We start from the raw sequence: 40,401 nt of genomic DNA, 5'->3' as shown, positions 1-40,401 counted from the left end.
TTGTTGCCATTAACCTGACATTTTGATTCGCTCACTGGTTGCCTCCTTTGCGAAGCTGGGCGGCTAACTCGTCACACATATGCGTCAAAGAGCAAAATTTGATTGATGGATGTTCGCGCATCATCTCAACCCCCTGCGCCCGCACCTCAGCCAGGAAAGCGTCGGTGGCCGGGATTTCGCTGTGGTGCAGGGCATCATTGATAATCATCGCAGCAACTCCTGCCTGCCCGGCATCCGTGACCGACACATGCTCAAGGGTTACGGCCATTGCGTGTTTCAGCCCCGCATTCTCCGCCGCCAGCGCCGCGCATTCTTTCTCAAGTCGGGATATTTCCGCCACATACTCAGCGTTACGCTCCGCCAGTTGCCCTGGTGTTAAACCTTCAGACCTCATACACCCTCCTGTCGAAATAAACGTAGTTATTCACTGTACGCAGCGGCATTCCGAACTTTTTCGCTATTTCACGCCGGGAAATACCGCTCTGATGCAGGTGCCGCACCAGCTCAATATCGCGCTGCGGATATTTTGCTGACTGATGAAAGTCACCCCGCAACATCAGACTGATACCAAGTTCCCGCGCTTTAGTTCTCACCGCATCACCTGTACGACCTGTCAGCCTCCCGATGCTTTCGACCGTCATCGTTCCTGCGCACTGCCGGAGTATCATGATTTCTGCACGACACCATTTGCTCATTGCTCCGCCTCCTGTAGTGCAACCCTGTAAGCCACTTCTGTACCCAGTTTCCAGCCGGACAGCTGCGTTTTCAGAAAAAACAAACCGCTCCGTTTTGCCACTATCCCCGGACAGGCAAACAACACTGCATCGACCACACGGCTGTGTTTTCTCAATTCAAGAACCGTGCTGGTAACAACCACCTGCCCCACCGCACCGTAATCCTGATATTCGATTTTCACGCAATCACCCTCGCAATCATCCTGACCATACCGATGACACAGAACAATCCCGCAGTAACAACAAAGCAGATAAACAACATCAGCCATACCAGCGATTTCATGCTGTCCCGTCGCCTCCGGTCGTGATTTGTTGCATGATATCCCTGTGTTTGTTCAGCTCCCGCAACGCGGCACAGACTCGCTCCCACTTCTGGACATGACCTTTTGCCCGGCGCAGTTCGCGGTTTGCCATATGCAGCGATGGTAAAATCAGGTCATCCGCCCGCGTTTCGGTGAACGATGGCAACGACTGCACAATTTCCGCCACAGTTTCTGTTTTAATTTCTTCCTGTGTTGCAGCTTCCTGTACTGGTAACGCAACACCGGCTGGCTGAGGAAAGGCTTTACCATCCGTTTCCGTTACCGATGCAGCTTTCGGCTCTGCTGGTAAATTATCGCCCGGTAGGCAGTAACGAAATTTACCGTTCTGATTTACGCGAATCAGACGACCTTTGCTGATTGCCATTGCCAGCATTGAATTCGCCCGGCGGGAGGTAATCCCGAACATTAACGCCAGTTCGTCAGCCGACTGAGGACCATGCTGTTCAATTGCGTTAATCAGCATCTCCGCAGTGGTTTTTGTGACCATTTCCGTTGCCTCACTCGTCAGCCACCACATCGCCCCCTTGTTATCAGCTTCACCACGGCGCTTCAGTTTCCAGAGTTCAGTGACAGCATCGTCACGGCTGATTTCAAGACGGCTGCAATTTCGTGCGACGAGGCTTTTTTCAGTGCTTTCAGTGCATCAAAAACGGTTTCCATTAAAATTTCCTCCCGGTAAAAATCACTTATAAATTCCTGACTGACCAACATTCGGACGCCAGCTCTCCCAGTTAAAACTCACCCAGCGACCACCGTTCATGGTCATCCGGTCCACAATCCGCTCCCCCAGAAGCGTGCTCATTGCGGCATGATTCAGGTTCGTCAGCATCCCGACACTGCGCAGTGATGCTGTCCGACGGTCAACAATCTGGTGCAGTATTACCTGCTCGTTTTTCGTCTCGCGCTGGATGCCAATTTCGTCCAGAACCAGGAGATCCACTTCGCACAGTTCCCGCAAAAATTTTTCCCCTGACAGCCCGTCGTCATAGCTGGCGTGTAACGCACTCATCACATCCGCCACGGTGACCACTATCACGGATTTACCGGCCTTCAGCAGACGATTACCCACAGCCGCTGCCAGATGATTTTTTCCGGTTCCGGGATTCCCGCTGAACACGAAGTTTGTATAGCCAGTCATCATTTCATCAGCGATGGATTTGGCATGACTCAGCGCATGTTTCTGTCCGTCATTCCGCACCTGGTAATTCGCGAACGAACATTTGCGATGCAGCGGCTGGATGCCCGAACGGTTCAGAATTTTTTCCACCCGTAACTGACGATTCCGGCGGTTAATCTCCTCGCAGTGTTTCCGGCCTTCGGCACGCTGCCACTCCTGCCACTCTTCCGTCGTACGGTACAGCGGCGTCACGTGCTCCGGAACCACCCTGCGGATACGTTCCAGAACGCCACCTGTCGCAATCAACGCCATAATGAACCACTCCCCATCAGTGGACAGCGACGTACTTGATGAGTTTATTGCCACCTGCAAACTGTTTGACGATATGCCAGGAGGTATGGATTACTCCCGAGCCTGCAATGTTGCTACGGTGAAAACAACACCAGAAGGATTGTTTAAATCTCCTTCTCGTCATCGCGAGTATCTCAACCGCGTAATGATCGAAACCGATCACGCTCACCCGGATGAAATGGTTGTGGATATTGCCTGCGGTCGCTCCTCTGCCCCGATGCCGCAGCGTGTAACAGAAGAAGGAAAACAGGATGATGAAGAAAAACCGCAACCATCTGGCGCAATGGCAGATGAACAGGCAACGGCTAAAACAATGGAACAGGACACAACTGAACATCATCAGAACCCGCAGCCGCTGGATGCTCAGTCACAGGTAGATACGAAGTACGAGAAGTTACGGGCCGAACTTCACGAAGCACGGAAAAACATTCCGCCCAAAAATCCTGTCGATGCAGACAAAGTACTGGCTGCCTCTCGCGGAGAATTTGTTGAAGGGATTAGCGACCCGAATGACCCGAAATGGGTTAAAGGGATCCAGACCCGCGATTCTGCAAACCAAAACCAGTCGAAATCAGACCAGAACGACCAAAAAGCGGAACAAAACACCCCAAATGCGCGACAAAACGAGCCAGAAGAGCAACAACCAGAACCAGTAGTGCAACAGGAAGTGAAAAAAATCTGCAATGCCTGCGGTCAGACTGGTGGGGGTAACTGTCCTGACTGTGGTGCGATGATAGGCGACGCAACGTATCAGGAAACATTCGATGAAGAAGATCAGGCTGAATCTCAGGAAAAAGATCCGGAGGAAATGGAAGGCGCAGAACATCCGTACAATGAGAACGCTGGCAACGTTCAGCATCACGGTAGCGATAATGAAACTGGCAAGACAGCAAATTCCTTAATTAAGGTAAACGGTCATCATAAAATCACATCCACCAGCAAAATGTGGTACCACCTGATGATCGACCTTGAAAAGATGGGAACTGGTCCCGATGCACAGATCGCCTCAATGGGGGCAGTATTTTTCGATCCGCAAACCGGAGAAATGGGGCCAGAGTTCAACAAAACAATTGATATGAAAACAGGTGGCGGCACTGTCAACATAAGCACCATCGAATGGTGGCTTCAACAATCCAGCGAGGCCAGATCTGCAATTTTGACAAATAAAATACCGATGGATGATGCGCTGCTGCAATTCAGGGAATTTATCGACGAAAACTCCGGTGAATCTTTTGTTCAGGTCTGGGGAAATGGAACAGCCTTCGATAACGTGATTTTACGCCGTTCATATGAACGACAGGTGATCCCCTGCCCGTGGCGTTACACCAATGATCGGGATGAACGAACAATTGTAGCCATGGGTCTGACGATAGATTTCGATGCCCGTGAACTCATCGCATTTGAAGGTGAACGCCATAATGCCCTGCACGATGCACGTTACCAGGCAAAATACGTGTCAGCAATCTGGCAAAAACTGTTCCCGAATCAGGCTGATTTTTAATGTTCAACCCGGATCGCCGTCCACCAGCTATAGTGGCGGCGGTTGCAAGGCAATTCTATGCAACAAATTATCTATCAGATAACGCCCAGTGAATGGTGCGCTGAAAGCATCTTAATTGCTGCGACAGGATTAAGATCAGGCACTATCGAGCGAGCACGTAGAACATCATGGATGTTAGGAAGGGAATATATCCACTTCTCTGTGGATGGAGAACCAAAGCCAAACAGTGAATGCCTGTACAACATAGATGCAATTATGCGGTGGATAAAAAACCAGAAACAACCAGGTGCCAAAAATGCAAGTTCCGGTTAACCTGTTAATGCTCCTGGACGTCTGGGAGGTTTAATGAGTAACACATCATACCCAACAGGCGTTGAAAACCATGGCGGAACACTCCGCATATGGTTTCACTATAACGGCAAACGTGTCAGAGAAAACCTTGGTATTCCTGACACAGCCAAAAACCGGAAGATTGCAGGCGAACTCAGGACTTCCGTTTGTTTTGCAATCAGAATGGGGAATTTCGACTACGCTGCGCAGTTCCCCGAGTCCCCAAATCTGAAACACTTCGGTCTGGGGAAAAGGGAGATAACCATTAAGGCACTTGCAGAAAAATGGCTGGATCTGAAGAAAATCGAGATAGGAGGTAACGCGCTCAATCGATATCAATCTGTGGTGAGAAACATGCTTCCTCGCATAGGGGGAAACCGGCTGGCTTCATCTGTAACAAAAGAAGATTTACTCTTTATCAGGAAAGATTTGTTGACCGGATATCACAATCTCTCAAACGGTAAGACAACTCCTGTCAAAGGGCGATCTGTAGTTACAGTTAATTACTATATGACGACAATTGCAGGTATGTTTCAATTTGCAGCTGACAACGGATACACAGAATCAAACCCATTTAACGGTCTGACACCATTAAAAAGATCAAGAACAGAGCCAGATCCGCTCACACATGACGAATTCATTCGTTTTATTGATGCTTGCCACCACCAACAAACAAAAAACCTGTGGTCTTTAGCAGTATACACAGGCATTCGTCATGGTGAGCTGATATCTCTTGCCTGGGAGGATATTGATTTAAAAGCTAAAACAATGACTATCCGTCGTAATTATACAAAACTCGGTGAGTTCACTCTACCAAAAACCGAAGCGGGAACAGATCGTGTTATTCATCTTGTTCAGCCAGCCGTTGATACCCTGAAAAGTCAGGCTGAAATGACAAGATTTGGTACTCAATATCAAATTGACGTCAAACTTCGGGAGTTCGGACGCACCGTAAGACATGAATGCACATTTGTTTTTAATCCGCAACTGGTGAAAAAATGCCAGCAGGCAGGCCACCACTACAAAGCAGACTCCATCAGAGACTCATGGGCATCGGCATTGAGACGGGCGGGACTACGGCACAGGAAAGCCTATCAGTCCAGGCATACTTATGCCTGCTGGGCATTATCGGCGGGAGCTAATCCAAGCTTTATCGCAAACCAGATGGGACATGCAAACGCACAAATGGTATTCAATGTTTACGGAGCATGGATGAAAGATAACAATATCGGGCAGATAGAACTGCTCAATAAGGAGTTAACTGAAAGTGTCCCATACATGCCCCACAGAGCAAGACGATGAAATAATCTCTTTCAGTATCATTTAGTTAGACTATGACTCCCGTCATTTTAACTGCGTGGAGGGCAACACGACCCTTTATGCTCTGCCAAAGCCGGAAGTGGTTCTGCGCTGGCGCGAGCAAACCAGCGATGATTTTCGTTTTTGTTTTAAATTTCCGGCGACCATTTCGCACCAGGCCGCATTGCGACATTGCGATGATTTAGTAGCAGAATTTTTAACCCGCATGTCACCGTTAGCGCCGCGCATTGGGCAATACTGGCTGCAACTGCCCGCCACATTTGGCCCCCGGGATCTGTCTGCACTGTGGCACTTTCTCGATTCCCTTCCTCGCGAATTTACCTATGGTGTGGAAGTTCGTCATCCGCTGTTTTTTGCCAAAGAGGTAGAGGAACAAACGCTTAATCGCGGTTTGCATCAGCGCGGCGTTAATCGGGTGATTTTAGACAGCCGTCCGGTTCATGCAGCGCGTCCGCATAATGAAGCCATTCGCGACGCGCAACGGAAAAAGCCCAAAGTTCCGGTTCATGCCGTATTAACAGCGACAAACCCACTGATCCGTTTTATCGGCAGCGATGATATGACGCAAAATCGGGAATTATTTCAGGTCTGGTTACAAAAATTAGCGCAGTGGCACCAGACCACCACGCCTTATCTTTTTTTACATACGCCAGATATTGCCCAGGCACCGGAACTGGTACATACCCTTTGGGAAGACTTACGTAAGACACTTCCAGAGATCGGAGCAGTTCCGGCTATTCCACAGCAATCTTCTCTTTTCTGAAATTGCCACCTATCATAGACAGGAGCCATCGGCCATTTTAAAGGGAGTTTGTATGGTAAGCGCGCTGTATGCCGTTTTAGGTGCGTTGTTATTAATGAAGTTCTCTTTTGATGTTGTTCGCCTGCGAATGCAATATCGCGTTGCCTATGGTGACGGCGGTTTTAGCGAACTGCAAAGCGCCATTCGCATTCACGGTAACGCGGTGGAATATATTCCCATCGCGATTGTATTGATGCTGTTTATGGAAATGAATGGCGCAGAAACCTGGATGGTACATATTTGCGGCATTGTTCTGCTTGCCGGGCGTCTGATGCATTATTACGGTTTTCATCACCGTCTGTTTCGCTGGCGGCGTTCCGGCATGAGCGCCACCTGGTGTGCGCTGTTGCTGATGGTGCTGGCGAATCTTTGGTATATGCCCTGGGAGTTGGTTTTCTCCCTGCGTTAGCGCACAATACGCCACTTTCTTTTTCCCGGATTTTTACGTTATGTCTCACCGCGACACGTTATTTTCTGCCCCTATCGCCAGACTGGGCGACTGGACCTTTGATGAACGGGTAGCCGAAGTCTTCCCGGATATGATCCAGCGTTCCGTTCCCGGCTATTCCAATATTATTTCAATGATTGGCATGTTGGCCGAACGCTTCGTACAACCTGGTACGCAGGTTTACGATCTGGGCTGTTCTTTGGGCGCGGCGACGCTCTCGGTGCGTCGCAATATTCATCATGATAATTGTAAAATTATCGCCATCGACAACTCCCCGGCGATGATTGAACGCTGCCGTCGCCATATCGACGCCTATAAAGCGCCAACACCTGTAGAAGTAATCGAGGGTGATATTCGCGATATTGCCATTGAAAACGCGTCGATGGTGGTACTGAATTTTACCCTGCAATTCCTTGAGCCTTCTGAACGTCAGGCATTACTGGATAAAATTTATCAAGGACTGAATCCTGGCGGTGCGCTGGTGCTTTCGGAAAAATTCAGTTTCGAAGATGCCAAAGTCGGTGAACTGCTGTTCAACATGCACCACGATTTTAAACGCGCCAACGGTTACAGCGAGCTGGAGATCAGCCAAAAACGCAGCATGTTAGAAAACGTGATGCTGACCGATTCTGTGGAAACCCATAAAGCACGCCTGCATAAAGCCGGATTTGAACATAGCGAGTTATGGTTCCAGTGCTTTAACTTTGGCTCACTGGTGGCATTGAAAGCAGAGGACGCTGCATGATCGACTTTGGTAACTTTTATTCTCTGATTGCCAAAAATCATCTTTCGCACTGGCTGGAAACCCTCCCTGCACAGATTGCCAACTGGCAACGTGAACAGCAGCACGGTCTGTTTAAACAGTGGTCCAATGCGGTGGAATTTCTGCCCGAAATTAAACCGTATCGTCTTGATTTACTGCATAGCGTAACGGCGGAAAGCAAAGAGCCGCTGAGTGCCGGGCAGATTAAACGCATTGAAACACTGATGCGCAACCTGATGCCGTGGCGTAAAGGGCCGTTCTCGCTGTATGGCGTTAACATCGACACCGAATGGCGTTCTGACTGGAAATGGGATCGTGTTCTGCCGCATCTCTCTGATTTGACCGGGCGCACGATCCTCGATGTTGGCTGCGGCAGCGGTTATCACATGTGGCGCATGATTGGCGCAGGCGCGCATCTGGCGGTGGGGATTGACCCTACGCAACTTTTTCTCTGCCAGTTCGAAGCGGTGCGTAAGTTGTTAGGTAACGATCAGCGCGCGCATCTGCTGCCGTTAGGTATTGAACAACTTCCGGCGCTGAAAGCCTTTGATACCGTCTTTTCGATGGGCGTGCTGTACCATCGCCGCTCACCGCTGGAACATCTGTGGCAGTTAAAAGATCAACTGGTGAATGAAGGCGAACTGGTGCTGGAAACGCTGATTGTTGATGGCGATGAGCACACAGTACTGGTGCCAGGCGATCGTTACGCGCAAATGCGTAATGTCTATTTCATTCCATCAGCACTGGCGCTGAAAAACTGGCTGAAGAAGTGTGGGTTTGTTGATATCCGCATTGCGGACGTGAGCGTCACGACGACAGAAGAGCAGCGCCGCACCGAGTGGATGGTCACCGAGTCTTTGTCTGATTTCCTCGACCCGCATGATCCGAGTAAAACGGTAGAAGGCTATCCTGCGCCTAAACGCGCGGTGTTGATTGCGCGTAAGCCGTAACCCGTTTCCGAGCGCTGGATTGATGACAAACGCCAAAACCGCCTGATGCGCTACGCTTATCAGGCCTACCCGTCTCCTGCAATATGTTAAATTTGCACAAATTTGCAGGCTGGATAAGGCGTTCACGCCGCATCCGGCATGAATAAAGCACACTTTATCTGCAATTTAGCGCCCGTTTCCGGGCGCTATTTACTTCTTATGCGCCTGATCAGCCACGCCATTTTGTCTTTGCCTTCAGGTTCATTTTTCATACTGATCAAGGATAAAAAAAGGCCCCTGTTGAAATTGCAGGGGCCTGGTACGAGCAAGCATCATATTGGGCGACATGATGCAACGGTAAAAATCATTTGGCCTGATGGCGTTCAATGATTCCTTTCATTTCAGCAACCGCCGCCCCGTCTACGACATAACGCGAATACTCGTCCGCGAGTGCATCTGATGACATGGACAATCCTTGATTACGATAACGCATCGGTGAGGCTTGCCACGCTCCCGCGGAGCTATGGACTTCCAGCACCCCGGCATCGAGGAAGTGGTGCAGGTTTTCTGCACGAACTCCAGCTCCGGCCATGATGATTGGAGCATCACCATAGGCAATAAGTTCCATAATTTTTAATAAACCTTGCAGCGCGTCTGATTTTTGCCCCGATGTCAGCACCCTGGCAATGCCTAATTTCGCAAGATTATTCAGTGCATTTAAAGGGTTAGCGCACATATCGAAGGCGCGATGAAAAGTGACGGCCAGCGAACCGGCAGCCGCCATTATTTTTTCCATTCGTGGCATATCGACATTACCGTCAACATCCAGAACCCCCGTCACCAGTCCAGGAAATCCCAATTCGCGTACTGTGCGGATGTCCTCAAGAATGGCTGCAAACTCGCCGTCGCTGTAGCAAAAATCGCCACCGCGAGGACGGATAATCGGATGCACAGGGATAGTAACCTGCTGACGCACAGACTTCAGCACGCCCAGCGACGGCGTTAAGCCACCTTCTTTCGGTGCCGCACACAGCTCTATTCTGTCGGCACCGTTTTGCTGCGCCGTCAGCGCGCACTCCATGCTGTAACAGCAAATTTCCAGTAATGCCATTTTTACTCCTTAATTACGCCGACTGCTCACTGGCGACGATCTCTTCAATGGACCACGGATGAAACTTAATCGTGGTTTTACCGTCGGTGACGGCCAGCGTTGGATTGGGTAATCGCTCATGCTCACCTTTTGGCGAACTGGTTTTAACCGAGATCCCCGGCTGACTAAGCCCTTCATCAGAAAGTAATGCCAGTGCACGGGCGTTCAGTGTCTCTGGATCACCAGGCAGAACGATTTCGATATGTTCCCAGCCTTCGTGCGGGTAACGTTTTTCCCCAGGCCACGGTAACTCAACTATCGAAAACTGCCAGTGAGCAACCTGTACCGGTTCATGCAATTTAAACAGGCAAATCGGTCTGCCATTGATCATATTTTCTGACAGGAGTTCGCCGCACTGTTCAAACCCACGACGCCAGCGTTCAGCGGTGGCGTTTTGATGACAACGCAAGGAAATGTGATCGGCATTCAGCGGAGTAATATCCAGCCCCAGACGACGGGAAAGTTCGTCTAATGCGTGGATAAATCGCGGTAAATCCGTTGCAATATCCTGCAACTCGTCGACAGATTGCCAGTTAGCCATAATCACTCTTCGTCTTTCAGCAAAAGCGTTAATTTACCTTGTTGCCCTGCGCCAACCAACTGCTGATTTCGCGCAGTCCCCGGTGCAATAGTGAAAACGGCAATACGCCACGCGCACGTTGCTGACGAAAACAGCCATTTGCAGTATACTCCCGCCCTAATTTCTTTAACTGGTGCGGGCAATTCTCGCTCGCTTCATCAATGTAAGGTATTCCGGTGAATATTCAGGCTCTTCTCTCAGAAAAAGTCCGTCAGGCCATGATTGCGGCAGGCGCGCCTGCGGATTGCGAACCGCAGGTTCGTCAGTCAGCAAAAGTTCAGTTCGGCGACTATCAGGCTAACGGCATGATGGCAGTTGCTAAAAAACTGGGTATGGCACCGCGACAATTAGCAGAGCAGGTGCTGACTCATCTGGATCTTAACGGTATCGCCAGTAAAGTTGAGATCGCCGGCCCAGGTTTTATCAACATTTTCCTTGATCCGGTATTCCTGGCTGAACATGTTCAGCAGGCGCTGGCGTCCGATCGTCTCGGTGTTGCTACACCAGAAAAACAGACCATTGTGGTGGACTACTCCGCGCCAAACGTGGCGAAAGAGATGCACGTAGGGCATCTGCGTTCCACCATCATTGGTGACGCGGCTGTGCGTACCCTGGAGTTCCTCGGTCACAACGTAATTCGCGCTAACCACGTCGGTGACTGGGGCACCCAGTTCGGTATGCTGATTGCGTGGCTGGAAAAACAGCAGCAGGAAAACGCCGGTGAAATGGAGCTGGCAGATCTCGAAGGTTTCTACCGCGATGCGAAAAAGCATTACGACGAAGATGAAGAGTTTGCCGAACGTGCACGTAACTACGTGGTAAAACTGCAAAGCGGTGACGAATACTTCCGCGAAATGTGGCGCAAACTGGTCGACATCACCATGACGCAGAACCAGATCACTTACGATCGTCTGAACGTAACGTTGACTCGCGATGATGTGATGGGCGAAAGCCTCTACAACCCGATGCTGCCGGGTATCGTGGCAGATCTGAAAGCCAAAGGTCTGGCAGTAGAAAGTGAAGGCGCGACCGTTGTATTCCTTGATGAGTTCAAGAACAAGGAAGGCGAGCCGATGGGCGTTATCATTCAGAAGAAAGATGGCGGCTATCTCTACACCACTACCGATATCGCCTGTGCGAAGTATCGTTATGAAACCCTTCATGCCGATCGCGTGCTGTATTACATCGACTCCCGTCAGCATCAGCACCTGATGCAGGCATGGGCAATCGTACGCAAAGCAGGTTATGTACCAGAATCCGTACCGCTGGAACACCACATGTTCGGCATGATGCTGGGTAAAGACGGTAAACCATTCAAAACCCGCGCTGGCGGTACGGTGAAACTGGCAGATCTGCTGGATGAAGCACTGGAACGCGCGCGTCGTCTGGTGGCTGAGAAGAACCCGGATATGCCAGCCGACGAGCTGGAAAAACTGGCCAATGCGGTCGGTATCGGCGCGGTGAAATACGCGGATCTCTCCAAAAACCGCACTACCGACTACATCTTCGACTGGGACAACATGCTGGCGTTCGAGGGTAACACTGCGCCGTATATGCAGTATGCCTACACCCGTGTGCTGTCCGTGTTCCGTAAAGCGGAAATTAACGAAGATCAACTGGCTGCGGCTCCGGTTGTCATCCGTGAGGATCGTGAAGCGCAACTGGCCGCTCGCCTGCTGCAATTTGAAGAAACCCTCACGGTGGTTGCCCGTGAAGGTACACCGCACGTGATGTGTGCTTACCTGTACGATCTGGCTGGTCTGTTCTCTGGCTTCTACGAGCACTGCCCGATCCTCAGCGCAGAAAACGAAGAAGTGCGTAACAGCCGTCTGAAACTGGCACAACTGACCGCGAAGACGCTGAAACTGGGTCTGGATACGCTGGGTATTGAGACTGTAGAGCGTATGTAATCGCGTTATGTGTCAAAGGCCGATGTCGCAGTTACGGACATCGGCTTTTTTATCACCGCCGATAATTCACAATCACTTCATTACGCTGCACCTTCAGCGGCGGAATTAACCTCCCACCGCCTGGAACTTCCCAGATAAAGCGCAACGGTTCTGTCGCAGGTACGCCGGTAAATGCCACCGTACTCCCGCTCTGCCCGTCTAATTCGACACAACGAGATAGCGAACACAAGCGCACGCGCAGCCCTACAGGTGTCGGGCCGATAAGCTGATAACGCCAGGCCACCAGCGTCACCAATCCTGAAACCGGTTGTCGCGAAGTCAGAGACGCTGACGACATCGATTCACCACGATGATTCAGCGTCACGCCCGCGCTACTTGCCTGCCACATGCCCTCCCCGGCAGCCTGCACAAGCATCGGAAACAACAAAATAGCTAATAAGCTCCTCATTATTTGCCGCCAATCGTCGCCGTCATACGGATTTGGCGGTTATCAGAGAGTTCGAGATTCGAAAGCACCACCAGTTGCGGCAGGCTACGGCGCAGAAAACGAGATAATAATGGCCGCAGCGCATGGTTCACCAACAGCACTGGCGGCGCGCCCAGCATCTCCTGACGGGATAATGCCTCCTGAGTTTGTGCCAGCAAACGATCCGCCAGTCCCGGCTCCAGCCCGCCCCCGCCCTGCAATGCCTGTAACAGCAAACGCTCCAGCGGCGTGTCCAGGCCAATAACGTGAACTTCATCTTTGCCGGGAAACCATTGCTGGGTAATCGCCCGACCAAGCGCCACGCGGACGACGGCGGTTAATTCATGTGGATCGCTCTGGATGGGCGCATGTTCCGCTAGCGTTTCGAGGATGGTGCGCATATCGCGAATCGGCACTTTTTCATCAAGCAGGTTTTGTAGCACCTTGTGCAGCGTGGTGAGCGTGACGACGCCAGGAACTAAGTCCTCCGTTAGCTTTGGCATCTCCTGGGCGACGCGATCCAGTAACTGCTGCGCCTCCTGACGACCAAACAGTTCGGCGGCATGTTGGCTAATGAGGTGGTTAAGATGCGTTGCGACCACCGTGCTGGCCTCAACCACGGTATATCCCTGAATCTGCGCCTGTTCTTTTAGCGCGCTTTCGATCCAGATAGCATTCAGACCAAACGCCGGGTCGACCGTCGCTTCACCGGGTAATGTTCCGGCGGCTGTCCCCGGGTTGATCGCCAGCCAGCGCCCCGGATAGGCATCGCCGCTACCAATTTCAACGCCTTTCATCAGGATACGATAACGGGCAGGTTGCAGATCCATATTGTCGCGAATGTGCACCACCGGCGGCAGAAAGCCCATCTCCTGGGCAAATTTCTTACGAATACTGCGAATACGCCCCAGCAACTCGCCATCCTGCTGAAAATCGACCATCGGGATCAGCCGATACCCCACCTCCATTCCCAGCGAGTCTTCCAGTTGCACATCGTTCCACGTCGCTTCAACAACGGCATTATTCTCCGCCATTTTTACCGGCTTCGGTTCGGCAGGCGCTTTTTGTTCGCGTCCACGGATCCACCACGCCAGCCCCAGCAGTCCCGCCGTGAACAGTAAAAAGACCAGGTTTGGCATTCCTGGCACCAGACCAAGTAACCCCAGTACTGCGGCACTTAACAACATGACTCTGGGGTTACTGAAAAGCTGATTCACCATCTGCTCGCCAACATCCTGATCGGTGCTGACACGCGTGACGATGACCCCCGCAGCGGTAGAAATAACCAGCGCCGGGATTTGCGCCACCAGGCCATCACCGATGGTCAACAGCGTATAACTTTCTGCCGCATGGCCCATGCTCATGCCATGTTGCAGCACGCCGACCAGCAATCCGCCGACGACGTTAATGACCATGATGAGGATCCCGGCAATAGCATCACCACGAACAAACTTACTCGCCCCGTCCATTGAGCCGTAAAAATCGGCTTCCTGGGTCACTTCGGAACGACGTTTTTTCGCCTCATCTTCACCAATCAATCCGGCGTTGAGGTCGGCATCAATCGCCATCTGTTTACCCGGCATACCGTCGAGAACAAAGCGCGCCCCCACTTCCGCAATACGCCCGGCACCTTTGGTGATAACCATAAAGTTGATGATCACGAGGATGACGAATACCACAATGCCGATTGCAAAGTTACCGCCAACGAGGAAGTGACCGAACGCTTCAACGACCTTCCCCGCCGCCGCCGCACCAGTATGACCTTCCATCAAAATGATACGGGTTGAAGCCACGTTGAGCGCCAGACGCAACAGCGTGGTAAACAGCAGGATGGTCGGGAACGCGGCAAACTCGAGCGTGCGCTGGGTAAACATCGCCACCAGCAACACCATGATCGACAGGGCAATATTGAAGGTAAACAGCAGGTCGAGAATGAATGCGGGCAGTGGCAGCACCATCATCGACAAGATCAACAGGATCAAAATCGGTCCGGCAAGGATCTGCCATTGTGTCGATTTCAGGTTTGCGGGTAGGCGCAGCATTGCGACCAGATTACTCATGGGGCTGTTTCTCGTTGATAAAATCCAGGGCTTCCGGCACCGGAAGATGTGTGGGTTGTACAGGGCGTTGCCCACCGGCCAGACGCCAGCGTTTCAGTTGCCAGACCCAGGCCAGTACTTCTGCCACAGCGGCGTATAGTTGGCCTGGAATTTGTTGGCCTATTTCGCCATGTCGATACAGCGCACGCGCCAGCGGCGGTGCTTCAAGGGTCGGGACGTTATTTTCAGCGGCAATTTCACGAATGCGCAGTGCTACCAGCCCTGCACCTTTGGCGACCACTTTCGGCGCACTCATTTTGTTTTCGTCATATCGCAATGCCACTGAGTAGTGAGTTGGGTTGTTAACAATGACGTCCGCTTTCGGTACATCGGCCATCATCCGACGCCGTGCCGCAGCTCGCTGCATCTGACGAATTCGCCCTTTGACATGGGGATCACCTTCGCTTTGTTTGAACTCATCACGAATGTCCTGCCGTGACATACGCAGCTTTTTCAGGTGGCTGAATATTTGAAAAAAGACGTCAAATCCCACCATTGGGATGACCCCAAGCACCACTAAAAGCGCGCACAATCCCACAACATCCATCGCGTTAGCCATTGCAGTAATGGGCGACTGCGCCATTAAGCGCATCATCTGCGGCCAGTGATGCCAGAGATAAAAACCAGTCACACTGCCGACCAAAGTGGATTTCAGTATCGCTTTCAGCAGCTCTGCGCCGGTTTGCGCTGAGAACATGCGTTTAATACCGGGTAACGGGTTGATTTTGGAAAACTTCGGCTGTAATGATTTGCCGCTAAATACCAGACCACCCAACATGACTGGTGAAATGAGTGCCACCAGCACCACGCCGCTAATCAGCGGCAACAGAGCCAACATGGCTTCTCTGATTAACTGAATAATCTGCCCCAGGATTAGGTTGGGGTCATTGATGATGTTGTGATCAAAATGCAGCCCGGCGGAGAGCATCCCAGACAACCGGTGAGCCAGAGACGCGCCACCAAACCAGATAACACACACGCCCACCAGCAAAATCAGCAGTGAGGTTAGCTCACGGGAGCGCGGGATCTGTCCCTCTTCCCGTGCTTTTTCAAGTCGGTGAGGTGTGGGGGCTTCTGTTTTGTCGTCGCTCTCGTCAGACACGTCGCCAATCCTGGAAATAGTGATAAGCGTGAATAATGCCAGAGCGGAAAGCGTTCAATGGTTAGAGTAAGGGGCAAAACAGGCGGGATTTAGGGCTTTTACCGCAGCACATCAGGCGTGGTGCCGCGTTTGTCGGATGCGGTGTAAACGTCTCATCCGGCCGCCTGATACGACGGGTCACGTCATATCAGGCAATACAAATTAAAAACCGAGACTATCCAACAAATCGTCGACCTGATCCTGGCTGGCTACCACACCCGCTTTGCTGCTATCAACCTGTGGCCCATTAAGCAGACTCTGGCTTTCACGCTTCGGACGCGCATCCTGTTCCGGAATGTTTTCCAGCAGCACCATCAACAACTGGCGTTCAATCTCCTGTATCACATCCATCATCCGTTTAATCACCTGGCCGGTGAGATCCTGAAAATCCTGTGCCATCATGATTTCCAGCAGTTGCGCATTGGTGAAACGGGTATGAACAGGCACATCCGCCAGAAATTGCCGCGTATCGGTCACCAGTTCACGGGCATCGGCAAGGTCAATCGGATCGGCAAACCAGGCATCCCAGCGTTGGGTTAATGCTTTTGCCGACTTCTCCATTTCATCCTGATGTGGCTGTGACGCCTCAACACTGTTCAGCGCACGCTCCGCAGCCTGGGCAGTCATCTGCACGACGTAGTACAAACGATCGCGGGCATCGGGGATGGCTTCAGCGGCCTCAGCTATCGCCTGATCCAGTCCAAGCTCCCGCAGACTGTCACGCAACATACGCGTCAGGCTGCCAATGCGCGCAATGATATCGCCAGCGGCATGTTCATCAGCCGGTTTGATTGATGGTTGCATCATAATCGCATCCTCACATGCCCAGTTTCTCAAAGATTTTGTTGAGTTTTTCCTCCAGCGTCGCGGCGGTAAATGGCTTAACCACATAGCCACTGGCCCCCGCTTGTGCTGCGGCGATAATGTTCTCTTTCTTCGCCTCTGCGGTCACCATCAACACCGGTAACGCCGACATCGCGCCATCAGCACGAATGGTTTTCAGCAGTTCCAGACCATTCATATTCGGCATATTCCAGTCGGAGATCACAAACCCATAACCGCCCGCCTGTAACTTGTTGAGAGCATCGGCACCATCTTCCGCTTCCTCAACATTGTTGAATCCCAGCTCTTTCAGCAGGTTACGCACAATGCGTCGCATGGTGGAAAAGTCATCCACAACCAAAAATTTAAGCTCTTTATCCGCCATCTCACACTCCTGATTTAAATACGTATCGCCTGTCCGGCACTGATTTTTGCCAGCATTTGCTGGCTTACCTGACTAAGATCGACCACTTCGCAGACGCCCCCCAAATTGATGGCCTCACGCGGCATACCGAAAACCACGCTGCTTGCTTCGTTTTGCGCGAGGGTCCATGCCCCCGCCTGACGCATCGCCAACATTCCCGCCGCGCCGTCGTTACCCATGCCCGTCAGGATCACCCCAACAGCATTACGCCCCGCCTGTTTGGCAACAGAATGGAACAACACATCTACCGAAGGCCGATGACGGTTAACCGCCGGGCCATCGTGAATTTTGATTTGATAGTTCGCGCCACTGCGCGCCAGTTCCATATGCCGATCGCCCGGCGCGATATAGGCATGTCCCGGTAAGACGCGTTCACCGTCTTCAGCCTCTTTAACGCCGATCTGACACAGCTTGTTAAGTCGGTCAGCAAAAGAGCGGGTGAAACCGGGCGGCATATGCTGGGTGATTAACAGCGCCGGGCTGGAAAGTGGCAACGGTTGCAGTACGTGACGAATCGCCTCTGTTCCGCCCGTTGAGGCACCAATTGCAATCAATTTTTCTGAACTCAACAGCGGGCCAGCCTTCAGCGTTGCCGGTGGCGATAACGGTTTATGCGCGGCCAGGCTCGCTCTTGACGCCGTTCGTACCTTTTCAGCAATCATTTCGCTATACGCCAGCATTCCTTCGCGAATACCCAGTTGTGGTTTGGTGACAAAATCTATCGCCCCTAACTCAAGCGCGCGCAGCGTGACTTCGGAACCTCTGCCGGTCAGAGAAGAAACCATCACCACCGGCATTGGTCGCAAACGCATTAATTTTTCGAGGAAATCCAGCCCATCCATCCGCGGCATTTCAACGTCCAGCGTCAACACATCAGGGTTGAATTTCTTAATCAAATCACGCGCGACCAGCGGATCAGGAGCCGTCGCAACCATTTCCATGTCGCTATGGCTGTTGATGATTTCCGTCATGATCTGGCGCATCAATGCCGAATCATCGACAGACAACACCCTGATTTTGCTCATCGTTATTCCTTACTTAGCGCATACACCGTCTGACCTCGCAACGTGAAGCTGCGCTCAAGATGGCTAAAGTTTTCAGAGTGACCCGCAAACAGCAATCCGTCGGGCTTAAGTAGCGGTACAAAGCGACGCAAAATCTCCTGTTGAGTCGTTTGATCAAAGTAGATCATGACGTTACGGCAGAAGATCGCATCAAACGGCCCCGGTACGGTGTACTGTTTCGCCAACAAATTCAGCGGCGAAAAATCGACATAATTCGCCAGTTCCTGACGCACGCGCACCAGCCCTTCATGCGGTCCCGTGCCGCGCATGAAGTAACGCTGGAGTTGTTGTGGCGTCAGGTTTTTCAGCTCTTCATGGCGATAAATGCCGCTTTTAGCTTTCTCCAGGACTTCGGTATCGATATCACTGGCAAAGACTTTCCAGCGTCCGGGCGCAGTGCCCAATGTGTCCGCCAGCGTCATCGCAATGCTGTACGGTTCTTCGCCTGTCGATGCCGCTGCACTCCATACGCGATATTCCCCAGAACAGCGGCGGGCATGAGCTGCGATCAGCGGAAAATGATGCCCTTCACGAAAAAATGCCGTCAGGTTGGTCGTCAATGAGTTAATAAATGCCTGCCACTCGCTGCTGCACTGATTAGATTCCAGCATATTCAGATAATGCCCAAAATCTGCCAGTCCCAGCGAACGCAAACGGCGTACCAGCCGGTTGTAGACCATGTCACGTTTGTGATCGGCCAGAACGATCCCCGCACGTTGGTAGATCAATTGACTTATCCGCCGAAAATGAACGTCGGAAAGCGCGAGGCGCTCGGTCATCTGTAACAATAAAGACGTTTGCCCACAGGGCAGAGATGATGTCATAGCGCCTTCTCAGTCACTTCAGGAAACCACTGGCACAGCCTGTAACTGCGCCGATTGTGTCGTATAACCACTTGTAAATAGCGCCATCAGAGACGATACGCCGACGTTCTGTTGCATCATCTGATCAATCTGGCAACAATGGTGCTTAAGTAAATAGCCATCAAAATGTTTCCCAGTTTGGAGCTTGTTCAGCGATATGCCGGCGTGGTTGTGTTGGTGGTTTTTCACTGGCTGGCCGGGATTGAAGCGGTGGTTTTTGGGATTGCGGGCTGGCAGCCAGACGAAACGCGGATACTGCCTGCGTTAAACGACTGGCCTGCTCTTCCAGCGCGGCGGCTGCAGCGGCTGACTCCTGCACCAACGAGGCGTTCTGTTGAGTCACACGATCCATTTCCGACACGGCCTGCGCCACTTGATCAATGCCACGGCTCTGTTCATCGGAGGCTGAAGCAATTTCCCCCATAATGTCGGTAACGCGCGTAACCGCATTAACGATGTTGGTCATCGTCTCTCCGGCGCTTTCAACCAGCACCGAACCGGTATCGACGCGGGATACTGAGTCTTCAATCAGGGCTTTAATCTCTTTTGCCGCCTGGGCGCTACGGCTGGCAAGATTACGCACTTCACCCGCAACCACGGCAAAACCACGGCCCTGTTCACCGGCACGGGCAGCTTCTACGGCGGCGTTCAGCGCCAGTATATTGGTCTGGAAAGCAATACCGTCGATAACGCTGATGATGTCAGCAATTTTCTTCGAACTGTCAGCAATTTCGTGCATGGTTTTCACCACGCCATCCACCACTTTACCGCCGTGCATGGCAGTGTCGGAGGCACTTTGCGCCAGTTGCGAGGCCTGGCGGGCATTATCGGCGTTCTGTTTCACCGTGGCGGTGAGTTGTTCCATGCTGGCAGCAGTCTCTTCCAGTGCCGAGGCCTGCTGTTCAGTTCGGGAGGAGAGATCGGTATTACCTGCAGTAATTTCACGCGTACCAACGTAGATGGCATCTGAACCTTCGCGCACGTGGGTGACTGTATCAGTCAGAGAACGTTGCATATGCGAAACGCTCTGCGCCAGCTCGCCCATTTCACTGCGTCCAGCAATGGCCAGGTTATTCACCAGGTTACCACCCGCAATTTCACGGATGTGGGTAATGATTTTTGCCAGCGGGTTAAGCAACATGCGGCGAATGCCATACCATGCCACCAGAAGAATCAGTACCACCACCAGCGCGATAACGGCCAGTTGCCACTGGGCAAAACGGTAATCACTGGCATTGTCGACAACGATATTGCGGTACAATTTTTCGCTGCTACGGGCGTACTGCCCAAAAGCCTCTCCCATCGCATTTTGCATTCCCTGGGTTGGCTGGGCAAAATAGGCTCCGGTGTTACCATAATCAAGATAATCAATCAGTTCAGTTAATGCCGTGTGGTAATTTTTGTATTTTTCATCAATATGACTACTGGCGGCAGCCATTTCGGGTAACGGTGCCATGCTTTTGAATTTTTTATAATGAACAGCCGCCTGCGCCAACGTTTTCCTGGCGCTATCAAGCAATTCAATTTTTGCACTACTTTGTTGATTGGATGGGTCCATCATCATCCGCACCGCTGAACGACTCAGGTTAATGCGCGTTTGCAGCATGAGATCCCAGGTTGAAGTTAACTCGCCCTGTTGTTCCCGTAGTTCATTGGAAACCACAAAGCTTTGCTGGCTATGGTGCAGCGAAGAAAAAAACAGACTGCCGGACATGAGCTGTAACAGTGCAAATACCCCCAGCACCATCATCAGCAGCGTAACTACGCGGATACGGTTAATCATAAGGCACCTTCCTGAAAACAAGTTGATCCCGTTATCGGCAGGAAGGTGGGAAACTTTATTGCTTAGATCAATCGTAGAGAGATGACTTAAAATAAAAAACCCGATGTGCGCATCATCGGGTTCTGCCTTTATTTATTGCTGAACGCGAAATTACGCGACGTCTGCGGTCGCATTATCTAACAGCGCCATCTCTTCACTATTTAGCAGTTTTTCGATATTAACCAGAATCAGCATGCGGTCACTCAGCGCGCCCAGTCCCGTAAGATATTCAGTGGAAAGCGTCACGGCAAATTCCGGTGCCGGGCGAATTTGTTCCGCCGTCAACGAAAGAACGTCCGATACGCCGTCAACCACTATGCCGACCACGCGCTGGCCAAGATTCAGGACGATCACGACTGTGTTGTCGTTATAGTCCACATCGACCTGGCTGAACTTAATGCGTAAGTCGACAATTGGCACAATGACGCCGCGCAGGTTAGTGACGCCTTTGATAAACGCTGGCGTATTCGCAATCCGCGTGACCTGGTCGTAACCACGGATCTCCTGCACTTTCAGAATGTCTATGCCGTACTCTTCATCACCAAGGGTAAATACCAGAAATTCCTGGCCTGACGGTTCGCTGGCCAGTTTTGTTACATTTGTCATACCGGTCATATTTATTACCTTTTTACTCAATCAGGCGGCGGTGTTCGCCATACATTGTTCGCGGTTTATTGCCTGCAAGGCTGAGACATCAACAATCAGTGCTACGCTTCCGTCGCCAAGAATTGTTGCGGCGGATATTCCAGGAATTTTGCGATAGTTACTTTCAAGGTTTTTCACCACCACCTGGTGTTGACCAATTAATTGATCCACCAGCAAGGCATAACGACGACCACCACTTTGCAGGAGCACGACAATCCCCTGGGTGGCTTCAGTTTTCGCACCAGCGACATTAAACACTTTCCACAGTTCGACTATTGGCAGATATTCACCACGCACTTCAAGTACCCGCTCGCCACCTGCCAGCGGATGCAGATCGACTTCACGGGGTTGCAGTGATTCCATGACAGCATTCAGCGGCAGAATGAAAACTTCATCAGCAACGCGCACGGACATACCGTCGAGGATCGCCAGTGTCAGCGGTAGTAAAATGCGGATCGTTGTACCTGTACCCGGCTTCGACTTGATTTCGACATGGCCGCCCATCTCCTGGATATTACGTTTAACGACATCCATGCCGACGCCACGCCCGGAAACATCGGTAACCTGCTCCGCCGTGGAAAAACCCGGAGCAAATATCAACATCGCCACTTCGTCGTCGCTCATGTTGTCGCCGACAGGCAGCCCTTGCGAGGCGGCTTTTGCCAGAATCCGCTCACGATTTAGTCCCGCGCCATCGTCGGTCACTTCGATGCAGATGTTACCGCCCTGATGTTCGGCAGACAGGATCAAATTTCCGACGCTATTTTTACCTGCGGCGAGGCGTTTTTCCGGCAGTTCTATACCGTGGTCAAGGCTGTTGCGTACCAGGTGGGTCAGCGGATCGATAATGCGTTCTATCAGACTCTTGTCGAGTTCGGTGGAGCTGCCTATAAGCGTGAGTTCTACTTGTTTACCGAGTTTACCCGCCAGGTCGCGCACCAGCCGCGGATAGCGGCTAAAGACATATTCCATCGGCATCATACGAATCGACATCACCGATTCCTGCAAATCACGGGCGTTACGTTGTAACTGCCCCATGCTGGTAATCAAATCCCCATGATTTACCGGGTCCAGTTCACTGGAGCGCTGAGCGAGCATTGACTGGGTGATGACCAGTTCACCGACCAGGTTTATCAGTTGATCAACCTTTTCTACCGCCACACGGATGCTGGTCGATTCGCTACCGCGCGTCGTTTTTTCCCGCTCTACGCGTCCGGCTGGCGCTTCTGTTGCGGCCAGTTCCAGCACTGGCGGGGTCGATACTGTTGGTGCAGGCTCTACCGCTTCAAAGGCAATCTGATCGGCTTCAATCACAAAACAGAGCACGGCGGTAATGTCGTCTTCCGCAATATCTCCCGACATTGTTGCAGATAATGAATCCGCGCCTTTAACCACGTCAGTTAATGTGGTCAACTGCTCCAGTTCGTCTTCCAGCAGATCGACTTCATCCGCCTTCAGGCGTGAAAGGATAATTCGTCGCGGCGACTCACTGTTACTCTGCTCATTTTGCGGTTCACTTTTGGCAACCACACTTAACCGGGTCACTGCGGGCACCGTTTCGCCTTTCGCTTCTAATGCCAGTTGACGCAAGGCCTGGCAGATATAATCGAAGCTGGCGGCATCCGGCTCTTGCGACTGTTTATAAGCGTCGAGCTGTTCCTGCATGATATCCTTCGTTTCCAAAAACAGATTGATAATGTCGGTATTAAGCTGCATCTCACCGCGTCTGGCTTCATCGAGCAGGTTTTCCATCAGATGCGTGGTTTTCTGTAACACGGTAAAACCAAAAGTTCCTGCCCCTCCTTTGATGGAATGGGCCGCACGAAAGATAGCATTCAATTGTTCGGCATCTGGCGCTTCTGGCTGCAAATCCAGCAGATGCTGCTCCATATCGGCCAACAATTCGTCCGCTTCATCAAAAAATGTCTGATAAAAATCGCTTATATCCATGCTCACGCTGTCACCTCGGTTCGGCTGATGGCATTGTGGGAACACTGACCTGCGGAGCGCCCCCAGTTTTTTCCAGTACACTTACCGGCTCATTCTGGCTTTCAGCGTTTTCATGCAAAATGGCCTGCTCGGCCTGTCTGTTCAGGACCAGCAGACTGATTCGACGGTTGACAGCATCATCAGGTCCGCGATCGCTTAAACGCATGGTCGCCGCCATGCCGACGACGCGCAGAATTTTGCCATCAGCCAGCCCCCCCACCATTAGCTCACGGCGCGACGCATTAGCGCGTTCGGCAGAAAGCTCCCAGTTGCTGTAGCTTTGCTCACCATTGGCGTAAGGGAAATCATCGGTATGACCGGAGAGACTGATACGGTTAGGAATACCATTCAGCACTGGCGCAATACTCCGCAGAATGTCGCGCATATAGGGTTCGACGTCAGCACTGCCGGTTTTAAACATCGGGCGATTCTGGCTGTCGATAATCTGAATGCGTAAACCTTCCTGTACCAGATCGATTTTGAGATGTGGACGCAGCGCCCGTAGTTTCGGGTCTGACTCTATAAGCTGGTCGAGATCGCCACGCAATTTCCGCAACCGACTTTGCTCCATGCGTTTTTTCAGTTCTTCAATGTCCGGCTGCTTATTCACTTCTCCCTGACTCTGAGTGTAATCATCACCGCCGCCGGGAATTGGGCTTTCGCTATTAGAAATGCGATCACCACCCGTTACCGCGGTCGCCAACGGCGTGCGGAAATATTCCGCTATCTGAATCAGCTCTTTTGGGCTGGAAATGGAGATCAGCCACATCACCAGAAAAAAAGCCATCATCGCGGTCATAAAGTCAGCATAAGCAATCTTCCACGATCCATGCGCCGAGCCGTGGCTTTTTGCTTTGCGTCGTTTGACGACAATTATTGGGTGCGCGTGATTCTTCATACTTCCTCGGTTGTCGTCTGCTGTTGCGGATTTTTTACCGCGCGAACGTGTTCTTCCAGCTCAACAAACGATGGCCGTTCACTGGAGTAGAGCGTTTTACGACCAAATTCAACGGCAATTGGCGGTGCATAACCGTTCAGATTAGAAAGCAGTATGACTTTGACGCATTGCATCATTTTGCTGGTCTCTGCGCTTTTCTGGCGCAAAACACTCGCCAGTGGGGAAATAAATCCGTAAGCCAGTAAGATACCGAGGAAAGTCCCCACCATCGCATGAGCAATCAGCGCCCCCAGTTCGGCGGCAGGCCGGTCAGCCGATCCCAGCGCGTGAACCACCCCCATCACTGCCGCGACAATACCAAATGCCGGGAGCGAGTCACCGACCAGCGCCAGGCTGTTAGCGGGAACTTCCGACTCGCTTTCGTGGGTTTCAATTTCTTCATCCATCAGCGCTTCGATTTCGAAGGTATTCATATGGCCACTGATGATCAGGCGCAGATAATCAACGATAAAATCAAGCATAACGGTATCCGCGAGGATGCGGGGATAACTGGCGAAGATCTCGCTTTCGCGGGGGTTTTCAATATCGCGCTCCAGCGAAAACATGCCCATCTGTCGCGATTTCGCCATGAGTCGGTAAAGCAGTGCCAGCAGATCCATATACATCGCTTTGGTGTATTTGGAGCGGCGAAACAGTAACGGCAGCGCTTTGAGCGTGCCTTTGATTGCTTTACCGTTGTTACCGACAATAAACGACCCAATACCTGCACCGGCAATAATCACCAGTTCAGCGGGTTGATAGAGTGCTCCAAGGCTTCCGCCGGTCATCAAATAACCGCCGAAAACTGTACCGAGAACAACCAGGTAACCTAATAAGATAAGCACGACATCATCCTTTCACTGTTGACCATGACAGGATGTTCAGTCGTCAGACGCTAACTTACCGTTGGGAAAAAAAAGCAGCGGCAATCACTTACCGCTGCTGGAGTGTTTCGCCACATCGTGTGAGTTAAACAGCCTGTACTCTCTGTTCATCCAGCAGTTGAGGGATAATATCGGCAGGGTTTTGAGAAAGTTTACGTCTTTTTACCGCACGTGATGGCGGTTGACATAAGCTGCAGGCAAAGCTGCCAACAGGCTGATGGGCATGGGTGATAAAATTACCGCCGCAACATTTGCAACTGGAAAGTTGTAGTAAACCACTTTCAACAAATCGCACCAGTGTCCAGGCACGGGTCAACGCCAGTAGCGGACCGTCTTCGGCTTGCGGGCACTGTTCGAGGTATAAACGATAGGCTTTGATCACTGCATCGACGCCATTACATAACCCTGTTTTCAGTAAAAACTGCCATGCATTACAAAACATCGACGCATGAACATTTTGTTCCCAGGTCATAAACCAGTCGGTGGAGAATGGCAACATGCCTTTCGGTGGGGGGCTTCCGCGCAGTTCTTTATAGAGTTTGATCAGCCGTCCACGACTTAATTGTGTTTCACTTTCCAGCATCTGCAAACGAGCGCCAAGGGTGATCAACTCCATTGCCAGTTGAATATCCCGGGCTTCCTGAACAATGCTTTTTTCGCTCATTGTCAGGCCCTTTTTTTACGTAGCACTTCTTCGGGCTGATTAACATCATTCAACAAACGCGTAGATAGCATGATGCCGGTATGAACTTGCTGGAGATCGTCAACGCGGGAATCCTGCGTTAGCTGATTAATAGTCTGGTGGCTGTCAAAGCGGAAATGGCAAATCAGTTGATTGGTTTCTGCCAGTTTAACCATTTGAGGAAGAGTCAGCGTCGCTAACGTTGTTGCCATTTCTTCATTAATACCGAGACGAAACATGGCGGACGCTTTGTCCTGAACGATCAGACGTTGTGCAAGAAGTAAATATGACAAATTAATGTCATAAATATGTTTCAGCAACTCGGAGGTATGCATTATTCCCATCCAGAATAACTAACTTTATTTTTATGCGGTATCACCGCACCCCGTGATGTCGCCGGGAAATCCCGGTAAAAAGTAAAGAACAATGGAATAGTTGCGATCAACGAAAAAACACACAGGCAGTGTAAGAGATGAAACAATCCCTTACAGAGAACAGTGTTTTTTACACTTATCTAAGATTTTTCCTAATTCGACGCAACTGTACTCGTCACCACTCACACATACAACGGAGCGGTGTTGCGATTTTCGATAATGTGTGACTCAGATCACACAAAACAATCAATTACTTAACATTAATGTATAAGTCATACTTTTGTTTTGGTTATATTTCATTCTGTTAAAAAGTTTTTCAGCTTGCCTGGCTTCAAAAATGAAGTGGGTAGATAAAATGATGATGTTGCGCACTGTTAATATAAATCACCGTAAATAACCACCTGCTACATATAAAATAAATATATTCACCTCCTATAACTTATTTTCAAACAGAGAGTTACATAACATGAGTTTCTTCAAGTGAAAATAAATCCGGGAACATCTCATATGTTACAACAATGTTCTATAAATATTATCCATTTGTTCTATACGGGGAATTGATAATTTTAGTTTTTATAACCTCATCTGTAATCATGTGATAACTGTACGTTATCAATTAGCCTCACTTACTAATAACCAGCCTAATATTTACTGTTTTGACTGAGTTGTTATTGCATCAGTACCTCATTCAGAGTAAAGCTGTAATAACACCTGAAGTTCACAGAATAAGGAGCAGGTTATGAGCTATACCAATATTCTTGTTGCTGTTGCTGTCTCACCAGAAAGTCAGCAACTGTTAGCAAAAGCGGTTTCTATCGCCCGTCCGGTAAATGGGCGCATAAGTTTAATCACTCTCGCTTCCGACCCGGAAATGTTCAATCAATTAGCCGCGCCGATGCTTGAAGATTTACGCAGCGTGATGCAGGAAGAAACACAAAACTTTCTTGATAAATTAATTCAGGATGCGGGATATCCGGTAGAAGAGACATTTATTGCTTACGGAGAGTTAAGCGAACATATTCTGGCAGTATGCCGTAAACATAAGTTCGATTTGGTGATTTGCGGTAACCATAATCACAGTTTCTTTTCGCGAGCGTCCTGCTCAGCGAAAAGTGTGATTGCCTCAAGTGAGGTTGATGTGCTGTTAGTTCCACTTAAAGGGGATTAATTCCACTTACGCCAGCTTTGGAAAGGTAGCGACTTTATCGCGTTGCTGACTTTCCGCGCTTCGCGGTACTACCTGCTTTAGGTCGCGGATAAAGCACTCCTGCCAGTGTTTAATATCGTTTTTGATAATAACTTCCAGCATTTCTGCATGGCGGGAAATACGTTCCGCCAGCGACATGCTCAACGCCCGATTGAGCGCCGCCGCGACTTCATCACGATCGTATGGGTTAACAATTAGCGCTGACGTCAGTTCGTTTGCCGCACCGGCAAACTGAGAAAGTACCAGTACGCCCGGATTTGCAGGATCCTGAGCGGCGACATACTCTTTTGCGACCAGATTCATCCCATCACGCAGCGGCGTCACTAACCCGACATCGGAATAGCGGAAGATTTTCATCAATAATTTACGATCAAAATGCTGATTCAGATAATAAAGCGGCGTCCAGCCTAATTGCCCATATTTACCGTTAATTCTCCCGGCTTCATTTTCCAACTGATGACGAATATCCTGATACGCTTGCACATCACCACGCGAGGTCGGCGCAATCTGGGTATAACGAATTTTACCATGATGTTGCGGATATTTTTCCAGCAGCGCTTCATAAGCAAGAAAACGTTCTGGCAAACCTTTGGAATAATCCAGCCGCTCGACAGAAAAGATATTCTGCACATTTTTCAGTTCCGCTTTTAATTGCGCCAGTTTTGCCGGTAGCGACCCGGCAGCCTGTTTAGCAATCTCATCCGGTTCAATACCAATCGGGTAAACGTCTGTACGAAATGCTTTACCCCAGGCCGTGTGATTGCGCGAGCTACGTGTCGTGACCCGCGTCAAGTTGGAAAGGCAATCCAGGAACGCCAGACGATCGTTTTCTGTCTGAAACCCCAGCAAATCATAATCACAAAGCTGTTCTAGCAATGTGTCATAAATTGGTAGCGCATTAAAGATTTCCGGTGTCGGAAAAGGAATATGCAGGAAGAAACCGATGCGATTGTTCACGCCGCGTTTACGTAATTCCTGCGCAAATGGCAACAAGTGATAATCGTGGATCCAGATAATGTCATCATCTTCCAGCAGCGGCAGTAATTTGTCTGCCAGTAACGCATTCACGCGTAAATAGCCTTCCCACGCTGAACGCTGAAATTGCACCAGATCGAGTCGGTAATGGAATGCCGGCCAGAGAACGGCATTGGAGAATTGGTTGTAGTATTCGTCGAGATCTTTTTCACTGAGGTTAAAAGAGGCCCAGGTAATATTTCCTTTTTTCACCTTTTTTAGCGGCTGATCCTCATTCCCTGTTTCGCCACTCCAGCCAAACCACAGTCCACCTGCAGTTTTCAGTGCCCCCAGTATGCCGACAGCAAGGCCACCGGCACTGGCGGCGTGCTCGTCTGGTGGTGCAATTCGGTTAGATACTACGACTAAACGACTCATAGTCATCACTCCTGTTATTTTCTCTTTTTTGTTTTTGTAATGCGTTGGTTATCAATTCAAGCCAGCCCCAGACATCCGGCACGCCCGCCAGCCGCCATGATGCCTGAGTTGCGCCTGTACCAATTTTTACTGACATTCCACCCAGTCGGTTAATAACCGCAAAGCCAGATTCATCGGTTAAATCATCGCCCAGAAACACCGGCTTCCGGCCGATGAAGGGAACTTCCTGCATAAATGCAGCAATAGCCTCCCCTTTACTGGTGCCTCGCGGTTTAATCTCGACGACACACTTTCCCTGTTGTAATGCCATTTGCGGCCAAATCTGAGTAATACGTTGCGCTAACGTCAATAAGGCGTCTTCATGCTGCGGTGCCTGACGATAATGCAGTGCAAACGCCATCCCTTTGGATTCCAGCTCCGTGCCGGAAAGTTGGGCAATCGCCGTATGCAGTTGCACACTAATATCACGAGCAATCGCTTCCGGCAGGTGAACGATATGCGTTTTACCATTGATGTCACGGCGCTCCGCCCCATGCACGCCCGCTAACGGAAAGCGATAAGGTTTTGCCAGTGCGTCAAGTTCCACCATTGAGCGCCCTGATATCAATGCCAATGCACCATCACTTGCGGTTGCCAGTAGCTGAAGTCCTTGCAGAATAGTGTCAGGCACGACGACCTGATCAGGATGCGGTTTGATTTCCGCCAGCGTTCCATCGAGATCAAAAAACCAGGCATATTTCGCGGATAGTTCAGGGGGTTCGGTTAACGGTTCTGTCACCCGGTACTCCTCCTTATCTTTTTATAGTTCGCGCAGAACGCGCTTTACAGACATGTAAGTATAGACAGTGTGACGTAGCTCGCCATTTGCAAAAAAGAACAGCCAACCTTTGTGGCGGTTGGCTGTGGAGGAAAGTCGAACTAAATTTATGCTGAAAAAAACATCAGACAGTGCGTTTCGCTTTTTGCTTATAACGGTCGAAGATCACCGCCGCCAGCAGGATTAAGCCGCGGACAACGTACTGCGCAAACGGAGAAATATTGAGCAGGTTCATAGCGTTTTCTACAGTGCCTAAAATTAAGATACCCGCCACTACATATGAGATTTTTCCGATGCCACCTTTCAGAGAAACGCCGCCTAAAACGCAGGCGGAGATAACAATCAACTCATAGCCTATCGAAGTCATCGGCTGACCGCTGGTCATACGTGAAGCCAGAACAATCCCGGCAATTGCCGATACCAGACCAGAGAGAACAAAGATAATGATTTTGGTGCGGACAACGGGTACACCAGCCAGACGCGCCGCCTCTTCATTACCACCAATCGCCAGCGTGTTGCGCCCAAAGGTGGTTTTGTTCAGCAGCAAACCGAAGACAATCAGACAAGCCACCGTAAGCCAGATTGGCGCAGGCAGGCCGAACCAGTTGGCATAACCAAGAGCAAAGAAACTTTCATCTTCGATACCGACCGCTTTACCATCAGAAATGATGTACGCCAGACCACGAACAATCTGCATCGTCGCCAGCGTCGTAATCAAGGCGTTGATTTTTAGTTTGGCGATAACAAAACCATTCACCAGACCACAGAGGACGCCCAGCAGCAAGCCTGCCGCCACGCCAATCCACAGGCTTTCGGTCAGATTGATAACCACCGCCGTCGTGACACCTGCGCAGGCAATTACCGAAGCGACGGAAAGGTCAAAGTCCCCCGAAGCGAGGCAGAACAACATGCCGCAAGCCACCATTCCCGACATGGAGATTGCCAGCCCGAGACCTTTCATATTAATGAAGGTGGCAAAGTTCGGTACAAAAATGGCACAGGCGATAAACAGCACCGCAAACACCACCAGCATACCGTACTGATCCCAGATACGGCCGAGACTGAATGACGACTTAGGCGCGCCAGACCCCGATGTAGAAACAGAAGACATCATACTCTCCTTACTCAGGCAACAGCCTGGCTGACTTTAGGCATAGCAAGGCTTAATGCCTGACGCTCATCTGCCTGTTCGTGTAGCAATTCACCGGCGATTTCGCCCTCACGCATGACGACAATACGATCGGCTACGCCAAGGACTTCGGGCAGATCGCTGGAGGCAAACAGCACCGCCACGCCCTGCGCCGCCAGCGTATAAATCACGTTGTAAATTTCGTGCTTAGCGCCCACATCAATGCCGCGCGTTGGTTCATCCAGCAAAATGACCTTCATATCTTCCGATAACCAGCGCCCAAGAATGGCTTTTTGCTGATTACCACCAGAGAGATTCATGATCAGTTGCTCTGCGCCCGGCGTTTTGATGTTGAGCGAACGAATGTGGTGATCAGCATTGTTTTCTTCCCAGCCGTTGTTGATCACACAACCGCCGAGCACATGCTTGCGACGGGCGCTGATGTTGATATTGTCACGAACGGAATGCACCGGAATAATGCCTTCCGCTTTGCGATCTTCCGGGCAGAGCATCATACCAGCAGCAATAGCGTGGCCCGGTTTACGGATATCGATCGGCCTTTGGTCGATATAAACCTGACCGGCAGTGATTTGCGTACCGCCAAACATACCTTTCATTAATTCGCTACGCCCTGCCCCTACCAGTCCAAACAGACCGACGATTTCGCCACTGCGAACAGTCAGGCTTATTGGCGTGCGTACACCTGGTGCTTTCACTGCATCCAGACGCAGCCGCTCCTCACCATAGCTGCGCGGTTGCCAGCCGTAGATATCACCGAGATCGCGACCAACCATCGCCTGTACCAGTGACTCATGATTTACTTGCTGCATATCAGTGAAGGTTTTGACATAACGCCCATCTTTGAAGACGGTAATGGCGTCACTTAGGGCAAATATTTCTTCCATACGGTGAGAAACGTATAAGATCACTCGCCCCTCTTTTCGCAGTTCACGAATGACGCGGAAAAGGTTGTCAATTTCTCGTGCCGACAGAGAACTGGTTGGCTCATCAAAGGCGATAATTTTGGCGTTACGCGCCAGCGCTTTGGCTATTTCAACCATCTGCCACTGGCCGATGGAGAGATATTTCAGTGGCGTACCGGGGTCAATATCCATCCCCAGATGTTTAAGTTGTAAACCCGCTTCATAGTTCAGCAGCGAACGATTCACTATGCCGCCTTTATGAGGAAGCTGGCCGAGATAAATATTTTCCGCGACGGTCATTTCCGGCACGAGATGCAGTTCCTGGTAAATAATCGCAACCCCCGCGTTAAGCGCAGCGGTAGTGTCGGAAAAGGATATTTCCTGTCCGCTAATTGCGACAGAACCCGTGGTTGGCGCATAGTTGCCGCTAAGGATTTTTAAGAGTGTTGATTTACCGGCACCATTTTCACCCATCAACGCATGAACCTGACCGGCATAGCAGTCAAAACTGATGTCCGTAAGCGCCTTAACGCCGGGAAAGGTTTTACCAATGCCGCGAAATGAGAGATACGGGGTAGACTGTTGCATAACGTCTCCGTGAATCACTGGTCATTCACACCCCCTCTGCATCACGCAGAGGGGAATTTTTTCGGCAGATTACTTACCGCCTAACCCTTTTTTCTCCAGTTCTTCTTTAAAGTTGTCGCGCGTAATCAGAACGACATCGGTAACTTCAGTGAATTTCGGTGGTTCTGCGTCTTTCGCTACCCAGTTGTAGAGCATTTCGCTGGACTTATAACCATGTACGTCCGGGCTTGGCAGCAGTGAACCGTAGAAACCGGTAGCCTGGGCTTTGGACAACTCGCTTACTGCATCCACGCCGTTGATACCGATACCGATGATATCTGCCGCTTTAAAGCCCTGACCTTCCGTCGCGCGCACGCCGCCAAGCACAGTGCTATCGTTCATCCCGACGATCAGCCAGTGTTTAACTTCAGGATGCTGAACCAGCATGGAGTTGGCGGCGTCAAATGCCCCCGGGATATCGTTAGATTTGGTAGGAACCTGATAAATTTGTTTTTCCGGGAATCCGGCAGCTTTCAGCGCGTCCATAGAGCCTGTAGTACGACGACGAGCGGTATCCAGTTCGTTAGCTGTAATCGCCATTACGGCACTTTCTTTTACATCCCAACCTCGTTTCTGCATCTCTTTATACAGTTCCTGGCCCTGACGCTCGCCAATTTTGGTCGCCGCCATCATCACCAACGGCACGGTATCCATCGGCTTACCTTTGGCATTTACAAACTGATCATCCACGGCAATAACTTTCATACCATAGCCACGTGCTTTCGCCACAATAGCGGAACCCAATTTCGGGTCTGGCGTACAAATGACAAATCCTTTCGCGCCACTGGCCGCCAGGCTGTCGATAGCGTTCAGCGTTTTTTCACCATCCGGTACGGCAATCTTAATAACTTCAAAGCCTAAATCTTTCCCGGCTTTATCGGCAAATTTCCATTCGGTCTGGAACCACGGCTCTTCGGGTTGCTTTACCAGGAAACCGAGTTTCAGGTTTTCTGCCATAGCGGATTGTGACATAACAGCAGCCAGACCGATGGCCGCAAGAGCTTTAGTAAATTTGTGCATGGTTATCTCCAGCTTTAGCATCATTTTTTGTAGGGTAAAAACTAAGAACTTTGGTTAATTTAATCGGAAAACAAAGCATTACCTTTAACGAAAAGATAATTGGCCGTGTTGGCATAGTTTTAGCGAGAAATTAATTCTCCATAGGAGAGCAATATCACATCGCAGAATTACAGTCAGAACGTGCATGAATTTAGCGAGAAATGACATACTGGAAACAACAATTGTCTGACAAATAAAAAGTGCATTAGCAGATTAGTCCATGACATTAGCCTGGAAGTCCTTGTGGTATGCGTTGAGTGGTCTGGAGTGTCTTTTTTTTAATCTAATTATTACCGGACAGAAGTCTGTCCATTTTAAGCTGAATGGTAAAATGGATAAGCGCTTGTACAAAATTCATTTCGGCGTTAATTATCACCACCATCATTAATTAAGAGTAAATCGATAATGAGAGCCACCTCTCATAGTCAGGAAAAGTTTTAAAATATCACATCGTCATCATGTCATTAATATTTTATTTTAATATCAATGAGATACACAAATACACAGCATTGACAATTATTGCAAACCCATTGCTCTTATCAATGAAATGTAAAAAATTATAAACTTGGTGATTTAAGGATTTTCTTATATTCGTTCAGACGTTATGCTTATTTCAGATCATCGTCAGAATTGACTCCACGATCACATTTCGGACATGCAGAAAGGAATTATTCTGCAAACAGTAATTACGGTGTTTTGATTCATCTTGCACCTCACGTCTTCTGGATATAAGGATATTAGGTATGGCAACCACTGGAATGCTTCTCAAACTCAACACCCAAATGAACCGCGAGTTTTACGCATCCAATCTCTACCTTCACCTGAGCAACTGGTGTTCTGAACAAAGTCTGAATGGCACCGCTACTTTCCTTCGCGCCCAGGCACAGAGTAACGTGACCCAAATGATGCGCATGTTTAATTTTATGAAAAGTATCGGCGCGACGCCCATCGTTAAAGCTATTGATGTGCCAGGTGAAAAGCTTAACTCTCTGGAAGAACTCTTCCAAAAAACGATGGAAGAATACGAGCAGCGTTCAAGCAAGCTGGCACAATTAGCCGATGAAGCTAAAGAATTGAATGATGATTCAACCGTCGATTTCCTGCGCGATCTGGAAAAAGAACAGCAGCACGATGGCCTGTTACTGCAAACCATTCTTGATGAAGTACGCAGCGCGAAACGTGCCGGTATGTGCCCTGTCCAGACCGACCAGCATGTTCTTAATGTTGTGTCGCATCAGATACACTAATAAAAATCGACGCCTTAAATCACGCGCCGGATATAAAAATTGTTGAGAAAACCGCTGCTTCATACTCTTGAAGCAGCGGTTTTTTTAATGGGATTCACTTTGTGGGGTAAACTTGAGTTCAATCAATGCGATAGCTTTCTGGATAGCACGCATCGTAACCGGATCGGCTGCGGCGGGATGGTTAGTAAAATCAATATTCTTCAACTGGCCAGACATTTTTTCACGAACCTCAACAGGTGCAATCACATCGAGTACGTCGAGAATTTGTTTGATCACCAACTGGCAAGCGACAACATCAGAAACCAGTTCCTGATCGGCATTCAGCGGCTGGGACATTGTAAACTCCTGATAGCATTTGAAAGCCGATATAGTAGCGGCTTCACTTCTTCAGCGATAGTCACATCCACCGTCCTCAGGATACAAAAAACCTGCCGGAGCAGGTTTCTTGTTATCTGAACATATTGCCTGGCGGTACATCTTTGAACGTCTTGCAATAGTTATTAAACATACTTTTCAGGATTTTGCGCAGTTTCATCGCGGCACTCCGACCATTTGTTATGCAGGTGTTATCGTCTTTGCACTTATAATATGACAATCATCACAAAAATCAATCTTTATGTGACTTGAATCACATAAATACCCCTTTAATGTTATAAAAATGATAACCATAAAGTCACCGCTAACTGTCTGACCTCTGGAAAAAGCAAGGAATAGCACCGATACGTCGTCTTTTCTGTCCATAGCCTGGTCGTATCCGCAAGTACAATACCTGTTTCTTCTTCCTCTTCAGGCAGTGACATGAAACATCTGATAATTGTTCTTTCACTTTTAACATTAGCGGGCTGCACCGTAACTCGTCAGGCTCAATTGAGCGAAGTCAACGCCACGAGCGGTATTGTGCGCCTCGTTTACGATCAGGCATTTTTACAAAACGCCCGTACTGACAGCTATCTCAATCAGGAAATAGCGCAACGTGCATGTCAGCAGGCAGGGTTTACCCGCGCCATTGCATTTGGGCAACCTGTAAGTAACTGTAGTGTGTTTGCGGGGTCGTTATGTCTGAATACGGAATTTACACTGTCGTATCAGTGCCAAATTTTAATACCCTCGACTTATCAATAAAGACCTTAATCAGCGAGGGAGGCTTCGCTGGTTAATTGATGCCATAAATAGCAGTAATGCGTTTTATTCCCATTCGTATTTTTAATAATTGAATTTAATATTTTACCTTTTGCAAATAATAAAATAACAAATTATAGTGGCGCCACAGAAACAAAAATAACCTTTGTGGAGCACTATCATGCTGAAACCAGAAATGATTGAAAAACTCAATGAGCAGATGAACCTGGAACTGTACTCTTCGCTGCTTTATCAACAAATGAGCGCCTGGTGCAGCTACCATACCTTTGAAGGCGCGGCCGCGTTTCTGCGCCGTCACGCCCAGGAAGAGATGACGCATATGCAGCGTCTGTTTGACTATCTGACCGATACCGGAAACTTACCGCGTATTAATACTGTTGAATCCCCGTTTGCTGAATATTCTTCACTTGATGAATTATTCCAGGAAACTTATAAGCATGAACAATTAATCACGCAGAAAATTAACGAACTGGCTCATGCTGCCATGACCAATCAGGATTACCCGACATTTAATTTCCTGCAATGGTATGTTTCTGAGCAACATGAAGAAGAGAAATTGTTCAAATCGATTATTGATAAATTAAGCCTGGCAGGTAAAAGCGGCGAAGGTCTTTATTTCATCGATAAAGAACTCTCTACCCTCGACACGCAAAACTAATCTTCTCCGGCGGCAGATTTTCTGCCGCCGTTGCATATCAGTGACGGCAAATTTTACTTGTATCGGTTGAGAACCCTTCTTCGCAGGGAATAAATTTACCTTTCGCCGCCAGAAACGCCACCAACTCGCCCGCAGTCATCCCTTCTGCTGAGCAGGTATGAAAACGCGCCTGTTCACCAAAACGCGCTTTAATCGCCGCCTCCAGACTGGCGTGCGTATATTGCTCACCTGATTCAATCATCATATTTAACACTTCATGACCGTGAATAGATTCCATCGTTCCTCCTCAAAAAAGGCATAGCGTAGCGATAGCCGCTCATCAAGGCTTTGCGCCAGCGCAGTTCTGAATGCATTTTATCGTACAGTTTTATTTACATTTAATGTAACGTCGATTTGACGAAAAATGTAGAATGCCTTAACCTGCGCCGCAGATATCACTTATAAAGATCGTCAGGACAGAAGAAAGCGTGAAAAACAGAACTCTGGGAAGTGTTTTTATCGTGGCAGGAACCACAATTGGCGCGGGTATGCTGGCAATGCCGCTGGCAGCGGCAGGTGTCGGTTTTAGCGTCACGTTAATCTTATTGATTGGGCTTTGGGCATTGATGTGCTACACAGCGCTGTTACTGCTGGAGGTGTACCAGCATGTCCCGGCAGACACCGGTCTGGGCACGCTGGCAAAGCGCTATCTGGGGCGTTATGGGCAGTGGCTGACTGGCTTCAGTATGATGTTTTTAATGTATGCCCTGACGGCGGCGTACATCAGCGGTGCAGGTGAATTACTTGCCTCCAGCATCAGCGACTGGACAGGCATTCCAGTGTCGGCAACCGCTGGCGTGTTGTTGTTCACTTTTGTTGCCGGTGGTGTGGTTTGTGTCGGGACGTCGCTGGTCGATTTGTTTAACCGCTTTCTGTTTAGCGCCAAAATTATTTTTCTGGTGGTGATGCTGGTACTGCTGTTGCCGCATATTCATAAAATGAATCTTTTAACCCTGCCGCTGCAACAAGGACTTGCGTTGTCTGCGATCCCGGTAATTTTTACCTCGTTTGGCTTCCACGGTAGTGTGCCGAGCATCGTTAGTTATATGGATGGCAACATTCGCAAGCTGCGCTGGGTGTTTATTACTGGTAGTGCGATCCCTCTGGTGGCGTATATCTTCTGGCAACTGGCGACGCTGGGCAGCATTGATTCAACAACCTTTATGGGGCTGCTGGCTAATCATGCCGGGTTAAACGGACTGTTACAGGCGTTACGCGAAGTGGTGGCCTCACCGCATGTCGAACTGGCGGTGCATTTATTTGCTGACTTAGCCCTCGCAACATCCTTTCTCGGCGTAGCGTTAGGCTTATTTGATTATCTGGCAGATTTGTTTCAGCGTTCAAATACCGTTGGAGGGCGACTGCAAACTGGTGCAATTACTTTTCTGCCGCCGCTGGCGTTTGCGCTGTTTTACCCACGTGGCTTTGTGATGGCGCTGGGTTACGCCGGTGTGGCGCTGGCGGTGCTGGCGTTAATTATCCCTTCCCTGCTGACCTGGCAGAGCAGAAAGCATAATCCACAAGCTGCTTATCGAGTGAAAGGTGGCCGTCCGGCGCTGGTGTTAGTGTTTCTCTGCGGCATTGGCGTGATTGGTGTGCAATTTTTGATTGCGGCAGGATTGTTACCCGAAGTGGGATAATCGCCTTGATAACAACGTTGGGTGCCGGAAACATCTCCAGCACCCAATATGCCCTCTTAATGCAGGCAGCACTGCTTAAATTTCTTACCACTGCCGCACGGACAAGGATCGTTACGGCCCGGCTTTTCTTCTGCTTTGATCGGTTGCTGAACAGGTTTTTCCTGCGGATGCGCCATCCAGTAAGCATGTAAATCAAGCGCTGCCAGTCGAATGGCTTCTACGCTTTCTTCAAATGCTTCTGGCGACAACTTCTCTACCCGCGCAAAGTTTTCTTCTGTACCGTGTAGAGCTATCGCCTCAAGCGCCGGTTTTAACGAATCAGGCAATGCCGACCAGTCAGCGAGGGCAACGCCACGCATATAGCCAAAGCACCACTCCTCAACAATCGTCAGCTCGCTACCGTCAACTTCTCGCAGGCCAAACAACGGTTCAAACTGCTCAGGAAATTCGTTCAGACGTTCTGCGGTATCGGCCATATGTTGAAAAGCCAGATTCATAAAGCGCGTCATCTCTTTTTCTGACGCCCAGCGCGGCACATAATCCGCCCCGCCCCAGACAGCAACCAGCCACTGTTCTGGTTCAATTTCTTGCGGAGAACTCAACACCGCCGTCAATAAACCGTCCAGCTCAGCCACATCAAGGATGGCGTGTTCAGTGTTGTATTTGGTCAGGATATCATCCAGCCATTCCAACTCACTTTCGTTTAACGGTCCAGTTTTCATACGCTTTTCCTTGTGGATCTCGACTCGCCAGCGCCTATCTTACATGTCGGTCTGGCAGAGAGATACTTTTTGAGTGGATTACCCGGTGATTAAAAATAAGAGGGGTGTAACGACAAGTTGCAGACACAAAAAAACCACCCGAAGGTGGTTTCACGACACTGCTTATTGCTTTGATTTTATTCTTATCTTTCCCATGGTACCCGGAGCGGGACTTGAACCCGCACAGCGCGAACGCCGAGGGATTTTAAACCCCTCTTGCGAGCTTTAAAAATCAAAATGTTAACAAATTTCTTCCTAAGATAACTACAAGCAAAGGATCCAGTAACCATGCGAGTTTGTCACATTGATCTTAGGAAGAATTTTTGACCAAAACGGCGCGCATATTGAACCCTTTTGTCAGAAACAACAGTATTCGCCAATTTCGTATGCGTTATAGAGTCCCAACCATGCCCCAAAAAAACTCCACAATAGACAAGTTGTTTATTCATAAATTTACACGTAAAATCAATAACAGCTGAAAACCATTCAATATTCACACTATCGATAGTTAACCAACCGTGGTACGTTTTTGCATACGACGTACTGCGTTAAAAATGCTGGAAGAACGTCGCATAAAGTAGGCGCTTTCTTTTACAAAAAGTTTATAATCTTCTTCACTGCTGCTGTATTCCTGTATGGATGTGTAAATATTCCAAGTACTAATAAGCAACAAGCCATCGAGAGATTTTATTTCTGGGGCGATGAGAGCAGTGTATTCCAGCCATGTTATTCCCGTCAGATATACTGGTTGAGTGGTAGCAAGAAAAAACTTGATACGATGAAAAATTATTATAAGCAGCAGAAAACCGAAGAAAAACACTCTGGTATTTATGCATTTTTGATCGTAGAGAACTCTGGACACCAGTCGGGCTATCAGTCCGTAACATATGACGAAACACTAAAACTCAAAGAAATACTTAGCATGGATGACAGCGATAATCATCCGGATTGCCTGCCCTTCAGGATACCAGAAACGATAAACAACAGGTGACCGCACCACCCGTGCCAGATACGGATTCCCCGGACCTGAACGCTATCCCTGTTGGCAAAAATGATAACAACGTCACTTCCTGAAGTATTCTGATATGGCATAGTTAGTGCGCTAACTATCATAAAATGTCAATACCGTAAAAACTCATTACATCGGGACTGGCCGTGGTCCCGTTTTTTTTATTCAACTGGCAGGCCAGCCAACAACATAACTTCTGATGGACTTCAGCTCTGTCAGCGCCTCAACCTCTGCTTTCATCTGCAACTGCCTGGTGTTAATCTCCACACCCTTCGCAAACATC

Annotated in this window: 44 protein-coding genes and 1 pseudogene; 15 read left to right on the top strand and 30 right to left on the bottom strand. The window is 49.7% G+C overall.

Features of this window, described 5'->3' with window-relative positions; genetic code table 11:
- Window positions 1-31: 31 nt before the first annotated feature.
- From C7B16_RS18620 to C7B16_RS18600, 5 genes and pseudogenes are all read right to left on the bottom strand, one after another.
- On the bottom strand, window positions 32-394 hold the full coding sequence (locus tag C7B16_RS18620) for an eae-like protein (RefSeq protein ID WP_107179986.1): 363 nt from the start codon (window positions 392-394) through the stop codon (window positions 32-34).
- On the bottom strand, window positions 384-668 hold the full coding sequence (locus tag C7B16_RS18615) for a DNA-binding protein (RefSeq protein ID WP_107179987.1): 285 nt from the start codon (window positions 666-668) through the stop codon (window positions 384-386). The genes C7B16_RS18620 and C7B16_RS18615 overlap by 11 nt, the downstream gene beginning before the upstream one ends.
- A gap of 23 nt (window positions 669-691) precedes the next feature.
- The gene (locus C7B16_RS18610) at window positions 692-916 is read right to left on the bottom strand and encodes a hypothetical protein (protein ID WP_107179985.1); all 225 of its coding nucleotides are present in this window, start codon (window positions 914-916) and stop codon (window positions 692-694) included.
- Between the two features lie 97 nt (window positions 917-1,013).
- A pseudogene (locus C7B16_RS18605) lies at window positions 1,014-1,717 on the bottom strand (DUF1627 domain-containing protein).
- Between the two features lie 22 nt (window positions 1,718-1,739).
- Complete coding sequence (locus C7B16_RS18600) at window positions 1,740-2,486, bottom strand: ATP-binding protein (protein ID WP_107179984.1); 747 nt, start codon at window positions 2,484-2,486, stop codon at window positions 1,740-1,742.
- A 1-nt stretch (window position 2,487) separates the two neighbouring features.
- Here C7B16_RS18600 and C7B16_RS25660 point away from each other — a divergent pair, with 1 nt between their 5' ends.
- The 8 genes from C7B16_RS25660 to C7B16_RS24625 all read left to right on the top strand — a co-directional run bounded on the left by C7B16_RS25660 (window position 2,488) and on the right by C7B16_RS24625 (window position 9,008).
- The gene (locus C7B16_RS25660) at window positions 2,488-4,026 is read left to right on the top strand and encodes an exonuclease (protein WP_107179983.1); all 1,539 of its coding nucleotides are present in this window, start codon (window positions 2,488-2,490) and stop codon (window positions 4,024-4,026) included.
- Window positions 4,027-4,083: 57 nt separating this feature from the next.
- Window positions 4,084-4,338 carry an excisionase family protein gene (xisR, locus tag C7B16_RS18590; RefSeq protein ID WP_107179982.1) on the top strand — a complete coding sequence of 85 codons (255 nt, stop codon included), beginning with the start codon at window positions 4,084-4,086 and terminating at the stop codon, window positions 4,336-4,338.
- A gap of 33 nt (window positions 4,339-4,371) precedes the next feature.
- The gene (locus tag C7B16_RS18585) at window positions 4,372-5,658 is read left to right on the top strand and encodes a tyrosine-type recombinase/integrase (RefSeq protein ID WP_107179981.1); all 1,287 of its coding nucleotides are present in this window, start codon (window positions 4,372-4,374) and stop codon (window positions 5,656-5,658) included.
- 55 nt (window positions 5,659-5,713) lie between these two features.
- Complete coding sequence (locus C7B16_RS18580; protein WP_038355598.1) at window positions 5,714-6,439, top strand: DUF72 domain-containing protein; 726 nt, start codon at window positions 5,714-5,716, stop codon at window positions 6,437-6,439.
- A 52-nt stretch (window positions 6,440-6,491) separates the two neighbouring features.
- Entirely contained in the window at window positions 6,492-6,887 is a 396-nt protein-coding gene (locus tag C7B16_RS18575; RefSeq protein WP_000252971.1) for an MAPEG family protein, read from the top strand.
- 40 nt (window positions 6,888-6,927) lie between these two features.
- The gene (cmoA, locus tag C7B16_RS18570) at window positions 6,928-7,671 is read left to right on the top strand and encodes a carboxy-S-adenosyl-L-methionine synthase CmoA (RefSeq protein ID WP_000019599.1); all 744 of its coding nucleotides are present in this window, start codon (window positions 6,928-6,930) and stop codon (window positions 7,669-7,671) included.
- Window positions 7,668-8,639, top strand: a complete 972-nt coding sequence (gene cmoB, locus C7B16_RS18565; protein WP_000564751.1) for a tRNA 5-methoxyuridine(34)/uridine 5-oxyacetic acid(34) synthase CmoB — start codon at window positions 7,668-7,670, stop codon at window positions 8,637-8,639. The genes cmoA and cmoB overlap by 4 nt, the downstream gene beginning before the upstream one ends.
- Before the next feature lie 138 nt (window positions 8,640-8,777).
- Window positions 8,778-9,008, top strand: coding sequence for a hypothetical protein (locus C7B16_RS24625; protein WP_138922586.1), 231 nt, complete (start codon window positions 8,778-8,780; stop codon window positions 9,006-9,008).
- Here the strand turns inward: C7B16_RS24625 and cutC are convergent.
- Window positions 8,983-9,729: a copper homeostasis protein CutC gene (cutC, locus tag C7B16_RS18560; protein WP_001185711.1), complete on the bottom strand. Its 747-nt coding sequence runs from the start codon at window positions 9,727-9,729 to the stop codon at window positions 8,983-8,985. The genes C7B16_RS24625 and cutC overlap by 26 nt on opposite strands.
- 13 nt (window positions 9,730-9,742) lie before the next feature.
- Window positions 9,743-10,309, bottom strand: a complete 567-nt coding sequence (locus C7B16_RS18555) for a VOC family protein (RefSeq protein WP_001516550.1) — start codon at window positions 10,307-10,309, stop codon at window positions 9,743-9,745.
- Window positions 10,310-10,524: 215 nt separating this feature from the next.
- On the opposite strand from C7B16_RS18555, the gene argS reads away from it, so the two are divergent.
- On the top strand, window positions 10,525-12,258 hold the full coding sequence (gene argS / locus C7B16_RS18545; protein ID WP_001025346.1) for an arginine--tRNA ligase: 1,734 nt from the start codon (window positions 10,525-10,527) through the stop codon (window positions 12,256-12,258).
- Between the two features lie 52 nt (window positions 12,259-12,310).
- On the opposite strand, the gene flhE is transcribed toward argS, so the two are convergent.
- The 14 genes from flhE to flhD all read right to left on the bottom strand — a co-directional run bounded on the left by flhE (window position 12,311) and on the right by flhD (window position 26,431).
- Entirely contained in the window at window positions 12,311-12,706 is a 396-nt protein-coding gene (gene flhE / locus C7B16_RS18540; RefSeq protein ID WP_001257156.1) for a flagellar protein FlhE, read from the bottom strand.
- On the bottom strand, window positions 12,706-14,784 hold the full coding sequence (flhA, locus tag C7B16_RS18535; protein ID WP_000067990.1) for a flagellar biosynthesis protein FlhA: 2,079 nt from the start codon (window positions 14,782-14,784) through the stop codon (window positions 12,706-12,708). Before flhA ends, flhE begins: the two co-directional genes overlap by 1 nt.
- Window positions 14,777-15,925 (bottom strand): flagellar biosynthesis protein FlhB, encoded by a 1,149-nt coding sequence (flhB, locus tag C7B16_RS18530; RefSeq protein ID WP_001516553.1) that lies wholly within the window; start codon window positions 15,923-15,925, stop codon window positions 14,777-14,779. The genes flhA and flhB overlap by 8 nt, the downstream gene beginning before the upstream one ends.
- Before the next feature lie 201 nt (window positions 15,926-16,126).
- Window positions 16,127-16,771 carry a protein phosphatase CheZ gene (cheZ, locus tag C7B16_RS18525; RefSeq protein ID WP_000983595.1) on the bottom strand — a complete coding sequence of 215 codons (645 nt, stop codon included), beginning with the start codon at window positions 16,769-16,771 and terminating at the stop codon, window positions 16,127-16,129.
- A gap of 10 nt (window positions 16,772-16,781) precedes the next feature.
- The gene (gene cheY, locus C7B16_RS18520; RefSeq protein ID WP_107179980.1) at window positions 16,782-17,171 is read right to left on the bottom strand and encodes a chemotaxis response regulator CheY; all 390 of its coding nucleotides are present in this window, start codon (window positions 17,169-17,171) and stop codon (window positions 16,782-16,784) included.
- Between the two features lie 14 nt (window positions 17,172-17,185).
- Window positions 17,186-18,235, bottom strand: a complete 1,050-nt coding sequence (cheB, locus tag C7B16_RS18515; protein WP_000036407.1) for a protein-glutamate methylesterase/protein glutamine deamidase — start codon at window positions 18,233-18,235, stop codon at window positions 17,186-17,188.
- Window positions 18,236-18,237: 2 nt separating this feature from the next.
- Complete coding sequence (gene cheR, locus C7B16_RS18510) at window positions 18,238-19,098, bottom strand: protein-glutamate O-methyltransferase CheR (RefSeq protein ID WP_000204353.1); 861 nt, start codon at window positions 19,096-19,098, stop codon at window positions 18,238-18,240.
- Between the two features lie 160 nt (window positions 19,099-19,258).
- Complete coding sequence (tar, locus tag C7B16_RS18505) at window positions 19,259-20,920, bottom strand: methyl-accepting chemotaxis protein II (RefSeq protein ID WP_107179979.1); 1,662 nt, start codon at window positions 20,918-20,920, stop codon at window positions 19,259-19,261.
- A gap of 150 nt (window positions 20,921-21,070) precedes the next feature.
- Complete coding sequence (gene cheW / locus C7B16_RS18500; protein ID WP_000147305.1) at window positions 21,071-21,574, bottom strand: chemotaxis protein CheW; 504 nt, start codon at window positions 21,572-21,574, stop codon at window positions 21,071-21,073.
- A gap of 21 nt (window positions 21,575-21,595) precedes the next feature.
- A complete protein-coding gene (gene cheA / locus C7B16_RS18495) occupies window positions 21,596-23,560 on the bottom strand; it encodes a chemotaxis protein CheA (RefSeq protein WP_107179978.1) in 1,965 nt (654 codons plus the stop codon).
- Between the two features lie 4 nt (window positions 23,561-23,564).
- A complete protein-coding gene (gene motB / locus C7B16_RS18490) occupies window positions 23,565-24,491 on the bottom strand; it encodes a flagellar motor protein MotB (RefSeq protein WP_000788500.1) in 927 nt (308 codons plus the stop codon).
- Window positions 24,488-25,375: a flagellar motor stator protein MotA gene (gene motA / locus C7B16_RS18485; protein ID WP_000906344.1), complete on the bottom strand. Its 888-nt coding sequence runs from the start codon at window positions 25,373-25,375 to the stop codon at window positions 24,488-24,490. Before motA ends, motB begins: the two co-directional genes overlap by 4 nt.
- Before the next feature lie 124 nt (window positions 25,376-25,499).
- Entirely contained in the window at window positions 25,500-26,078 is a 579-nt protein-coding gene (gene flhC, locus C7B16_RS18475; protein ID WP_016248815.1) for a flagellar transcriptional regulator FlhC, read from the bottom strand.
- Window positions 26,079-26,080: 2 nt separating this feature from the next.
- Window positions 26,081-26,431: a flagellar transcriptional regulator FlhD gene (gene flhD / locus C7B16_RS18470; RefSeq protein ID WP_001516558.1), complete on the bottom strand. Its 351-nt coding sequence runs from the start codon at window positions 26,429-26,431 to the stop codon at window positions 26,081-26,083.
- A gap of 778 nt (window positions 26,432-27,209) precedes the next feature.
- On the opposite strand from flhD, the gene uspC reads away from it, so the two are divergent.
- Window positions 27,210-27,638 (top strand): universal stress protein UspC, encoded by a 429-nt coding sequence (gene uspC, locus C7B16_RS18465; RefSeq protein WP_000122662.1) that lies wholly within the window; start codon window positions 27,210-27,212, stop codon window positions 27,636-27,638.
- A 6-nt stretch (window positions 27,639-27,644) separates the two neighbouring features.
- Here the strand turns inward: uspC and otsA are convergent, their stop codons facing one another.
- From otsA to araF, 5 genes are all read right to left on the bottom strand, one after another.
- The gene (gene otsA / locus C7B16_RS18460; RefSeq protein ID WP_107179977.1) at window positions 27,645-29,069 is read right to left on the bottom strand and encodes an alpha,alpha-trehalose-phosphate synthase; all 1,425 of its coding nucleotides are present in this window, start codon (window positions 29,067-29,069) and stop codon (window positions 27,645-27,647) included.
- Complete coding sequence (gene otsB, locus C7B16_RS18455) at window positions 29,044-29,847, bottom strand: trehalose-phosphatase (protein ID WP_000138763.1); 804 nt, start codon at window positions 29,845-29,847, stop codon at window positions 29,044-29,046. Before otsB ends, otsA begins: the two co-directional genes overlap by 26 nt.
- Window positions 29,848-30,010: 163 nt before the next feature.
- The gene (araH, locus tag C7B16_RS18450; protein WP_000100211.1) at window positions 30,011-30,997 is read right to left on the bottom strand and encodes an arabinose ABC transporter permease AraH; all 987 of its coding nucleotides are present in this window, start codon (window positions 30,995-30,997) and stop codon (window positions 30,011-30,013) included.
- 14 nt (window positions 30,998-31,011) lie between these two features.
- The gene (araG, locus tag C7B16_RS18445; protein WP_001187777.1) at window positions 31,012-32,526 is read right to left on the bottom strand and encodes an arabinose ABC transporter ATP-binding protein AraG; all 1,515 of its coding nucleotides are present in this window, start codon (window positions 32,524-32,526) and stop codon (window positions 31,012-31,014) included.
- 69 nt (window positions 32,527-32,595) lie between these two features.
- On the bottom strand, window positions 32,596-33,585 hold the full coding sequence (gene araF, locus C7B16_RS18440; RefSeq protein WP_000548681.1) for an arabinose ABC transporter substrate-binding protein AraF: 990 nt from the start codon (window positions 33,583-33,585) through the stop codon (window positions 32,596-32,598).
- A gap of 782 nt (window positions 33,586-34,367) precedes the next feature.
- On the opposite strand from araF, the gene C7B16_RS18430 reads away from it, so the two are divergent.
- Window positions 34,368-34,871 (top strand): non-heme ferritin-like protein, encoded by a 504-nt coding sequence (locus C7B16_RS18430; RefSeq protein ID WP_000246123.1) that lies wholly within the window; start codon window positions 34,368-34,370, stop codon window positions 34,869-34,871.
- An 84-nt stretch (window positions 34,872-34,955) separates the two neighbouring features.
- Here C7B16_RS18430 and yecJ read toward each other — a convergent pair whose 3' ends face one another.
- Together yecJ and azuC are read right to left on the bottom strand one after the other, a co-directional pair.
- Window positions 34,956-35,207, bottom strand: a complete 252-nt coding sequence (yecJ, locus tag C7B16_RS18425; RefSeq protein ID WP_000082115.1) for a DUF2766 family protein YecJ — start codon at window positions 35,205-35,207, stop codon at window positions 34,956-34,958.
- A 112-nt stretch (window positions 35,208-35,319) separates the two neighbouring features.
- Complete coding sequence (azuC, locus tag C7B16_RS18420) at window positions 35,320-35,406, bottom strand: stress response protein AzuC (protein ID WP_010723106.1); 87 nt, start codon at window positions 35,404-35,406, stop codon at window positions 35,320-35,322.
- Window positions 35,407-35,669: 263 nt separating this feature from the next.
- On the opposite strand from azuC, the gene yecR reads away from it, so the two are divergent.
- Window positions 35,670-35,993, top strand: a complete 324-nt coding sequence (gene yecR, locus C7B16_RS18410; RefSeq protein ID WP_000681531.1) for a YecR family lipoprotein — start codon at window positions 35,670-35,672, stop codon at window positions 35,991-35,993.
- Window positions 35,994-36,171: 178 nt separating this feature from the next.
- Window positions 36,172-36,669 (top strand): non-heme ferritin, encoded by a 498-nt coding sequence (gene ftnA / locus C7B16_RS18405; RefSeq protein ID WP_000917208.1) that lies wholly within the window; start codon window positions 36,172-36,174, stop codon window positions 36,667-36,669.
- Between the two features lie 37 nt (window positions 36,670-36,706).
- Here the strand turns inward: ftnA and C7B16_RS18400 are convergent, their stop codons facing one another.
- Window positions 36,707-36,946 (bottom strand): YecH family metal-binding protein, encoded by a 240-nt coding sequence (locus C7B16_RS18400; protein ID WP_061090489.1) that lies wholly within the window; start codon window positions 36,944-36,946, stop codon window positions 36,707-36,709.
- Between the two features lie 190 nt (window positions 36,947-37,136).
- Here C7B16_RS18400 and tyrP point away from each other — a divergent pair, with 190 nt between their 5' ends.
- Complete coding sequence (tyrP, locus tag C7B16_RS18395) at window positions 37,137-38,348, top strand: tyrosine transporter TyrP (protein ID WP_000797551.1); 1,212 nt, start codon at window positions 37,137-37,139, stop codon at window positions 38,346-38,348.
- A gap of 56 nt (window positions 38,349-38,404) precedes the next feature.
- On the opposite strand, the gene yecA is transcribed toward tyrP, so the two are convergent.
- Window positions 38,405-39,070, bottom strand: a complete 666-nt coding sequence (gene yecA, locus C7B16_RS18390) for a UPF0149 family protein YecA (RefSeq protein ID WP_000847906.1) — start codon at window positions 39,068-39,070, stop codon at window positions 38,405-38,407.
- A gap of 568 nt (window positions 39,071-39,638) precedes the next feature.
- On the opposite strand from yecA, the gene C7B16_RS18385 reads away from it, so the two are divergent.
- Complete coding sequence (locus C7B16_RS18385; RefSeq protein WP_107179976.1) at window positions 39,639-40,100, top strand: hypothetical protein; 462 nt, start codon at window positions 39,639-39,641, stop codon at window positions 40,098-40,100.
- The last annotated feature ends 301 nt before the right edge of the window (window positions 40,101-40,401 follow it).

Origin of the sequence: Escherichia sp. 20412-1 (genome assembly GCF_003027595.1) — a bacterium.
In the GTDB taxonomy this organism is placed as follows: domain Bacteria; phylum Pseudomonadota; class Gammaproteobacteria; order Enterobacterales; family Enterobacteriaceae; genus Escherichia; species Escherichia marmotae.
This window is presented reverse-complemented; position numbering and strand designations above follow the sequence as displayed.

What these genes read in the sequence shown, in the direction of transcription:
- C7B16_RS18575 (WP_000252971.1), top strand. Translation starts at nt 6,492, where the DNA reads ATGGTAAGCGCGCTGTATGCCGTTTTAGGTGCGTTGTTATTAATGAAG.
- C7B16_RS18430 (WP_000246123.1), top strand. Translation starts at nt 34,368, where the DNA reads ATGGCAACCACTGGAATGCTTCTCAAACTCAACACCCAAATGAACCGC.
- yecR (WP_000681531.1), top strand. Translation starts at nt 35,670, where the DNA reads ATGAAACATCTGATAATTGTTCTTTCACTTTTAACATTAGCGGGCTGC.
- C7B16_RS25660 (WP_107179983.1), top strand. Translation starts at nt 2,488, where the DNA reads ATGAACCACTCCCCATCAGTGGACAGCGACGTACTTGATGAGTTTATT.
- cheR (WP_000204353.1), bottom strand. Translation starts at nt 19,098, where the DNA reads ATGACATCATCTCTGCCCTGTGGGCAAACGTCTTTATTGTTACAGATG.
- flhA (WP_000067990.1), bottom strand. Translation starts at nt 14,784, where the DNA reads ATGAGTAATCTGGTCGCAATGCTGCGCCTACCCGCAAACCTGAAATCG.
- yecJ (WP_000082115.1), bottom strand. Translation starts at nt 35,207, where the DNA reads ATGTCCCAGCCGCTGAATGCCGATCAGGAACTGGTTTCTGATGTTGTC.
- ftnA (WP_000917208.1), top strand. Translation starts at nt 36,172, where the DNA reads ATGCTGAAACCAGAAATGATTGAAAAACTCAATGAGCAGATGAACCTG.
- C7B16_RS24625 (WP_138922586.1), top strand. Translation starts at nt 8,778, where the DNA reads ATGAATAAAGCACACTTTATCTGCAATTTAGCGCCCGTTTCCGGGCGC.
- cmoB (WP_000564751.1), top strand. Translation starts at nt 7,668, where the DNA reads ATGATCGACTTTGGTAACTTTTATTCTCTGATTGCCAAAAATCATCTT.
- cheB (WP_000036407.1), bottom strand. Translation starts at nt 18,235, where the DNA reads ATGAGCAAAATCAGGGTGTTGTCTGTCGATGATTCGGCATTGATGCGC.
- uspC (WP_000122662.1), top strand. Translation starts at nt 27,210, where the DNA reads ATGAGCTATACCAATATTCTTGTTGCTGTTGCTGTCTCACCAGAAAGT.
- xisR (WP_107179982.1), top strand. Translation starts at nt 4,084, where the DNA reads ATGCAACAAATTATCTATCAGATAACGCCCAGTGAATGGTGCGCTGAA.
- araF (WP_000548681.1), bottom strand. Translation starts at nt 33,585, where the DNA reads ATGCACAAATTTACTAAAGCTCTTGCGGCCATCGGTCTGGCTGCTGTT.
- flhC (WP_016248815.1), bottom strand. Translation starts at nt 26,078, where the DNA reads ATGAGCGAAAAAAGCATTGTTCAGGAAGCCCGGGATATTCAACTGGCA.
- C7B16_RS18555 (WP_001516550.1), bottom strand. Translation starts at nt 10,309, where the DNA reads ATGGCTAACTGGCAATCTGTCGACGAGTTGCAGGATATTGCAACGGAT.
- cheW (WP_000147305.1), bottom strand. Translation starts at nt 21,574, where the DNA reads ATGACCGGTATGACAAATGTAACAAAACTGGCCAGCGAACCGTCAGGC.
- flhD (WP_001516558.1), bottom strand. Translation starts at nt 26,431, where the DNA reads ATGCATACCTCCGAGTTGCTGAAACATATTTATGACATTAATTTGTCA.
- C7B16_RS18615 (WP_107179987.1), bottom strand. Translation starts at nt 668, where the DNA reads ATGATACTCCGGCAGTGCGCAGGAACGATGACGGTCGAAAGCATCGGG.
- motB (WP_000788500.1), bottom strand. Translation starts at nt 24,491, where the DNA reads ATGAAGAATCACGCGCACCCAATAATTGTCGTCAAACGACGCAAAGCA.
- C7B16_RS18400 (WP_061090489.1), bottom strand. Translation starts at nt 36,946, where the DNA reads ATGGAATCTATTCACGGTCATGAAGTGTTAAATATGATGATTGAATCA.
- azuC (WP_010723106.1), bottom strand. Translation starts at nt 35,406, where the DNA reads ATGAAACTGCGCAAAATCCTGAAAAGTATGTTTAATAACTATTGCAAG.
- cheZ (WP_000983595.1), bottom strand. Translation starts at nt 16,771, where the DNA reads ATGATGCAACCATCAATCAAACCGGCTGATGAACATGCCGCTGGCGAT.
- flhE (WP_001257156.1), bottom strand. Translation starts at nt 12,706, where the DNA reads ATGAGGAGCTTATTAGCTATTTTGTTGTTTCCGATGCTTGTGCAGGCT.
- araG (WP_001187777.1), bottom strand. Translation starts at nt 32,526, where the DNA reads ATGCAACAGTCTACCCCGTATCTCTCATTTCGCGGCATTGGTAAAACC.
- yecA (WP_000847906.1), bottom strand. Translation starts at nt 39,070, where the DNA reads ATGAAAACTGGACCGTTAAACGAAAGTGAGTTGGAATGGCTGGATGAT.
- cheY (WP_107179980.1), bottom strand. Translation starts at nt 17,171, where the DNA reads ATGGCGGATAAAGAGCTTAAATTTTTGGTTGTGGATGACTTTTCCACC.
- cutC (WP_001185711.1), bottom strand. Translation starts at nt 9,729, where the DNA reads ATGGCATTACTGGAAATTTGCTGTTACAGCATGGAGTGCGCGCTGACG.
- C7B16_RS18585 (WP_107179981.1), top strand. Translation starts at nt 4,372, where the DNA reads ATGAGTAACACATCATACCCAACAGGCGTTGAAAACCATGGCGGAACA.
- araH (WP_000100211.1), bottom strand. Translation starts at nt 30,997, where the DNA reads ATGTCTTCTGTTTCTACATCGGGGTCTGGCGCGCCTAAGTCGTCATTC.
- C7B16_RS18620 (WP_107179986.1), bottom strand. Translation starts at nt 394, where the DNA reads ATGAGGTCTGAAGGTTTAACACCAGGGCAACTGGCGGAGCGTAACGCT.
- cmoA (WP_000019599.1), top strand. Translation starts at nt 6,928, where the DNA reads ATGTCTCACCGCGACACGTTATTTTCTGCCCCTATCGCCAGACTGGGC.
- otsA (WP_107179977.1), bottom strand. Translation starts at nt 29,069, where the DNA reads ATGAGTCGTTTAGTCGTAGTATCTAACCGAATTGCACCACCAGACGAG.
- tar (WP_107179979.1), bottom strand. Translation starts at nt 20,920, where the DNA reads ATGATTAACCGTATCCGCGTAGTTACGCTGCTGATGATGGTGCTGGGG.
- C7B16_RS18600 (WP_107179984.1), bottom strand. Translation starts at nt 2,486, where the DNA reads ATGGCGTTGATTGCGACAGGTGGCGTTCTGGAACGTATCCGCAGGGTG.